55 protein-coding genes and 1 tRNA gene (2 of these 56 running past the window's edge) are annotated in these 55,130 nt (G+C 66.2%); 16 read left to right on the top strand and 40 right to left on the bottom strand.

Annotated elements, in window-relative coordinates:
• Positions 1-239, bottom strand: the 5' portion of a protein-coding gene (locus AC6IY7_RS07720; RefSeq protein ID WP_497782806.1) for a response regulator. The gene continues 577 nt to the left of window position 1, outside the view; the window shows 239 of its 816 coding nt (coding positions 1-239); its start codon is at positions 237-239; its stop codon lies beyond the left edge, outside the window.
• Between the two features lie 155 nt (positions 240-394).
• Here AC6IY7_RS07720 and AC6IY7_RS07715 point away from each other — a divergent pair, with 155 nt between their 5' ends.
• The 3 genes from AC6IY7_RS07715 (at position 395) to fumC (ending at position 2,813) form a co-directional block, all read left to right on the top strand.
• Complete coding sequence (locus AC6IY7_RS07715; protein WP_497782476.1) at positions 395-754, top strand: NepR family anti-sigma factor; 360 nt, start codon at positions 395-397, stop codon at positions 752-754.
• The gene (locus tag AC6IY7_RS07710; protein ID WP_497782475.1) at positions 754-1,332 is read left to right on the top strand and encodes a sigma-70 family RNA polymerase sigma factor; all 579 of its coding nucleotides are present in this window, start codon (positions 754-756) and stop codon (positions 1,330-1,332) included. The genes AC6IY7_RS07715 and AC6IY7_RS07710 overlap by 1 nt, the downstream gene beginning before the upstream one ends.
• Before the next feature lie 74 nt (positions 1,333-1,406).
• On the top strand, positions 1,407-2,813 hold the full coding sequence (fumC, locus tag AC6IY7_RS07705; RefSeq protein WP_497782474.1) for a class II fumarate hydratase: 1,407 nt from the start codon (positions 1,407-1,409) through the stop codon (positions 2,811-2,813).
• Between the two features lie 220 nt (positions 2,814-3,033).
• Here the strand turns inward: fumC and AC6IY7_RS07700 are convergent, their stop codons facing one another.
• From AC6IY7_RS07700 to AC6IY7_RS07645, 12 genes are all read right to left on the bottom strand, one after another.
• On the bottom strand, positions 3,034-3,939 hold the full coding sequence (locus AC6IY7_RS07700; RefSeq protein WP_497782473.1) for a heparan-alpha-glucosaminide N-acetyltransferase: 906 nt from the start codon (positions 3,937-3,939) through the stop codon (positions 3,034-3,036).
• Positions 3,936-4,922, bottom strand: a complete 987-nt coding sequence (locus AC6IY7_RS07695; RefSeq protein ID WP_497782472.1) for a hypothetical protein — start codon at positions 4,920-4,922, stop codon at positions 3,936-3,938. The genes AC6IY7_RS07700 and AC6IY7_RS07695 overlap by 4 nt, the downstream gene beginning before the upstream one ends.
• Positions 4,923-4,970: 48 nt before the next feature.
• Positions 4,971-6,773, bottom strand: a complete 1,803-nt coding sequence (locus AC6IY7_RS07690) for a hypothetical protein (RefSeq protein WP_497782471.1) — start codon at positions 6,771-6,773, stop codon at positions 4,971-4,973.
• Positions 6,770-7,225: a GtrA family protein gene (locus AC6IY7_RS07685; RefSeq protein ID WP_497782470.1), complete on the bottom strand. Its 456-nt coding sequence runs from the start codon at positions 7,223-7,225 to the stop codon at positions 6,770-6,772. Before AC6IY7_RS07685 ends, AC6IY7_RS07690 begins: the two co-directional genes overlap by 4 nt.
• 166 nt (positions 7,226-7,391) lie before the next feature.
• Entirely contained in the window at positions 7,392-8,882 is a 1,491-nt protein-coding gene (locus AC6IY7_RS07680) for an NAD(P)/FAD-dependent oxidoreductase (RefSeq protein ID WP_497782469.1), read from the bottom strand.
• Positions 8,883-9,134: 252 nt separating this feature from the next.
• Positions 9,135-10,226: a GGDEF domain-containing protein gene (locus AC6IY7_RS07675; protein ID WP_497782468.1), complete on the bottom strand. Its 1,092-nt coding sequence runs from the start codon at positions 10,224-10,226 to the stop codon at positions 9,135-9,137.
• 210 nt (positions 10,227-10,436) lie between these two features.
• Positions 10,437-11,177, bottom strand: a complete 741-nt coding sequence (locus AC6IY7_RS07670) for a nucleotidyltransferase family protein (protein ID WP_497782467.1) — start codon at positions 11,175-11,177, stop codon at positions 10,437-10,439.
• Positions 11,170-12,702 carry a tRNA (adenosine(37)-N6)-threonylcarbamoyltransferase complex ATPase subunit type 1 TsaE gene (gene tsaE, locus AC6IY7_RS07665; RefSeq protein ID WP_497782466.1) on the bottom strand — a complete coding sequence of 511 codons (1,533 nt, stop codon included), beginning with the start codon at positions 12,700-12,702 and terminating at the stop codon, positions 11,170-11,172. Before tsaE ends, AC6IY7_RS07670 begins: the two co-directional genes overlap by 8 nt.
• Positions 12,699-15,236 carry a PAS domain-containing sensor histidine kinase gene (locus tag AC6IY7_RS07660; RefSeq protein ID WP_497782465.1) on the bottom strand — a complete coding sequence of 846 codons (2,538 nt, stop codon included), beginning with the start codon at positions 15,234-15,236 and terminating at the stop codon, positions 12,699-12,701. Before AC6IY7_RS07660 ends, tsaE begins: the two co-directional genes overlap by 4 nt.
• A 239-nt stretch (positions 15,237-15,475) precedes the next feature.
• Positions 15,476-16,882: an adenosylhomocysteinase gene (ahcY, locus tag AC6IY7_RS07655; RefSeq protein ID WP_497782464.1), complete on the bottom strand. Its 1,407-nt coding sequence runs from the start codon at positions 16,880-16,882 to the stop codon at positions 15,476-15,478.
• Positions 16,883-16,989: 107 nt separating this feature from the next.
• Positions 16,990-17,562, bottom strand: coding sequence for a hypothetical protein (locus AC6IY7_RS07650; RefSeq protein ID WP_497782463.1), 573 nt, complete (start codon positions 17,560-17,562; stop codon positions 16,990-16,992).
• A gap of 196 nt (positions 17,563-17,758) precedes the next feature.
• Complete coding sequence (locus AC6IY7_RS07645; RefSeq protein WP_497782462.1) at positions 17,759-18,169, bottom strand: four-helix bundle copper-binding protein; 411 nt, start codon at positions 18,167-18,169, stop codon at positions 17,759-17,761.
• Between the two features lie 210 nt (positions 18,170-18,379).
• Between AC6IY7_RS07645 and AC6IY7_RS07640 the strand changes: the two genes are divergently transcribed.
• Positions 18,380-19,096 (top strand): MgtC/SapB family protein, encoded by a 717-nt coding sequence (locus tag AC6IY7_RS07640; RefSeq protein WP_497782461.1) that lies wholly within the window; start codon positions 18,380-18,382, stop codon positions 19,094-19,096.
• 301 nt (positions 19,097-19,397) lie between these two features.
• Here AC6IY7_RS07640 and AC6IY7_RS07635 read toward each other — a convergent pair whose 3' ends face one another.
• The 8 genes from AC6IY7_RS07635 to hemE all read right to left on the bottom strand — a co-directional run bounded on the left by AC6IY7_RS07635 (position 19,398) and on the right by hemE (position 28,413).
• Positions 19,398-20,273 carry a ParB/RepB/Spo0J family partition protein gene (locus AC6IY7_RS07635; protein WP_497782460.1) on the bottom strand — a complete coding sequence of 292 codons (876 nt, stop codon included), beginning with the start codon at positions 20,271-20,273 and terminating at the stop codon, positions 19,398-19,400.
• A 63-nt stretch (positions 20,274-20,336) separates the two neighbouring features.
• On the bottom strand, positions 20,337-21,167 hold the full coding sequence (locus AC6IY7_RS07630) for a ParA family protein (RefSeq protein ID WP_497782459.1): 831 nt from the start codon (positions 21,165-21,167) through the stop codon (positions 20,337-20,339).
• A gap of 1 nt (position 21,168) precedes the next feature.
• Positions 21,169-21,819: a 16S rRNA (guanine(527)-N(7))-methyltransferase RsmG gene (rsmG, locus tag AC6IY7_RS07625; protein WP_497782458.1), complete on the bottom strand. Its 651-nt coding sequence runs from the start codon at positions 21,817-21,819 to the stop codon at positions 21,169-21,171.
• 8 nt (positions 21,820-21,827) lie between these two features.
• Positions 21,828-23,675: a tRNA uridine-5-carboxymethylaminomethyl(34) synthesis enzyme MnmG gene (gene mnmG, locus AC6IY7_RS07620; RefSeq protein WP_497782457.1), complete on the bottom strand. Its 1,848-nt coding sequence runs from the start codon at positions 23,673-23,675 to the stop codon at positions 21,828-21,830.
• A gap of 33 nt (positions 23,676-23,708) precedes the next feature.
• Positions 23,709-25,013, bottom strand: a complete 1,305-nt coding sequence (mnmE, locus tag AC6IY7_RS07615; protein ID WP_497782456.1) for a tRNA uridine-5-carboxymethylaminomethyl(34) synthesis GTPase MnmE — start codon at positions 25,011-25,013, stop codon at positions 23,709-23,711.
• A gap of 443 nt (positions 25,014-25,456) precedes the next feature.
• Positions 25,457-26,725: a transcription termination factor Rho gene (gene rho / locus AC6IY7_RS07610; RefSeq protein WP_024878112.1), complete on the bottom strand. Its 1,269-nt coding sequence runs from the start codon at positions 26,723-26,725 to the stop codon at positions 25,457-25,459.
• A gap of 227 nt (positions 26,726-26,952) precedes the next feature.
• Positions 26,953-27,372, bottom strand: coding sequence for a protoporphyrinogen oxidase HemJ (gene hemJ, locus AC6IY7_RS07605; RefSeq protein ID WP_497782455.1), 420 nt, complete (start codon positions 27,370-27,372; stop codon positions 26,953-26,955).
• Positions 27,373-27,375: 3 nt separating this feature from the next.
• Positions 27,376-28,413, bottom strand: a complete 1,038-nt coding sequence (hemE, locus tag AC6IY7_RS07600; RefSeq protein WP_497782454.1) for a uroporphyrinogen decarboxylase — start codon at positions 28,411-28,413, stop codon at positions 27,376-27,378.
• Between the two features lie 483 nt (positions 28,414-28,896).
• On the opposite strand from hemE, the gene AC6IY7_RS07595 reads away from it, so the two are divergent.
• From AC6IY7_RS07595 to dnaQ, 3 genes are read left to right on the top strand one after another with little or no spacing between them, the layout of a single operon-like run.
• Positions 28,897-29,529 (top strand): Maf family protein, encoded by a 633-nt coding sequence (locus tag AC6IY7_RS07595; RefSeq protein ID WP_497782453.1) that lies wholly within the window; start codon positions 28,897-28,899, stop codon positions 29,527-29,529.
• On the top strand, positions 29,526-30,146 hold the full coding sequence (gene coaE / locus AC6IY7_RS07590) for a dephospho-CoA kinase (RefSeq protein WP_497782452.1): 621 nt from the start codon (positions 29,526-29,528) through the stop codon (positions 30,144-30,146). The genes AC6IY7_RS07595 and coaE overlap by 4 nt, the downstream gene beginning before the upstream one ends.
• 21 nt (positions 30,147-30,167) lie before the next feature.
• Entirely contained in the window at positions 30,168-30,908 is a 741-nt protein-coding gene (gene dnaQ, locus AC6IY7_RS07585) for a DNA polymerase III subunit epsilon (protein WP_497782451.1), read from the top strand.
• Between the two features lie 20 nt (positions 30,909-30,928).
• Here the strand turns inward: dnaQ and secB are convergent, their stop codons facing one another.
• The gene (secB, locus tag AC6IY7_RS07580) at positions 30,929-31,408 is read right to left on the bottom strand and encodes a protein-export chaperone SecB (protein ID WP_497782450.1); all 480 of its coding nucleotides are present in this window, start codon (positions 31,406-31,408) and stop codon (positions 30,929-30,931) included.
• A 184-nt stretch (positions 31,409-31,592) separates the two neighbouring features.
• A complete protein-coding gene (locus tag AC6IY7_RS07575; RefSeq protein WP_497782449.1) occupies positions 31,593-32,060 on the bottom strand; it encodes an FxsA family protein in 468 nt (155 codons plus the stop codon).
• Positions 32,061-32,182: 122 nt separating this feature from the next.
• Here AC6IY7_RS07575 and AC6IY7_RS07570 point away from each other — a divergent pair, with 122 nt between their 5' ends.
• From AC6IY7_RS07570 to AC6IY7_RS07560, 3 genes are read left to right on the top strand one after another with little or no spacing between them, the layout of a single operon-like run.
• Positions 32,183-32,881 carry a Tim44/TimA family putative adaptor protein gene (locus AC6IY7_RS07570; protein WP_497782448.1) on the top strand — a complete coding sequence of 233 codons (699 nt, stop codon included), beginning with the start codon at positions 32,183-32,185 and terminating at the stop codon, positions 32,879-32,881.
• Between the two features lie 11 nt (positions 32,882-32,892).
• Complete coding sequence (gene mltA, locus AC6IY7_RS07565; RefSeq protein WP_497782447.1) at positions 32,893-34,005, top strand: murein transglycosylase A; 1,113 nt, start codon at positions 32,893-32,895, stop codon at positions 34,003-34,005.
• Complete coding sequence (locus AC6IY7_RS07560) at positions 33,998-34,564, top strand: Smr/MutS family protein (protein WP_497782446.1); 567 nt, start codon at positions 33,998-34,000, stop codon at positions 34,562-34,564. The genes mltA and AC6IY7_RS07560 overlap by 8 nt, the downstream gene beginning before the upstream one ends.
• Positions 34,565-34,648: 84 nt before the next feature.
• Here the strand turns inward: AC6IY7_RS07560 and recO are convergent, their stop codons facing one another.
• From recO to mgtE, 7 genes are all read right to left on the bottom strand, one after another.
• Positions 34,649-35,371 (bottom strand): DNA repair protein RecO, encoded by a 723-nt coding sequence (recO, locus tag AC6IY7_RS07555; RefSeq protein WP_497782445.1) that lies wholly within the window; start codon positions 35,369-35,371, stop codon positions 34,649-34,651.
• A 7-nt stretch (positions 35,372-35,378) separates the two neighbouring features.
• Positions 35,379-35,609, bottom strand: a complete 231-nt coding sequence (locus AC6IY7_RS07550; RefSeq protein ID WP_497782444.1) for a DUF1737 domain-containing protein — start codon at positions 35,607-35,609, stop codon at positions 35,379-35,381.
• A 131-nt stretch (positions 35,610-35,740) separates the two neighbouring features.
• Complete coding sequence (locus AC6IY7_RS07545) at positions 35,741-36,016, bottom strand: DUF6460 domain-containing protein (RefSeq protein ID WP_497782443.1); 276 nt, start codon at positions 36,014-36,016, stop codon at positions 35,741-35,743.
• Positions 36,017-36,044: 28 nt separating this feature from the next.
• Positions 36,045-36,473, bottom strand: a complete 429-nt coding sequence (locus AC6IY7_RS07540; protein ID WP_497782442.1) for a hypothetical protein — start codon at positions 36,471-36,473, stop codon at positions 36,045-36,047.
• A gap of 96 nt (positions 36,474-36,569) precedes the next feature.
• Entirely contained in the window at positions 36,570-36,956 is a 387-nt protein-coding gene (locus AC6IY7_RS07535) for a hypothetical protein (RefSeq protein WP_497782441.1), read from the bottom strand.
• A complete protein-coding gene (locus AC6IY7_RS07530) occupies positions 36,953-37,912 on the bottom strand; it encodes a glycoside hydrolase family 25 protein (RefSeq protein ID WP_497782440.1) in 960 nt (319 codons plus the stop codon). Before AC6IY7_RS07530 ends, AC6IY7_RS07535 begins: the two co-directional genes overlap by 4 nt.
• A 71-nt stretch (positions 37,913-37,983) precedes the next feature.
• Positions 37,984-39,396 carry a magnesium transporter gene (gene mgtE, locus AC6IY7_RS07525; RefSeq protein WP_497782439.1) on the bottom strand — a complete coding sequence of 471 codons (1,413 nt, stop codon included), beginning with the start codon at positions 39,394-39,396 and terminating at the stop codon, positions 37,984-37,986.
• 96 nt (positions 39,397-39,492) lie between these two features.
• Here mgtE and AC6IY7_RS07520 point away from each other — a divergent pair, with 96 nt between their 5' ends.
• Positions 39,493-40,392 (top strand): polysaccharide deacetylase family protein, encoded by a 900-nt coding sequence (locus AC6IY7_RS07520; protein WP_497782438.1) that lies wholly within the window; start codon positions 39,493-39,495, stop codon positions 40,390-40,392.
• 21 nt (positions 40,393-40,413) lie between these two features.
• On the opposite strand, the gene AC6IY7_RS07515 is transcribed toward AC6IY7_RS07520, so the two are convergent.
• From AC6IY7_RS07515 to AC6IY7_RS07500, 4 genes are all read right to left on the bottom strand, one after another.
• On the bottom strand, positions 40,414-41,016 hold the full coding sequence (locus AC6IY7_RS07515) for a hypothetical protein (RefSeq protein WP_497782437.1): 603 nt from the start codon (positions 41,014-41,016) through the stop codon (positions 40,414-40,416).
• A 371-nt stretch (positions 41,017-41,387) separates the two neighbouring features.
• Complete coding sequence (locus AC6IY7_RS07510; protein WP_024878034.1) at positions 41,388-41,864, bottom strand: MaoC family dehydratase; 477 nt, start codon at positions 41,862-41,864, stop codon at positions 41,388-41,390.
• 59 nt (positions 41,865-41,923) lie between these two features.
• Positions 41,924-42,808, bottom strand: coding sequence for a TIGR01459 family HAD-type hydrolase (locus tag AC6IY7_RS07505; RefSeq protein WP_497782436.1), 885 nt, complete (start codon positions 42,806-42,808; stop codon positions 41,924-41,926).
• Between the two features lies 1 nt (position 42,809).
• Positions 42,810-43,529, bottom strand: coding sequence for a carbonic anhydrase (locus tag AC6IY7_RS07500; protein ID WP_497782435.1), 720 nt, complete (start codon positions 43,527-43,529; stop codon positions 42,810-42,812).
• Between the two features lie 93 nt (positions 43,530-43,622).
• On the opposite strand from AC6IY7_RS07500, the gene AC6IY7_RS07495 reads away from it, so the two are divergent.
• From AC6IY7_RS07495 to AC6IY7_RS07485, 3 genes are all read left to right on the top strand, one after another.
• Entirely contained in the window at positions 43,623-44,486 is an 864-nt protein-coding gene (locus AC6IY7_RS07495) for an HpcH/HpaI aldolase/citrate lyase family protein (RefSeq protein WP_497782434.1), read from the top strand.
• Positions 44,487-44,923: 437 nt separating this feature from the next.
• Positions 44,924-46,423: a COG4223 family protein gene (locus AC6IY7_RS07490; RefSeq protein WP_497782433.1), complete on the top strand. Its 1,500-nt coding sequence runs from the start codon at positions 44,924-44,926 to the stop codon at positions 46,421-46,423.
• Positions 46,424-46,627: 204 nt separating this feature from the next.
• Positions 46,628-48,019 (top strand): heme biosynthesis protein HemY, encoded by a 1,392-nt coding sequence (locus AC6IY7_RS07485; RefSeq protein WP_497782432.1) that lies wholly within the window; start codon positions 46,628-46,630, stop codon positions 48,017-48,019.
• A gap of 96 nt (positions 48,020-48,115) precedes the next feature.
• Here the strand turns inward: AC6IY7_RS07485 and AC6IY7_RS07480 are convergent, their stop codons facing one another.
• Positions 48,116-48,361 (bottom strand): hypothetical protein, encoded by a 246-nt coding sequence (locus tag AC6IY7_RS07480; RefSeq protein ID WP_497782431.1) that lies wholly within the window; start codon positions 48,359-48,361, stop codon positions 48,116-48,118.
• Between the two features lie 151 nt (positions 48,362-48,512).
• On the opposite strand from AC6IY7_RS07480, the gene parC reads away from it, so the two are divergent.
• The gene (gene parC, locus AC6IY7_RS07475) at positions 48,513-50,768 is read left to right on the top strand and encodes a DNA topoisomerase IV subunit A (protein ID WP_497782430.1); all 2,256 of its coding nucleotides are present in this window, start codon (positions 48,513-48,515) and stop codon (positions 50,766-50,768) included.
• Positions 50,769-50,782: 14 nt separating this feature from the next.
• Here parC and AC6IY7_RS07470 read toward each other — a convergent pair whose 3' ends face one another.
• The 3 genes from AC6IY7_RS07470 to AC6IY7_RS07460 all read right to left on the bottom strand — a co-directional run bounded on the left by AC6IY7_RS07470 (position 50,783) and on the right by AC6IY7_RS07460 (position 52,837).
• Positions 50,783-51,031 (bottom strand): hypothetical protein, encoded by a 249-nt coding sequence (locus tag AC6IY7_RS07470; protein WP_497782429.1) that lies wholly within the window; start codon positions 51,029-51,031, stop codon positions 50,783-50,785.
• Positions 51,032-51,201: 170 nt separating this feature from the next.
• Complete coding sequence (gene cysE, locus AC6IY7_RS07465; protein WP_497782428.1) at positions 51,202-52,038, bottom strand: serine O-acetyltransferase; 837 nt, start codon at positions 52,036-52,038, stop codon at positions 51,202-51,204.
• A gap of 34 nt (positions 52,039-52,072) precedes the next feature.
• A complete protein-coding gene (locus AC6IY7_RS07460; RefSeq protein WP_497782805.1) occupies positions 52,073-52,837 on the bottom strand; it encodes an alpha/beta fold hydrolase in 765 nt (254 codons plus the stop codon).
• 184 nt (positions 52,838-53,021) lie between these two features.
• Here AC6IY7_RS07460 and AC6IY7_RS07455 point away from each other — a divergent pair.
• A tRNA-Arg gene (locus AC6IY7_RS07455) sits at positions 53,022-53,098 on the top strand.
• Between the two features lie 293 nt (positions 53,099-53,391).
• Here AC6IY7_RS07455 and AC6IY7_RS07450 read toward each other — a convergent pair.
• Both AC6IY7_RS07450 and AC6IY7_RS07445 read right to left on the bottom strand, forming a co-directional pair.
• A complete protein-coding gene (locus AC6IY7_RS07450) occupies positions 53,392-54,816 on the bottom strand; it encodes a FecR family protein (protein WP_497782427.1) in 1,425 nt (474 codons plus the stop codon).
• Positions 54,817-54,825: 9 nt separating this feature from the next.
• Positions 54,826-55,130, bottom strand: partial view of a tetratricopeptide repeat protein gene (locus tag AC6IY7_RS07445; protein ID WP_497782426.1) — the end only. It continues 1,039 nt past the right edge of the window; only the last 305 of its 1,344 coding nucleotides appear in the window; the start codon falls outside the window, past its right edge; it ends in the stop codon at positions 54,826-54,828.

Genomic DNA, 55,130 nt, shown 5'->3' with positions numbered 1-55,130 from the left:
GGCGCGACGCCGGACGTGTCGGTATGGTCGTTGATCGGGCTCGACGTCCAGATTTCCAGAAACAGGCGATAGAGGGAGATTTTCAGATCCTCGTCCGCGACGAGGCGGGAGGGGTCGGCGACCGCGGTTTCGAGAGTCGCCAGCACATAGGCGTCGCCGCCCTCGCGACTGCCCGACAGGGCGCGGGCGAAACGCCGCAAATATGGCACATGCCTTAGAATCGCCTGAGAAATGGACATCATGCCCTCGTTTCGCGTTGCGAAAGTCACGCCATCATGGCGCGGTGATGCTGCGTCAAATCGTCGCCTGAAATACGGGAACTATTTGGTAAAATTAGCGTTGTGAGTTGGTCGGCGCAATGCAGTACTAGCGCGGCCGCGTCCGCTCGCCAGAGTTGGGCCTCACGAGAATTCTCGAGGAGCAGATGGTAAAAAGCAGCCGGAAGTCCACTGCCGCCGCCTTGAGCACAAACGAAGCCACAGAGATAGAGGACAGGACGACCGATACGGCCGTCGCGCAGGACGCCGCCGACAGCGATGGGCTCGTCGTCCTGAACTCCCGCCGCCCGTCGCGGAGCCCGCGCTCCAAGGCCGAAGCCCCCAATGATGTGGGCGAGCAGATCGGCGAACAGCTCCGCGGCCTCTATGACGACATCCTCAATCAGCCCATCCCGGATCGTTTCCTAGAGCTCTTGAACCAGCTCGAGAGCGACCCGATATCCCGATCTCGGTCGAAGACGCCCGGGGAGGGATAGTGTCGACATCCGCAGCGGCGAAGGCCGGAGGAACGGGGACGAAAGCCGATCTCGTCGCGGCGATCCCCAATCTGCGCGCATTCGCGGTTTCGCTTTGCGGCAATGCCGACCGCGCCGACGACCTCGTCCAGGAGACTCTGGTCAAGGCCTGGAGCAGCCTCGCCTCCTTCACCGAAGGCACCAATCTCACGGCCTGGCTGTTCACCATTCTGCGCAACATCCACTACAGCGACTATCGCAAGCGGCGGCGCGAGGCGCCGGATCCCGACGGCGCCATCGCCGCGCGGCTGGTGTCGCTGCCGGCGCAGAACGCCCATATGGATTTTCTCGACTTCCGCACCGCTCTGCAGAAGCTTCCGCTCGACCAGCGCGAGGCGCTGATCCTGGTCGCCGCCTCGGGCCTCTCCTATGAGGAGGCGGCGGCGATCTGCAATTGCGCGCCCGGCACGATGAAAAGCAGAGTCAATCGCGCCCGCAACCGGCTCGCCGAGGTTCTCTCGCTCTCTTCGACGAGCGACATCGGCGATTGCTATTTCATCGGCGAGCAATCGATTCTGCCGCGCACGGGCAATGATTGATAGACGGGCCGAAATGCCCCATAGGGAAGCTCGAGCCTTAGAATTTTCCTGCGAGCGAGACCCGAGCGAGACCCATGAGCGAAAAGACGACCGAATTCCGAACCGAGCGTGATTCCTTCGGCGACATAGAGGTTCCGGCCTCCGCCTATTGGGGCGCGCAAACGGAGCGGTCGCGGCAGAATTTCCCCATCGGCGTCGGCCGCATGCCGATCGAGATCATCCATGCGCTGGCGCGGGTGAAGCTCGCCGCCGCCGAGGCCAATCTCGAAAAAGGCCTGCTGAAGCCGGAGGTCGCCGCCGCCATTGCCGCCGCCGCCCGCGAGGTGATCGAGGGCAGGCTGGACGAGCATTTCCCGCTCGTCGTCTGGCAGACCGGCTCCGGCACGCAATCGAACATGAACGTCAATGAGGTGATCGCCAATCGCGCCAATGAGGCGCTGGGCGCCGGCCGCGGGGCCAAGGAGCCGGTTCACCCGAACGACCACGTCAATCTCGGCCAATCCTCCAACGACAGCTTCCCGACGGCGATTCATGTCGCTGCGGCGATCGCCATCTCGCAGCGCCTGCTGCCGGCGGTGGAGCGGCTGCACGCGGCGCTGGCCGCCAAATCCAAGGCCTTCGAGCATATCGTCAAGATCGGCCGCACCCATTTGCAGGATGCGACGCCGGTCACTCTCGGCCAGGAATTCTCCGGCTACGCCGCTCAGGCGGAGTTCGGCGCCAAGCGCATCCGCCAGGGGCTCGAGGATTTGTTCCTGCTCGCCCAGGGCGGCACCGCCGTCGGCACGGGCGTCAACACTTACAAAGGCTTCGCCGAGGCGGTCGCCGCAAGAATCGCGGCGCAGACCGGCCTGCCCTTCGTCACGGCGCCGAATAAATTCGAGGCGCTCGCCGCCCATGACGCCGCAGTCTTCGCTCATGGCGCGCTGAATGCGCTCGCGGCGGGTCTCTATAAGATCGGTTGCGACATTCGCCTGCTCGGCTGCGGCCCGCGCGCCGGCCTCGCCGAGCTGAAGCTGCCCGAGAACGAGCCTGGCTCCTCCATCATGCCGGGCAAGGTCAATCCGACCCAGGTCGAAGCGCTGACCATGGTCTGCACGCGCGTCTTCGGCAATAATGCGACGATCACCTTCGCCGCCTCGCAGGGCCATCTAGAGCTCAACGTGCTGAAGCCGGTCATCGCCGCGGCGCTGCTCGAATCGACGATATTGCTCGCCGACGGCATCGACAGCTTCATCACCCGCTGCGTCGACGGGATCGAGCCGGACGAGGCGAATATCAAGAATTTCCTGGAGCGCTCGCTGATGCTGGTGACGGCGCTCGCGCCCAAGATCGGTTATGACGCCGCCTCCAAGATCGCCCGCGCCGCGCATCACAATGGCGCGACGCTGCGCGAGGAGGCGCTGAAGTCCGGCAAGGTGACGGACGCGGAATTCGACGCGCTGGTGCGGCCGGAGAATATGCTCGCGCCGAATGATTGAGGGCGGTCGAAACGATCATCGCGCGTTCATGCCGACAATCGATAACAATCACCCTCGCCCTCATGCTGAGGAGGCGGCGCCACCGCCGTCTCGAAGCACGAGGGCGAGCTCCAGAAAACGCCGCTGACGGTTTCCTCGTCCTTCGAGACGCCCGCGCCAAAGTCGGGCTCCTCAGGATGAGGAAACCTTCACCCGATCAGGCGGCGACCGAATCGATCGATCACTTCGCCACGCAAGAGCGCGCGATTCGCTCGAGACGCGCGCGTCCTTCGTCTGTCGTAGCCTCGGGCAGAATATCCTCCCGCGCCGCCTCGCGCGCCGCGCAATCGCAGGCCTTTTCGCATTTCTGAGCGTCCGCGCCCGAGGCGACGCATTGCGCGCGGCAGGCCTCCTCGAAACCCGCATTCTGCATCGGCGCGAGCAGCATTGCCGCCGCGGTGAAGCCCGCGAAGAACACAGGCTGATGGATGAGATAGAGCGCGAGACTGTGCCGCCCGAGAAAGGCGAGGCCCCGCGTCGGCGCGCCGCCGCGCGAATCCTTGACGACCGCAGAGCCGAGGCGCGCCAGCTTGGCCGCGCCGACGCCGATCAGCAGCGCGCCCGCCCAAGGCGCGAGCGGCCGATAATCATTGGTCAGCGGCTCGAATGTCGATAGCCCCATCCACCAGAAGACGGGCGCATCGAAGAAAGGCGCGCGCGCGAAGAACGACGCGGCGACGAGCGCGACGCCCGCGACGAAAGCCGCCGGCCAGGGCAGGAACAGAAACGGCAGAGCCAGCAGGCTCGCCGCGGCGATGCAATGCAGAATGCCGAAGAAGACGAAGCTCGACGGGAAGGCGACATAGGTTCCGCCGCTCACCAGCAGCGCGGCGCCGATGAGGAGCGCGAGCCTGCGCCAATAGGCGCCGGCTCGAAAGACGCGTCCATGCGCCAGCGCGAGCGATACGCCCGCGATGAACAGAAAGCTCGCCGCGGTCGCATGGCCGAAAGCCTTATAGGCGTCCGTATAGGGAATATCCGGATCGATATGGCCGAAATGGCCGAGGTCCCAGCCGAAGTGAAAGGCGAACATGGCCAGCACGGCGAGGCCGCGCGCGACATCGAGCCATAAGAACCGCGCGGTCATTTGACCGCCGTCGTCGCCGTCGATTGGAATTTGCCGAACACCATATCCGGCGCCGAGAGATTATGGCGCGAGGGCATATGCCGGCCGAGCCAGATCTCCGTCGCCGGCGCGCCGGGAAAGCCGATGACCGGGGCCTCCTGCCAGCCTATGCCGCGCTTGGCGCGCCAGGCGACCAGCGCGGCGTCGCTCATCGACTGCGTGGTGTACATCGACCGCAGCGAGGCGAAGGGCAGTCCGTCCGGCATTGCGTCGCTATAGGAGACATCGAGCACGATGCGATCCTGATCGATGGTCGCGAGACGTAGCCGCGCCTCGCCGCCACGGCGGAAACGCAGGGTGAAGCTGCGCGTCTGCGGATCGAAGACGATCTCGTTCAACGCCACGATGGGGCGCTCCTGCACCTCCACCGGGCCGATGAGGAAGGAGGAGCCATAGGCCGTCCAACGCATATCCTCGAAGGGCAGCGGCCGCGCGCGCCAATAGCCGTCCGGCGGATAGAAGACGAGAATTTCTTCGGCGCGCTCGCGATAGGTCATCCACAGCTGCACGAGATGAAAGCCCGTCTCGACGCGGTCGCCGACCCGCACCGGCACGTCATTCGGCCGCCAGAAGGACGGAAACGTGTAGCCGACCAACCAGAATTCGGGCGTCTCCCAAAAAGTGTGGCGGCGCGCGTCGGCGGCGAATTTGGGATCATGCGAGAGATCGCAGCTCGTCCAATCCGGCGCCCAGCGATCGGAGCCGATCATGCCGATATAGGAGGGATGAATCGCCTGCACGCGCATGCGCCGCACCTGCGGCGAGACGAAATCGAGCTCGATATTGTCTTTTTCGGCGCAGAGCTCGGGCGCGGATCGGTTCTCGATCCGCACTTGCAGATCCTCCTCCGGCTCCTGCGCCTGCTGCGCGAAGGACGGCCGGGCGAAGGGCAGGCTCGAGGCGGCGAGGAGAAGCCGGCGGCGGTCGATCAGCGGTGCGGACATGGGCGGTATCGGATTCCTGTAGCGGCGGGGGCGACGATGCGCCCGATATTATTGCGCAGGACGCAGGGCGAAAACATGGAAAGGCGAGTGCTCGAGTGGGATTTTCTCGAGGAAGGGGACGCTCTCGCCGCGCGCGAGCGCCGCCGCCAGCCCATGCGGGGCGCGCTCGGTGAGGGCGTTTCCGGTCTCGCCGCCGCCGCACCAGAGCAGCAGCTCGGCGCCCGCGGCGCGCAGCAGGCGCTCGGCCGCGGCGGGCTCGGCCAGAAAAGCGTCGACCGCGAGGCGATTGCCGCGATTGTCGCGATGATAGGGCGCCGCGAAGACATAATGCGGCGTGAAGGCGAGGATATGCGCCCCCATATCCACGGGCGCGACGATGCGCGCCGGCGGCAGCGCCGCGAGGGATGAGAAGGCGCCGGCCTCGAGGCAGGCGCGGCGCGTCTCCAGGGGGGCGGCGTCGCCTTCCGATTGCAGCGCCAGGGCGAGGCCCATGGGCGAGACGCAAAGGCACAGCAGGCCGACGCTGAGGCCGCGCAACAGCGGCGTCACCGAAGCGAGCCGCGCGGAAATGGCCGCAGCGGCGCCGGCGAGCGCGATCATCGCCAGCGGCGTGACGGAAGAAAAGACGCGGATCTGCCAGAGCGCGGCGCAAAAGCCGATGAGGATCGCCGCCGCGAGCATCGCCCAACGCCCGCGCGCGAGACCCTGCGCACGCCAGGCGAGGACGAACGCCGCGAGAAGGCCGAGCAGCACCGGCGCCGCGGTGGAGACGAGCAGCGCCGGATCGCCGAGAAACGCCTTCAGCGGCTTGGCCTCGGTGACATGGGACAGCCAGAGATCGCGCAGCAGCGGATCGAGCCCGACCAGCGGATCGCCGAGACATTGCGGCGCGCTGGCGAGGAATGCGCCGAGCGCGGCGGCGCCGACGAGGCCGAGCCCGGCGATGCGACGCGCCGGACTTTCGAGACGCGGCGTCAATGCGGCGAGCGCCGCGAAGCCGAGCGCGCCGACGATGAGCGCGCGAATATGCGCCGCCGAATAGGCGTCGCAGGCCGAGAGGCCATATCGCGACGGCGCGACCGTCGCCACGAAAGTCAGCGGCGCGAAGACGAGCAGCCCGAGCGCGAAAGAGCGCAGGCGCCGCGACGCCGCTTCGCCCTCGAGCAGAAAGAGGATCGCGGGCGCCGCGAGCAGCACGACGAAGAAAGGGAGATTTTCGAGACTGATCGCCAGCGACAGCGACAGCGGCGCGGCGGCCGCCGCGAGCGCGAGCAGGCGCCTGGAATCGAGGCCGAGCGCGACGAGGCCGAAGCTCGCCATCAGCAGAACGATCTGCGGCGCATGATGATCGATGCGGCCCGGCGTGAATTGCATGAACATGGGCGCCGAGAGAAAGACCAGCCACACGGCGACGATGCGCGCCGAGCGATCGGCGACGACGCGCGCGACGAAAGCGGCGAGCGCGAAGAGCAGAGCCAGGCAGACGAAAGGAAAGACGAGCCGCGTCGCGCGCTCGGCCATATCCGGCGCGAGAAACAGCCCGAACAACAGATCGAGCCCGGCGAGCGGCGTATCGACGATGCGCGACCAATGCATGAAGAGCCCGTCCGGCGGATCGAGCCGGCGCGCCGTCATATCGAACCAGGATTGGCCGGCGAGGAGATCGCGGAGCTGCACGGCGCGCATAGCGTCGTCGGAATCGTAGAATTCGCCGGCGCTCCATATCGCGCGCGCGGGGGGCAGCGTCGACAGCGCGGCGCCGGCGAGCGCGGGGATGACGGCGGCGAGAAGTGGAATTTCGCGGCGCGCGCGCGCGCGGATTTCCGTCGCCTCGCCGGTGAGCGCGCTCACGCGGAGGCCTTCGCGCCCGACGCGGGCGCCGAGAACAAGAGCGCGCGGCGCGCGGTGAAATTGAACAGGAAGACGACGCCCGCGGTCGGAATTTTCGCAAAGGCGGGATCGAAGCCGAGACGGCCGACGAAGAAAAGCATCAGCGCCTCGGTCAGCAGCAATCCGGCGAGGCCGATAGCGCAGAAGACGGAGAATTCCGACGCCGGCCGCACGCTGCGGCGATCACGAAACACCAGTGTGACGCTGAGCCCATAAACGAGCGCGAGCCCGCCGGAAAAGCCGATCGCCGCCGCGACGAGATAGGGCAGGCCGAGCGTCTTTTGACAGAGCAGCAGCAGGCCATAGTCGAGCGCCAGCGCCGCGCCGCTCGCCAGCCCATAGGCGATGAGATCGCGCAGCACGCGCGTTGCGGCGAAGACGCGATGCGTCGAGGCGCTCGTGCTCTGCATCATTCGAAGCCGAGACGCGAAGTCCCCCTCCCCAGCCCTCCCCCGCTACGCGGGAGAGGGAGCAGATCGCGCGCTGCATCGAGATGTCGCGGAATGTCGGCCGCCCCCTCTCCCGCGCAGAGAGGGAGGGAGGGGGCGCGATGGCCTTTCCTCACGAGAGCGCAAGCCACTAGGCGACCCGCTTCGGCACGAGACGCTCGCTCGCCAGAGCCTGCTCGGCGCCGGAGACGCCGGCCTCCGAATATTCGGCGTCCTCGTTCACGCCCCAGACGTCATAGAGCGCGCGGCCGGCGATGATGTTGAGCGCGGTCAACATGCCGGTCATCATCGCATGATCCTGGTTGTTGTATTTGTGCATGCCGTTGCGGCCGACGAGATGCAGGCCGGGAAAGCGCGCGGCGAGCTCGAGGCGGATCGCCTGCACATTGGCGGCGTAGGAATCGTCGTAGACCGGATAGGCCTTGGCCTGGCGCACGACGCAGGCGTCGCGCACATCCTCCGCCTTCATGAGGCCGATCTTCTCGATCTCCTGTTTCGCGAGCGCGACGAGGTCGGCGTCGGCGGCGTTCCACAAACCATCGCCCTCGAAGCAGAAATATTCGAGGCCGAGGCAAATGGAGACGCCATCGGCGATCATCTCCGGCGACCAGGATTTGAAATTCTGCACGCGGCCGACCTGCACCGACGGATCATGAATATAAATCCAATTGTCGGGGAACTCGTGTCGCGGCCGTCCGATCAGCACCACAGTGAGAAAATCGCGATAGGCCAGCGCGCGCGCGTTGAACAGGCTGAGCGGCGTCGGCGTCAGCGCATTCATCACCTCGCGCAGCGGCGCGGAGGAGAGCACATTGCGCGCGCGATGAGTCTCGCTGGCGCCCTGCGAATCGCGCGTCGTGACCGTCCAAATACCGCTCGCTTCGTCGAAGGCGAGCGCCTCCACCTTGCGGCCCATTTGCAGGCGGCCGCCGAGCTTTTGCATCTTGCGCGCGGCGGCTTCCCACATCATGCCGGGGCCACGGCGCGGATAGCGGAAGGATTCGATCAGCGTCTTCGCCGTTCCGCCGGATTTGCCGAGCTTCAACGAGCGGCGCAATCCGTCGACGATCGCCGCGCCGAGGCTCAGCCCCTTGATGCGCTGCGCCGCCCAATCCGCGGAAATCTCGTCGCAGCTCATGCCCCAGACCTTTTCCGTATAGGTCTTGAAGAAGATGCCGAAGAGACGCTCGCCGAATTGATTGCGCACCCATTGATGGAAGGAGCGCGGCTCCTTCACCGGAAACGCCTTGGCGAAAGCGAAGGACGTCATGCAGAGCGCGCTCTCGAAAATGCCGAGATTCTTCAGCGCCTCGAACGCCTTCAGCGGATAGGCGTAGAATTTCTCGCGATAGAAGATGCGCGACAGACGCGGGCGCTCGATGAAATCATGCGGGAGCAGCTCGTCCCAGAGATCGACGATCTCCTTCGACTTGGAGAAGAAGCGATGCCCGCCGATGTCGAAGAGAAAGCGCTTGTAGCTCGCAGTGCGGCTGATGCCGCCGACATAGGTTTCGTCCTGCTCGAGGACGAGAACCTCGCGTCCGTTCTTCGCGAGAATATAAGCGGCGGTGAGGCCAGCGGGCCCCGCGCCGATCACTATCGATTCGATGATCTCGCCCATGACGGCCCTGAAACAGCGTGGGATGCGCGGGCCGGCCGCGTCATGCGGCAAGGCTCACGGCACGTAGGGGGCACTATGGACGAGCTTTGGTTAACGCGCTGTTACGCTCAGGGCCTCGCCCTGTTTCATCGAAACACGGAAAGACTCTCGTGGTCTGCGTCAGATGAATTGACGTGTCTCGAAGAGCGAACTTCAGGCGCGCTCTTTCGAAACCCTCTTTTGTCTTGACGCGTTTCCGACGTCGGCGAGGCTTCATGCGCTCGCGAAAATGACGCGGTTTCGCCCTTCGGCCTTGGCGCGATAGAGCGCATCGTCGGCGATGCGCGTCATGGCCGCGAGATCCGGCGCCGCGCCCTCGAGCACGGTGACGCCGACGCTGACGGTCGCCGCGCCTTCCGCCAGATGCGCGGCGTCGCGGATGAAGGCGGAACGAATGCGCTCCGCGATCGCCAATGCGCTCGCCTGATCGGCCGGGGCGAGAATGGCGACGAATTCCTCGCCGCCGATGCGCGCCAGCATGTCGCTCGAACGAATATTGCGCGTCGCCGTCGCGCCGAAAGCGGCCAGCACGCGGTCGCCGATCGCATGGCCGAAGCGGTCGTTGATATATTTGAAATTGTCGAGATCGAAGACGAGCACCGCCGTCGCCGGCGACGAAACCGAACGCTTCGCGCGCTCGACCGCCCGATCGAAGGCGCGTCGATTGGGCAGGCCCGTCAGCGGATCGATCATCGCCGCGATCTCGCGCCGGCTGGCGAGGCGCTCCTTGGAGAGAAGCGCCAAAAGAAAGCCGAGAATGGCGATGAAGCCGGAAAGCTCGAGGAAGCGATATTTCAGATAGGGGCTGGTGACGAAGCTCTCGTCGTCGACCGCGAGAAAGGGCGCGGCGATCGCCAGCGCGGCGTCGAACCCCGCCTGCAGCGCGAGAATCCAGGCGGTCGCATGCGACGAGACGAGGCGCTGGTCGCGGATGCGATTGTAACGGAACAGCTCGACGGCGGCGGCGGCTTCGTAGAGCGCCGAGACGGCGGAGATTTCCGCGATTCGAAAGTGAAGTTCCGCGCGCCAGAGTCCAGCGATCCAGATCACGCCGCCGAGCGCGGCGAGCAGCGGCCGAACCGGCCTGCCGACGAAAACGACGACGCCCGTCCACAGCAGACCGCTCGCCCATAGGGTGAGGGCGTTTCCAAAAATGATCGACAGCCATTCCGCCTCGTTGCGAAAGGCGTAGCAGAGCGCCGAGGCGCCGGCCGTCGCGAAGACCGCGGCCCACCACCATAATTCTTCCGCTTCCTCGTCGCCGCGCCAGATCGCATAGAGGAAGACGCCCAGCAGCGAGAGCATGAAGGCGCCAAATAAAAATAAGGTCGGCGCCAATGCGATCATCGCGTTTCACGATCCCATGAGTTGCAAATAACGGGGACGCCTGGACGTTCGGCGCTCCGGCCGAAACTTTGCATCGAATATGCCATGCTCTGAAAGTCATAAACAGCAACGCCGTCGCGTCGTCGCCGGGCAAGATGTCGCGAAGGTAAAAAATCTGGACCCTGCGCTCTATCCTTCCGCTTCCACTCGACCCGGCCGGTTTTTCTCCTCCGCGACGGCGCGCTCGGCCTCCTCTATCGCCGCCATCGTGCCGACATGCAGCCATTTGCCGTCCAGCGCAACACCGAAAAGCCGTCCCTGCTCCGCCGCCCGGAAAAAGAACGGCGCGAGCCCGAACGCCTCCTGCTCCACGCTCTCGAAAAGCTGCGGTTTCACGATGCCGATCCCGGCATATACGTGATCGGCCGTCTCGCCAGCGGCGCGCTTCGTCAGCCTACCGTCCTCGGCGCGATGGAAATCGCCGTCCCATTCGACTCCGACGCTGCCGAGGCGCGGGGCGAGCAGCAGGGCGACATCCATGATCTTCGGGTCCCACAGCTCGGCGAGGCGGCGCAGATTATCGTCGCGCGCGCCGATCCAGAAGGCGTCCGTGTTGCAGATGAAAAAAGGCCGCCCGCTGAATTGGGGCAGGACCTTCTTGATGCCGCCGCCCTGGTCGAGCAGCCTCTCGCGCTCGTCGGAGACGATGACGCGCGGGCGCACCCGCCCCTCGAGGCTCCGCTCGATCTGATCGGCGAGGTGATGGACATTGACGATCGCCGTGGCGACGCCCGCCGCCGCGAAAGCGTCCAGCGCGCGATCGAGCAGCGTCACGCCGGCGATGGCGACGAGCGGCTTGGGCAGCCGGTCGGTCAAGGGCCGCATGCGCGAGCCGAGCCCGGCCGCGAAGACGAAAGCCGCGTCAGGCATGAAAGAGCGCCGGGAGATGCGCGACATACCAGGCCTCGAGATCGGCGAGCGCGGGATGACGCAGGCCCTTGCGCAGATAGGTTTCGACGCGCGGCAGATGAACGAGATATTGCGGCTTGCGGTCGCGCTGGTCGAGCCGCGCGAAAATGCCGAGGATTTTCGTCGCGCGCTGGGCGCCGAGAATGGCGTAGGCGCGCGCGAAAGCCGGCATATCGAACAAAGGGTCGGCCTCGCGGCGCTTGCGCGCGTAATAGCCGAGCAGCCGCATTTCCAGCTCGTCCGGCACGTCGACGCGCGCGTCCTGCGTCAGCGAGACGACGTCATAGGCCGGATGGCCGAGCACGGCGTCCTGGAAATCGATGACGCCGACGCGCGCCGTTCCCTCGCGGTCGGCGAGCCAGAGCAGATTGGGCGAATGAAAATCGCGCAAGCTCCAGGTCGGCGCCGACATCACGATCTCGATCAGCGCCTGCCGCCAGAGATTGACAAAGGTCGCCTTGGCCCCGGAGGAGATGCCGCCGCCGCCGACGCGGCTCGCATACCATTCGAGCAGCAGCTCGACCTCGATCAGCAGCGCGTCGAGATCATAGGGCGGGACATGATAGGGGCTCGCGCCCTCGACCGGGAGCACATCCGGCAGGCGGCGGGCATGAAGCGGCGCGAGCGCCGACAGCGCCTCGAAATAGCGATCGGCGATGGGCGCGCCCGCGGCGACGACGCCGTCGCGGCCGAGATCCTCGAGCAGCACGAATCCGGCGGAGAGATCATAGGCGTAGATCTGCGGCGCGGAGAGGCCCTGCGCGCGCAGCGCGTCGGCCATGGCGACGAAGGGCTTCACCGTCTCGGCGAGCCGGGCGATGGCGCTATAGGGCTTGCCATAGCGGATCGGCGGGCCGTCCGGCCGCGCCGGCGAGATCATCAATATGGCCTGCGCGCCATCCGGCCGGCGCAGCACCTCATAGACGCGCGAGGAGGCGTCGCCCTGCAGATATTCCCGCGAGGCGTCGCACCAGCCGGCGCGCTCCAGAAACTCGCGCATGGAACGGAAGGCTTTGAGCCGCCCCGCCGCCTTGCCATGGGCGAGGATGCCGATGCGGCGCGCATCCGGCGTCTCCGGCGCGGCGAAGGCGAGCCGCACATCCATACGCTCGCCGGCGAAGAGGCCGGGCGCGCGCTCGGGCCATTCGACCAGCACCAGCGCATCCTCGGCCGCCTCCTCGAAGCCCATGGCCTCGAGCTCCGCCTCGCCGCCGGCGATGCGATAGAGATCGGCGTGGAGAATGCGGCAGGACGGCGTCTCATAGAGCTGCATCAGCGTGAAGGTGGGGCTCGGCGTCTCCAGCGTCGGGTCCTGCGCCAGAGCGCGGATCAGCGCGCGCGCAAAGGCCGTCTTGCCCGCGCCGAGATCGCCGGAGAGGGTGACGAGCCGCACCGTGTCGCGAATGAGCGGCGCGAGCCGCGCGGCGAGCTCGGCGGTCTGCGTTTCGTCGGCGACGTCGATCAGCCATTCGGCCTCTTCGGTCATGAGGCCTGTCCTTTTTCACGCTGCGTGACATCCTGCATCTTCCCGGCGCCCTGGGGCGCCGGGAAGATGCAGGTGACGGTGGTGCCTTCGCCGAGCGCGGAATCGATGAGCACGCGCCCGCCATGCAGCTCGGTGAAGGCGCGAACGATGGAGAGGCCGAGCCCGACGCCCCTGTGGCGAGAGCCAGAGGTGTGCGACTCGAAGCGGTCGAAGACTTTCTCGAGGACGTCCGGGGCGATGCCCCGCCCCCGATCGGCGACCTTGAACACGATTTCCCCCTCCCGCCGCAATGCCGCGAGCGTAATCGTTTGTCCCGGCCGAGAAAAGCCGATCGCATTGGCGAGCAGGTTGAACAGGATCTGGCGGATGCGCTTGCCGTCGCCGCGAAAGCGCCCGACCTCGCCGGTGGCGACGATCTGCAACTCTATGTCGTTCTCGGCGAGCCGGTCCTGAACGCCCTCGGCCGCGGCGCGCATGGCGTCGGCGGCGTCGACCTCCTCGAGCTCGAGCTCCATGGCGTCGCTGTCGATCGTCGCGAGATCGAGAATATCGTTGATGATGGCCAGCAGCGCCGCCGAGGATTTGCCGACATAGCCGAGATATTCGAGCTGCTTGGCGTTGAGTTCGCCGGTCGTCTTCTCGCCGAGCAGATGGATGAAGCCGATGATGTTGTTGAGCGGCGAGCGCAGCTCGTAGGACACATGATGGACGAAGTCGTTGCGGATCTTCTCCGCCGCGATCAGCGCCTGATTGCGCTCGGTGAGCGCGCGCTCGACATTCACGCCCGCGGTGACATCGACGAAGGTGAGCAGCGCCGCGCCTTCCGGCAAAGGCTGCGCCGTGCAGTCGAGCACGACGCCATCCGAGCGCTCGATGCGCCGCGTGAAGCCCTGGCGCATGTCCTGCAGCCCGGTCACGAAGCCGCGCAATTCGGTCCAGGTCTCCTCGTTGAGATGCAGCGGCCGGCACAGATTGGCCACGGCGTCGAAACGCGGCTTGTCGTCGAGAATATGCTTGTCCAGCGCCCAGAGCGCGAGGAAGGCGGGATTGCAGAAGCGCAGCCTTCCGTCCGGGCCGAAGACGGCGACGCCCTCGCGCAGATTTTCCAGCGTCTCGTTCTGCATGCGGTCGAGCGCATGGAAACGCGATTCGAGGAAATAGCGCTCGCTCACATCGTCATAGAGATAGGTGACGCCGCCTTGCGGATTGGCGTTGACCACGACGCGCAGCGTGCGTCCGTTCGGCATGTGCCAGACATGCACGTGATGCTCTTCGGACGCCTGATAGGCCTCCAGCAGGCGCGCCTTCCAGGCCTTGTAATCGGCTTCGACGGGAAGGCGCTGCTCGGCGCGCAGGCGATCGAGGATCTCGCTGTCGCTCGGCCCCTGATCCAGATAGGCCCTGTCGAGCGGCCAGAGACTCTCATAGGCGGCGTTGCGATAGACGAGGCGCCTGGCGCGATCGAAAATAGCGACGGCGATGGGCAATTGATCCAGCGTGCGCGAATGCGCCTGCATCTGCTGCTCGAGATCGGCGCGCGTCGTGTCGATCTCATGGCGATCGATGGCGAGAGCCGCGGCGGCGCCATGGCAGGGCGCCTCGACGATATCGAGACGATGCCGCTCTCCGGCGACGACCGCCGTCACCCGCGCGCGCCATACGTCGTCTTGGGCGCGCGCCGCCTGGGCCTGCGTGCGCGCGTCATTGTCCAGCAGCTCGATCTGACGACGCAGCGCGTCGGCCGGATTTTCCGCCTCCACCGCCTGCGCATAGGCCGAGTTCACGAAAACGAGTCGGCCCTCGGCGTCGCGCATCCAGACCGGCGTCGGCAGCGCCTCGAGCAGAGCGCGCAGCCCGTCCACCTCGGCCACGCTGCGCGTGTGGCGCTCGCGCAGCGACAGCAGCTCCAGCCGCTCGCCGGAGACTTCGCGGATACGCAGCACGGCGCGGCCGGCGACGGCGCGGCCCTCGGCGTCGAAGCGCCGGCCCTGCAGGCTGGCGAGCGAGAGATGAAAACCGTCGCCATTCTGGCGCAGCCGATCGATGCGCTCTTGGAGCGCGCTCGCCTCCTCCGGGCCGAGCCAAGTGCCGAAGGCGAGCACGCGCCGCGCGAAGGCCGGATCGTTGAGGCCGTTCTCTATGTCCGGCTCGCCCGCGGCATTGTCCCAGGAGACGAACAGTTGTGGCTCGCTCGACAGAAAAATCTCGGCGCGATCGAGCCGCGTGCGCGTCGCTTCGAGCTCGGCGGCAAGACGCGCCTCGCGACGGCTCCACGCCTTGCGCTCGCCGAGATGGGTGAAGGCGACGACGACAGCAAAAAGCGCGAGCCCGCCGGTCAGAGCGAGATTGACGAATTCGGCGTTATTCGTGGTGGCGAGAAGATTGGCGAGCGCCTCCGCCCGCGCCGGCCCGCCGAGCGGCAAGAGGCTGGCCGTCGTGAGCCCACGCGCCACGCCGCGAACGAGCGTCGAGGACGCTTCCCGACGTCGCGCAGGCGGCAACGCTTTCGGCCCGAAGGCCGCATCGTGACACATGCGAACAGGTCTCCACGTTCGATTTGCAAAGGCTCATCGCAAACAAACGCCGTAAGCCGTCCGCGCGCCACCGAGGCGCCGTCTCGAATCGCGTCTAATCTAAAGCGCGCCGTCGAAAAGTGAAACGCAGATCGTGACCGGGAGATTGGCGCCTAAGGATTTCGCCGAACTGGCGTCGCGAAAAAAAACGGCGGAGCGAGAGAATCGCTCCGCCGTCTCGCTCTCGCAGGCGAGAGAAATCAGTAGCGGTAGTGGTCCGGCTTGAACGGGCCGCTCTGCGGCAGGTTCAGATAGGCGGCCTGCTGCTCGGTCATCTTGGTGAGCTTCACGCCGATCTTGTCGAGATGCAGCGCCGCGACCTTCTCGTCGAGATGCTTGGGCAGCGTGTAGACGCCGACCGGATACTGGCCCTGCTTGGTCCACAACTCGATCTGCGCCAGCGTCTGGTTGGTGAAGGACGCGGACATCACGAAGGACGGATGGCCGGTCGCGCAGCCGAGATTCACCAGGCGGCCTTCGGCGAGCAGGATGATGCGCTTGCCGTCGGCGAACTCGACCTCGTCGACCTGCGGCTTCACATTGTGCCATTTGAGATTGCGCAGGCCGGAGACCTGGATCTCGCTGTCGAAATGGCCGATGTTGCAGACGATGGCGCGATCCTTCATGGCGCGCATATGCTCGGTCGTGATGACGTCGACATTGCCCGTCGCGGTGCAGAAGATGTCGGCGCGCGAGGCCGCGTCTTCCATCGTCGTGACCTCATAGCCTTCCATCGCCGCCTGCAGCGCGCAGATCGGATCGATCTCGGTGACCAGCACGCGGCAGCCGGCGTTGCGCAGCGAAGCGGCCGAGCCCTTGCCCACATCGCCATAGCCGGCGATGCACGCGACCTTGCCGGCCATCATCACATCGGTGGCGCGGCGAATGCCGTCGACCAACGACTCGCGGCAGCCGTAGAGATTGTCGAACTTCGACTTGGTGACCGAATCATTGACGTTGATCGCCGGCCACAGGAGCTTGCCTTCCTTGTGCATGACATAGAGGCGATGCACGCCGGTGGTGGTCTCCTCGGTCACGCCCTTGATGGCCTCGGCGTTGCGCTTGTAGAAGCCCGGATTGGCCTTGAGGCGCTTCTTGATCGCGGCGAAGAGGACTTCCTCTTCCTCATTGGTCGCCTTGTCGAGGAAAGCCGTGTCGCCATTCTCGGCGCGCAGGCCGAGATGGATGAGCAGCGTCGCGTCGCCGCCATCGTCGAGAATTATGTTCGGCGTGCCGCCGTCGCCCCATTCGAAGATGCGATGGGTGTAGTCCCAATAATCCTCGAGGCTCTCGCCCTTGATGGCGAAGACCGGCGTGCCGGCGGCGGCGATGGCCGCAGCGGCGTGGTCCTGCGTCGAATAAATGTTGCACGACGCCCAGCGGACATCCGCGCCGAGCGCCTTCAGCGTCTCGATCAGCACGGCCGTCTGAATGGTCATATGCAGCGAGCCGGCGACGCGCGCGCCTTTGAGCGGCTGCGACGGGCCATATTCGGCGCGGGTCGCCATCAGACCGGGCATTTCGGTCTCGGCGATGTTGAGCTCCTTGCGGCCCCAATCGGCGAGGCCGATGTCGGCGACGACATAATCGTTGAAATGGGTGGTCATGACGCTCCCTTCAGGCGTTGTCTCGCCTGTGGGAAGGCGAGTGCGACGGGCCCTGGCCGCCTATAGCAAGGCGGCGGAGCAGATGCAATAAAGATATAAACAAGTCTTTATGTGAGCGTCGCGACTCGAGCCGGCTTGCGGTCGCGCAGGAAGACAAAAGCCCCGATAGCCGCGATCACGGCGACGATCAGCAGGATCAGCAGCGTCGATTCCTCGAGCCAGGCGATCGCCGGCACGGCGAGGCCCAGCAGCAGCCCGACGAACGACACACGCCAGGCCTCGGCGTGAATGCCCGCGGTGAAGGAGCCGAGCGCCAGCACCGTCAGCACGGTGAGCGCGCTGCTGTCCGAATTCATCATCTGCTTCACATCGCCGATGAAGATGAGGCACATTGCGGCGAGAACCGCGCCCCAATGGAGGATCTGCGTGCGCACGAGCCGCCATTTCTCGTCGGCGTTCTCCGCCTCCGGCCAGCCGGCCACTATGCTGATCAGTCCGAAGATCGGCGCGAGGACGATCCAATAGGTGGTCATGCCCTGGCGCGTCACGCTCGTATAGGCGACGCCGAACAGCGCCAGCAGGAGCATGGCGAAATAAGGCCATTGTCGCAGAAGGAAGGACGCCCCCCCGTGATGAGAATGGGCCTCGGGCGAGAGAATTTCCGGCGCGCGCTCGATCACTTTGCAGGCTCCGTTTCGATGGTGTCATTCGCGACACGCGGGAGGATGGACCGACGGCTCCTCGAGAAAAATCTCGCGAGACCTCGAAATCAGCGCCTTCGGCCGCCGCGGCGCACAATACACAATATAATCGTCATATCGTCGGAGACGAGACGCGCCATAGCGCGTCCCGCGATTTGGTCTCGAGCCCTTCCCGTCAGGCCGTGACCTTCTGGCACTCGTCGGCGCAGGCTTTGCAGGCCTCGCCGCAAGCCTTGCATTCCGCGATATCCGGGAATTTGTCGCATTCCTTCTTGCAGGCGAGGCAGGCCTCGGTCACGGCCTTGGCGAAGGCGGGCGTGAGGCTCGAGTTCGTCCCCGCCAGCGACGCCAGAGCCTTGCAGGCCGCGACGACGTCGAAAGTGGACTTGGTGCAGGCTCCCATGCTGGCGTCGTTCATCGCCAACATCTCGAAGCAGTGACGCAGGCAGTCCTCGCCCGCGGCGACGCATTTGGTGGTCGATTCGAACAGCGCCTTATATTTGGCGCCGCCGTGATGATGATGCGCATGCGGATCTTCGGCCGCCAATGCCCCAGAGGCGGCTGTCGCGGCGGCCAATACGCCCATAGCTGTTACAAATTCCCGGCGTTCCATGAATCTCCCCCTGAGTTTAGGAACAACAACATTTTCAAATTTAAGCTTTTGTGAGCAAGATTCAATCATGTCGCGAGTTGATCGAGCAAAAATCGTCGCACGGTTCAATGACTGTGTCCGACGGGAGACAATGATTCGCCGCGTGGTATAAGGCCCCGTCGGACAAGAATACGGAAGCGGACGATGGCGGCCATAGCGAACTTCAACGCGCCGGAATTTCTCAATTCATTGATTTCTCTGCTCGTAGCGCTGCTTCTCGGCACGCTGATCGGCGCCGAGCGGCAATATCGCCAACGCACCGCGGGACTGCGCACCAATGCGCTGGTGGCGCTGGGCGCGGCGGCTTTCGTCGATCTCGGCATGCGCCTCAACGGCAATGTCGGCGCGACCCAGGTGCTCGCCTATATCGCCTCGGGCGTGGGCTTTCTCGGCGCCGGCGTCATCATCAAGGACGGCGCCAATATTTCCGGCCTCAACACCGCGGCGACCATCTGGTGCTCGGCGGTCACCGGCGCCTTCGCCGGCGCCGATCATGCGGCGGAGGCGATATTGATGGCCGTTTTCACGCTCGCCGGCAATATGCTGTTGCGCCCGCTGGTCCATCTCATCGAGCGCGCGCCGATCGACGAACGCTCGACGGAAGCGATCTACCGCCTGCATGTCACCGTCTCACAGACGCGGCGCGACGCCTTGCGCGATCTGCTGGTGGAGAAGCTCGAGGCCGCCGACTATCCGGTGCGCGAGATCGAGGAATTGGAGCGCGGCGAAGGCGAGGTGGAGCTCGTCGCCATTTTGACCTCGACCAGCGTCGATCCCAAAGAGCTGGACGCCGTCGCCGCCGATCTCGAGAAGATCGCAGGCGTCGAGCATGCGAGCTGGACCGCGCAGACGAGCGAATGAAATACGCGAGTTCCGTATCTGAAAGAAAGGGCGCTTCCTTCTCCCGCTTGCGGGAGAAAGTGGCCCTCGCGTCAGCGAGGGTCGGATGAGGGCTCTCTCCGCCACAGCGACCTGAAACTCTTCATCGCGCCTGCGAACCGCAGCCGCCCTCATCCGACCCCGCCAAAGCCCGTCGCTAGCGACGGGCGTCCTCACGGACGCCCTGTGGCGGGGCCACTCCCACCAGTGGGAGAAGGAATCGCGCGTCCCGATTCTCGGCCGACGTCGAGGCGATAGGCGAAGCGATAAAACAGCTCCCCACTCACCCCGTCAGCCGGCGGCACAGCCCGTCGAGCTGCTCCAGCGTCGCATAGCGGATGCGCAATTCGCCGCTCTCGCCGCTATGATGGATCGACACATAGAGCCCGAGCGCATCGGTCAGAAGCTTTTCCATCGCCACCGTATCCGCGTCTTTCTCGACACGCGGCTTGCGCGACTTCGTCTCCAGCTTGGCGCCGGAATCCGCCTGCGCGAGCCGCTCGACGTCGCGCACGGTGAGGCCCTCCTCGACGACGCGCCGCGCCACCGAATCGGGATTGTCGAGGGCGAGCAGCGCGCGCGCATGGCCGGCCGAGATCGCGCCTTCCGTCACCAGCCGCCGGCTCGCCTCGGGCAGGTTGAGCAGACGCAGCGTATTGGCCACATGCGAGCGGCTCTTGCCGATGATCTTGGCAAGATCGGATTGGGAATAGCCGAACTCCTTGCCCAGCCGCTCATAGCCGCGCGCCTCCTCGATCGCATTGAGATCGGCGCGCTGGACATTCTCGATGATGGCGAGCTCGAGCGCCTCGCGATCATCCGCCTCATGCACGATGATCGGAACATCGGCGAGATTGGCGAGCTGCGCGGCGCGCCAGCGGCGCTCGCCGGCGATGATCTCATAGGCGTCGGCGACGCCCGGCACGGTGCGCACGACGATCGGCTGGATGATGCCCTTCTCGCGGATGGAGGCGGCGAGATCGGCGAGATCCTCCTCATTGAAGGCGACGCGCGGATTGCGCGGATTGGGCCGCAGAAACTCGATCGGCGCCTTGCGCTGACCGCGCGCGCGCTCCACCGCCGGCGCTTCCTCGCCCGCGTCTCCGATCAGAGCCGCGAGCCCTCGCCCCAATCTTCTGCGCGTCGCTTCTTCGGCCATTTCGAGAGAAATCCTTCAATCCATTAACCGGAGATTGCCTAATGCGAGCGACGAAGCCACAGCTCAGGCGGCCCGTAGCTGCTTCTCGCGCTGGATGACCTCCGTCGCGAGCTTGAGATAGGCCTGGCTGCCGCTGCATTTGAGGTCATAGAGCAGCACGGGCTTGCCATGCGACGGCGCCTCCGACACGCGCACATTGCGCGGGATCACCGTCTCATAGACCTTGTCGCCCATGAAGCGCCGCACATCGGCGACGACCTGGGTCGCCAGATTATTGCGCGGATCGAACATGGTCAGCACAATGCCATGGATCGAGAGCCGCGGATTGAGCGAACGCCTCACCTGCTCCACGGTCGACAGCAGCTGCGACAGACCCTCGAGCGCGAAGAATTCGCATTGCAACGGCACCAGCACCGCGTCGGCGCAGGCGAGCGCGTTGATGGTCAGAAGATTGAGCGAGGGCGGACAGTCGATCAGAATATAGCTGAAGGCGAGGGCCAGGTCGTGGCGCTCTGTTGCGATCATCTCGGCGACCGCGCGCTTCAGGCGAAAGGCGCGCTCCTTGTCGCTGGCGATCTCGAGCTCGACGCCGAGCAGATCCAGCGTCGAAGGCGCGATCGAGAGCCGCGGCACGGCGGTGGCGACGATGGCCTCGGCGAGGCTGCTCTCGGCGAGCAGGACGTCATAGGTCGAAATCCGGCGGGCCTTGCGGTCGACGCCGAGCCCGGTCGAGGCGTTGCCCTGCGGATCGAGATCGATGACGAGCACCGACTCGCCCACGGCGGCGAGCGCGGTGCCGAGATTAATGGCCGTCGTCGTCTTGCCGACGCCGCCCTTTTGATTTGCGAGGACGAGAATGCGGGGGACGATGCGGGGATGAGTAACGTCGGTCACGTCAAGCTCCAAAATCCCGCGCAAGGGCGATAATGCGGCCGGATGAATGCGTCCGGCTCTGCAAAGTCCAGATCTGGAAACTATCTGCGGCGCTCGAGCCGGTCAATTCATTGGCCCAGTCTTCACCCTTTAAAAACACGCCTTTGACGTTTTTCAACAGAAGTTCGCGTGACCAGTCGATCAATTGCGGCATCGGCGCCAGCGCGCGGGCGGTGACGCCCGCCACGGCGTCGGTGATGAGCGGCAGCTCGTTTTCGATTCGGCCGACATGAATTTCCGTCACAGCGCCTGTTTCACGTGAAACAGCGCGCAGAAAGGCGGCCTTGCGCTGATCGCTCTCGATGAGATGGACCTTGGCCCCCGGACGATCCTTCAAGCAGATCGCCAGCACCATGCCGGGAAAGCCAGCCCCGGAGCCGAGATCGATCCAGCTTTCCAGGCTCGGAAAAAACTCACGAATCTGCGCCGCATCGGCGAAGTGACGCGTCCATAATTGGTCCAGCGTGCTGTCCGCGATGAGATTGATCGACTTCTGCCATTTGCGCAGCAGCGATTCGTAGATCTCGAACTCGCGCAAATAGGGCCGCAAAGAGGGCGCGAGCTTCAGAGCCGCTTCACGATCGCTGACGCGATCCTTCGCCTTACCGACCATTTTTCCGCTCACCCGCGCCGCGCCCGCGCCGCCAGAAGAGTGAGCGCCGCCGGAGTGACGCCTTCGATGCGTTGCGCCTGGCCCAGCGTGCGTGGTCGCAGCACTGACAGCTTGGCGCACAGCTCCGCGGAGAGCCCGCCGATCTCGCCATAGTCGAGCGTCGAGGGCAGAGCGAGCTGCTCGTCCCGACGGTAGGAATCGATATCGGCGCTCTGCCGGTCGAGATAGACGGCGTAGCGCGCATCGGTCTCGACGCGCGCCGCCGTCTCCGAATCGATCGCGAGAAGCTCCGGCCAGATCGCTGCGAGCCGCCCCAGATCAATCCCGGGAAAGGACAGCAGGGCAAAGCCGCTGCGCCTCTGCCCATCCTGATTGATCGGGAGGCCGGCCTTGGCCGCCGCCGCGGAGGTCAAAGACAATTGCTCGAGCAGAACGCGCGCGCGGCCGAGCCGGTCCATCCGCTCGCGATGAACCCGCTCGCGCTCGCCCCCGATGCAGCCGATCTCGAGCCCTTTGCCGGTCAATCTCTCATCGGCATTGTCCGAGCGCAGCGACAGTCGATATTCGGCGCGCGAGGTGAACATGCGATAGGGCTCGCTGACCCCGCGGGTGACGAGATCGTCGATCATCACGCCGAGATAGGCCTCGGCGCGGTCGAAGACGATCGCGTCCTTTCCCGCCGCACGCGCGGCGGCGTTGAGCCCGGCCACCAGTCCCTGCGCGGCCGCCTCTTCATAGCCTGTCGTGCCATTGATCTGCCCGGCGAAGAAGAGGCCCTGGATTCGCTTCGTCTCCAGCGTGGAGTCGAGCTCGCGGGGGTCGACGAAATCATATTCGATCGCATAGCCCGGCCGCAGAATCCGCGCCGCCTCCAGCCCCTCGATCTGCTGAATGAACGCGCGCTGGACCGCTTCCGGCAGCGAGGTGGAGACGCCATTGGGATAGACGGTGTCGTCGTCGAGCCCTTCCGGCTCGAGGAAAATCTGATGGGCGTCTCGATCGCCGAAGCGCGTGACCTTGTCCTCGATCGACGGGCAATAGCGCGGGCCGGGCCCGGAGATTGCGCCGCTGCGCATCGGAGAATGCTGGAGATTGTCGAGAATGACCCGATGCGCCGCCGCATTGGTCCTGGTGATGTGGCAGGCGATCTGCGGATTGACGATTGATTTGGTGAGATAGGAGAAGGGCTCCGGCGTCTCATCGCCCTTCTGTTCCTCGAGACGGGCCCAATCGATCGTGCGTCCGTCGAGGCGCGGCGGCGTGCCGGTCTTGAGGCGCCTGGTCGCAAAGCCGATCCGCCGCAAATCTTCCGCCAGGCCGATCGACGGGCGCTCGCCCATGCGCCCGGCCGAAAGCTGCGTCGCGCCGATATGAATCACCCCGTTCAAGAAAGTGCCGGTGGTCACCACAATGGCGCGCGCGGCGATCCTGTCTCCATCCAGATCGACGCCGATGATGCGGCCCTGCTCCACCGCCAATCCTTCAGCCGAGCCCTCGATGACGTCGAGATTGGGCGTCGCGGCGATCACCGCCTGCATCGCCGCGCGATAGAGCTTGCGGTCGGCCTGAGCGCGCGGGCCGCGCACGGCGGGGCCCTTAGAACGATTCAGCAGGCGAAATTGGATTCCGGCGGCGTCGGCGACGCGGCCCATGAGGCCGTCGAGCGCATCGATCTCGCGGACGAGCTGGCCTTTGCCGAGCCCGCCGATCGCCGGATTGCACGACATGGCGCCGATCGTGGCGCGGTCATGCGTGAGCAGCGCCGTGCGCGCGCCACGTCGCGCCGCCGCCGCAGCGGCCTCGCAGCCGGCATGGCCGCCGCCGATCACGATCACGTCATAGGCCGGTCGGCTCACTTCTTCATCCTCGATCCTGTTTCACGTGAAACTTTATTTGCCAATGCAAAATTGCGAGAAAATCGCATCCAACACATCCTCGACATCGACGGCGCCGACAATGCGGCCGAACGCCCGGCCGGCGACACGAAGATCGTCTGCGACGAATTCGAGAGGCTTGCCGGAATCGAGACTCGTCTCGATCGCGTCTTTCGCCTCCTGAATGAGTCGCCGATGCCGTTCGCGCGTGAGAAGCGCCGTCGAGCCGTCGCCCAGACGTCGCTTCGCGCGATCCGTCATTGCATCCAGAAGTCGGTCTATTCCAAACCCTGTTCTAGCAGAAATTGCAAGATCATCTGATGTGCAGCCGAGCAAATCCGCCTTGGTCGCGACGCGAATCAGCTCGACGCCTTCGACCGGCTCCAGCTGCGGCGCATCGGTCCCTCCTTCCGAGAGCCAGAGGAGCAGATCGGCCTCGCCGATCCGCGCCCGCGTGCGCGCGACGCCGATGCGCTCGATCTCATCCGTCGCCTCGCGCAGACCGGCCGTGTCGACCAGAGTGACCGGCATTCCGCCGAGATCGAGATGGACCTCGATCATGTCCCGCGTCGTCCCCGGAACCGGAGAGACGATCGCGGCGTCGCGGCGGGCCAGCGTGTTGAGCAGTGTCGACTTGCCGGAATTCGGAGGGCCGAGCAGAAGCACGACAAAACCATCCCGGAGCCGCTCGGTCCGCTCGCCTGCCGCCAGCACGCTCGCCATTTCCTCGGTCAGCGGCGCGAGCAATGGGCGAAGCGCGGTCGCCGGCTCGAACACATCTCCCTCATCGGAAAAATCCAGCTCCGCCTCGACCAGCGCCAGAGCGCGGATCAGCCCGTCGCGCCAGCTCTCGACCCGCTCGCGCAATGCCCCGCCCAACGCCCGAATGGCTTGGCGGCGCTGAAACTCCGTTTCCGCCTCGATCAGATCGGCGAGGCCTTCGACCTGCGACAAATCCATCTTGCCATTGGCCAGGCTGCGCCGTGCGAACTCCCCCGGCTGCGCTTCTCGCAGCCCGGGAAAATCGCTCAATGCCCGCAGAAGCGCACGCATGACCGCGCGGCCGCCGTGTATCTGCAATTCGGCGTAATCCTCGCCGGTCGGCGAATGGGGCTGCGGAAAATAGAGCACCAGACCGCGATCGATCGTCTCGTCGTTTCGCGGGTCCACGAGACGCGCATAATGAGCGAATCTCGGCTCCGGGAGCAGCCCTGCGAGCCGTTCCACCACCGCGCGGACCTTCGGTCCAGACAGCCGAATCACCGCAATCGCCGCGCGCCCGGCGCCTGTGGCCGAGGCAAAGACCGTTTCAGTCGACATCGCCAGTCATCCGAGGGAAGAACGCATCGCTCTACTCGAATTTCCTTCCCGGAGAAAGCACGCGCCCCCGCGCGGTCGCCGCCTCTCCCGGCACGGCGCGCAGCCAGAGCCGTGGCGCGGAGATTGTCGCGCTCGGCGTCGGGATTTCGGGGGATGAACCGATTGTTCGTTCCGGCGGAACGGGACGACAGCCTCGTCCGCTGCTGTGAGCCGGGAGGCGCGTCCGTTTTTAGCTCGCATACGCGGTCGACGATCGCCCAGACCTAGAGCGTTTCCAGCCGAAGTGGACGCCGGTTCGGCGTTGGAAACGCATCAAAACAAAAGCCGAGAGTCTTTCCGCATTCAATGAAACACGGAAACACGGAAAGACTCTCGGCGAAGCCCTCGAACACGCTCTCCCCGCGAATTCACATCGCCGGCGCGTCCGAGCCGAGGGCGCCGACTCAGGTGTTCATCGAATCGAAGAAGCTGGCGTTGCCCTTCGGCGTCTCACGCAGCTTGCCGAGCAGGAACTCGATCGCGTCGACCGTGCCCATCGGATTGAGGATGCGGCGCAGCACATACATCTTTTTGAGCACGTCCGCTGGCACCAGCAGCTCTTCCTTGCGGGTGCCGGAGCGGGTAATGTCGATTCCCGGGAACACGCGCTTGTCGGAGACCTTGCGGTCGAGAATGATCTCCGAATTGCCCGTGCCCTTGAATTCCTCGAAGATCACCTCGTCCATGCGCGAGCCGGTGTCGATCAGCGCCGTGGCGATGATGGTCAGCGAGCCGCCCTCCTCGATATTGCGCGCGGCGCCGAAGAAGCGCTTGGGACGCTGCAGAGCATTGGCGTCGACGCCGCCGGTCAACACCTTGCCGGAGGACGGCACCACAGTGTTGTAGGCGCGGCCGAGACGCGTAATCGAGTCGAGCAGGATCACGACGTCGCGGTGATGCTCGACCAGGCGCTTGGCCTTCTCGATGACCATTTCCGCGACCTGAACGTGACGCACGGCCGGCTCGTCGAAAGTCGAGGACACCACCTCGCCCTTCACGGAGCGCTGCATGTCGGTCACTTCCTCGGGGCGCTCGTCGATGAGCAGCACGATCAGATAGCATTCCGGATGATTGGTGGTGATCGACTGCGCGATATTCTGCAGCAGCACCGTCTTGCCGGTGCGCGGCGGCGCGACGACCAGCGCGCGCTGGCCCTTGCCGATCGGCGCGACGAGATCGATGACGCGCGCGGAGAGATCCTTGCGCGTCGGATCGTCGATCTCGAGCTTCAAGCGCTCGTCGGGATAGAGCGGCGTCAGATTGTCGAAGGGGACCTTGTGCCGCACTTTCTCCGGGTCTTCGAAATTGATCGAATTGACCTTGAGCAGGGCGAAATAGCGCTCGCCCTCCTTGGGGCTGCGGATCATGCCCTCGACCGTGTCGCCAGTGCGCAGGCCGAAGCGCCTGATCTGCGAGGGCGACACGTAAATATCGTCGGGGCCGGCGAGATAATTGGCGTCCGGCGAACGCAGGAAGCCGAAGCCGTCCTGCAGCACCTCGACGACGCCTTCGCCGACGATCTCGACGTCGCGACCGGCGAATTGCTTCAATATGGCGAAGAGCAGTTCCTGACGCCGCATGAGCGATGCGCCCTCGACCTCATGCTCCTCCGCGAAAGCGAGAAGTTCGGCGGCCGATTTGGACTTCAGGTCCTGAAGCTTGATTTCCCCCATTTGGGACAATCCTCGACGATATTCGGATGAAACTCGGGCTAGGGCGGGATGGGCAGAAGGGAAGCGGGGCCGATGCCCCGAAGAGCCGGTCTGGATCCGGCTGTCGTTTGAAACGACGATCTGCCTGAGGTGAGCGATAGAGCAATTAATCCCTTTCGGGCGGAAACGCAAGCCATCCGCCCGAAGCCCATGACATTTACGTGAAGGACGGGGAAAACTCCCTGCCTTCAGAACGGCTTGACGATCACCAAAATGACGATGCCGATCATCAGCAGCGTCGGAACCTCATTGACGAATCGGAAGAATCGCGCCGGCTTGTGATTCTCGTCGCGCTCGAAAGCCTTCTGCGTGACGCCGAAATAGAAGTGGACGCCCGTCAGCAGGACGACGAGCGCCAATTTGGCGTGCAGCCATCCCGCGCCGTGGAAGGAGCCGAAATAGATCAACGCCAGGCCGGCCGCCCAGGAGACGATCATCGCCGGCGCCATGATGTAGAGGGCGAGCCGGCGCTCCATCTTCTTGAACAGAGCGGAAGGCGCGCCCTGCCCGACTTGCGTGTGATAGACGAAGAGTCGCGGCAGATAGAGCAGCCCGGCCATCCAGCAGATCACTGCGATCACATGCAAAGCTTTGATCCAGAGATACATGACTCAATTTCCTGTTCTGCGAACGCGTTCGATCAATTGCGAGACATGCTCTAGTGGCGTCTCCGGCAAGACGCCGTGACCTAGGTTGAATATATGCGGACGTCCCGCGAAGCTCCGCAAGATCGAATCGATCTCACGATCGAGCGCCGCCCCGCCCGCGAGCAGAGCGAGCGGATCGAGATTTCCCTGCAGCACCGTCCCTTCGGGAATCTCCTTCACCGCCCAGGCGGGGTCGATCGCCGTGTCGAGCCCGAGAGCGTCGGCCCCGAGTCGTTCGGCGAGCCCCGGCAGATGCGTCGCGCCCCCGCGCACGAAAGCGATGATCGGAACGCCCGGCCGCGCGGCTTTCACCTCGCCGATGATCTTTTTCAGCGGCGCGACCACCCAGCTCTCGAATTCGAGCGGCGGCAGCACGCCCGCCCAGCTGTCGAACAGCTGCAGCGTCTCGACGCCGGCGTCGATCTGCCGAATGAGATAAGCGACCGAGGCCGCGACCAGACTGTCGATGAGCCGCGCGAAGGCCTCCGGCCGCCGAAAGGCGAAGAGCCGCGCCGGCGCCTGATCCGGCGTGCCGCGGCCGGCGATCATATAGCTCGCCACCGTCCACGGCGCCCCGCAAAAGCCGATGAAAGCCACTGATTTCGGCAGCTCGCCTTTCACCCGGTCGATGGTCTCGAAGACCGGCGCGAGTTTTTCGATGTCGAAGCTCTCGGCCAGCGCCGCAATGTCGTCGTCGCTCTCGACCGGGACGAGCCGCGGGCCGGCCCCCGCTTCGAACCAGACCTTCTGCCCGAGCGCGTCCGGCACGACGAGAATATCGCTGAACAAAATCGCCGCGTCGAAGCCGAAACGCTCGATCGGCTGCAGAGTGATCCGCGCCGCGGTCTGCGGATTGTAGCAGGTGTCGAGAAAGCTCCCGGCCTTGGCCCGGAGCTCTTGATATTCCGGGAGATAACGGCCCGCTTGTCGCATCAGCCAGATCGGCGGGACGGCCTGTGCTTCGCCGCTCAGAACGGCGAGGAGCGGCTTACGATCACCCATTGCGCTTTGGCTCCGGCGAGGTCAGGAAATTGGGGGAGAAAGACGCCCGGCGCTCTTCCCGGCATTGGAGCTAGCCCAAAACGACACAAAAAGAAAATTCAATCTTTAAGAGATTTTTTTGATTTTATTAGGGCTTTCTTAACGGAGGTTAATTTGTGTCAACCTTTTGTCCACACCTTACGTAGCACGAACGTTGCTGTATAGAGATTCCCCGACCCCTTGTGGACAGGCTGGTAAACGAAATATTAACAGCGCCTTGTCGCCATGTTCCCACATGGATGGCGTTTGATGGCGAAGAAACGCGTCTTGTCATGGTCGTGCTCCTGCTTTTCCCCACGCGTTCTTTCGCCTGTTGATCGATCCGCCAGGTTATGCGCAGCTGTGCACATGGCCTCGTCCGGCGGCGTTATTTTTCCCCACTATGCTCACGAGCGCGCAGGGCCTGTGGGTAACATGGCCTGGTAACGAAGCGAGGAGGTTTCGGTGTCGTTCGATCGCTCGCGCGGCTTCTGGCTCCACGCCGAGCCGCTGATTCTCGCCTCCAAGAGCAAAGGTCGCCGCGCGGCGCTCGAGCAGACCGGCGCGCCTTTTCTCGTCCATCCGGCGGAGATCGACGAGCGCGCTGTCGAAGCAGAGGTCGTCGCGGCCGGCGGCGACGCCGACGCCGTCGCGGCGCGACTGGCGCGCGACAAGGCGAACCTCGTCTCGCTGGTGCGGCCGGGCGCTCTCGTCCTCGGCGCCGATCAGGTGGCGAGCTGCGAGGGGCGCCGATTCGGCAAGCCCGCGACTGTCGCCGCCGCCGGGGAGCAGCTGCGCTTTCTCTCCGGCCGGACCCATCGCCTGCATTCGGCGGTCGCCATCGCGCGCGACGGCGCTCTTATTTTCGAGACCGTCGCCCATGCGGATTTGACGATGCGCGCTTTCTCCGACGAATTTCTGGCCGGCTATCTCGACATTGTGGACATGGAGGCGACGACCAGCGCCGGCGCCTATCAGATCGAAGGCCTCGGCGTTCATCTCTTCGAGCGCATTCTCGGCGATCACTGGACCATCATCGGCCTGCCGCTGCTGCCGGTGCTGGAGGCGCTGCGTCGCGAAGGCGCGCTTCTCGCATGAGCGCCGATGCGCCGGCGCGCCCTCTCACCATCGGGCTCACCGGCTCGATCGGCATGGGCAAATCGACAACGGCGGATCTCTTCCGCGCCGAGGGCGTCCCCGTCTATGATTCCGATCGCGCCGTGCATGAGATTTATCGCGGCTCCGCCGCAGCGCGCATAGAAGAGATGTTTCCCGGAACCACCCTCGACGGAAGCGTCGATCGCGCCCGCCTCGCCGCCCGCGTGCTCGGCGACGCCGAGGCTCTGCGCCGTCTCGAGGCGCTGGTGCATCCGCTCGTCGCGGCCGAGCGCGACGCATTTCTCGAATCCTGCCGGCGCGCCGGAGACAGCGTCGTCGTCTTCGACATCCCTCTTCTCTTCGAGATCGGCGCGGAAAAGGACGTCGACGCCGTCGTCGTCGTCTCGGCGCCGCTGGATGTGCAGCGCGCCCGCGTGCTCGCGCGTCCCGGCATGACGGAAGAGAAATTCGCCGCCATACTCGCCAAGCAGATACCAGACGTCGAAAAGCGCGCCGGCGCCGATTTCGTGGTGCATAGCGACCATGGGCTGGATTCCGCTCGGCGAGAAGTTCGGCTAATTCTCGAGGAGCTGGCGCGGCGAAGACCGCCGCGTTGATTTTATCGAAAGAGGCGAGCGATGCGTGAGATCGTCTTCGACACGGAGACGACCGGCTTGGATCCGACCAAGGGTCATCGCATCGTCGAGATCGGCGCGGTCGAGATTTCCAATCTCATCCCCACCGGCCGCACCTTCCATTTCTATCTCGATCCGGAACGCGACATGCCGGAGGAGGCCTTTCGCGTGCACGGGCTCTCCTCGGCCTTTCTCACCGGCCAGAAGAAATTCCGCGAGATCGCCGCGAGCTTCCTCGAATTCGTCGACGACGCCAATCTCGTCGCGCATAACGCCGAATTCGACATGCGCTTCGTCAATTTCGAGCTCGGCGCGCTGGGGATGGCGGCGATCCCTTTCGATCGCGTCGTCGACACTCTGACGATGGCCCGTCGCCGTCACCCCGGCGCCTCCAACACGCTGGACGCGCTCTGCCAACGCTATGGCGTCGATCTCACGCGGCGCGACAAGCATGGCGCGCTGCTCGACGCGGGCCTTCTCGCCGAGGTCTATGCGGAGCTGATGGGTGGTCGCCAATCCGCTCTGACACTGCAGGCGGACGCCGAGGCGCTGGCCGAGGAGAGGGGCGACGAATTTTTGCGCAGCCGTCCGCAGAAGCTGGAGCCGCTTCTCACCGAGGCGGAGAGAAGGGCGCATGAGGCTTTCGTCGTCAAGCTCGGAAAAGAGCCCTTATGGCTGCGCTATCTCGCGGAGCCTCGAGAGGAGGAGGTCCGAGAGGAGAAGAGTATGGAGAGGCGAGCCTGACGGCCCGCCTTCCTTAAATCTCAATTGGCGTTGGCCGGGGTCTGCTGCGCCTGGGCCGCGCGCTGCTGATAGAGCGCGAAAAAGTCGATCGGATCGATATAGAGGGGCGGGAAGCCGCCATTGCGCGTGGCGTCGGCGACGACCTGGCGCAGGAAGGGAAACAGCAGCCGCGGGCATTCGATCATCACGATGGGATGAAGCTGCTCGGCGGGAATGTTGAGCAGGCGGAACACGCCGCCGTAATCGACCTCGAGCTTGAACAGCACCTCTTCGCTCTCGGTCGCCGAGGCTTCCAGCGTCACCGAGACCTCGAAGTCTTCCTCCGACATCTGGCGGGCGTTCACATTGACCTGAATGCCGATCTCCGGCGGATTCTGGCGCGGCTGCAGCGAGCGCGGCGCATTCGGATTCTCGAAAGACAGGTCCTTCACATATTGCACGAGCACATTGAGCGCCGGGGCGCCGGCCGGGCCGGAGCCGCTTCCATTCGTGTCGGTCATCGTCGAACTCCCAGCCGATTTCGGCTCCCGACAGGCGCAACGGGATGGCGACGCCTGTCACGGCCGCCCGCCTAACACGTCCCCTCGCGGGCGACAACGGGGTTTGATGTCAGTGCGCTTTCCGCTCGAACGGAATCGTTCGCGCGATCAGAAATTCGCTTCCACCGAGGCTGGTCGCGTCCGGTCAGACGACTTTGGCCGGAGCCGCGCGGCGCGAGCGCACGCGGCGTTTTGGGCCCTCGTCGACGACCGCCTTCCATTCGCCGGGCGAAAGATCGATCGTCTGCGGACCTTTCCGCTCCGTTTTGCCGCGAATGCGGTCGGCGACATGGGAGCGGATCGACGGCGACTTCAGCGCGAGGCCGACGAGATCGGAGGCGAAGCCGGGCAGGATCAGCAGCAGCGAGCCGACCGCCTCCAGCCCGCCGTCGAGCAGAGCGACGCCGGATTTCGTCTCCTCGCGTGGCTGGCCGACCCGGCCGCGAAGGTAGAGGAACAGTCGCTTGACGTCGGCGAGGCCGAGCAGAGTGGTGCCGACGCCGAGCGCGACGGCCGCCAGCACGCCGAGAAACTGCACGACGAGCACGAAAGCGATGATTTCGACGAAGAGCCAGCCAGTCAGCACATAGGCGACGAGTTTCGACTTGTTCACGTCGGTGCGCCCTCCATCCCCAAACGCGGCCTAATCGCGCGCGTCCCCCGGCGAGGGGGTTGATTCGTGACATCTGGGACGCGACATGATACCGGACAATCCCTGCGACTGGGAGACGCCCTTTGTCGGGATCCGATTTCGACCCCTCCATCTTTGTCTTCGCCGCTCTGGCGGCTTTCGTCGTCTGGAAATTGTGGTCGGTCCTCGGCGTGCGCGTCGATCGGGAAGGCCCCGCCGCGGATCGCACGCCGGGTCCAGCGCGACGCATCGGCCCGGCGCCGGCGCCGCAAGGCTCCGCTTTCGCCCCCGCGCCCGCTTCCGGCCCGCTCGACGCCGATCGCTGGAAAGGCCTCGCCGAATCGGGCAGCGCCGGCTGGCGTGGGCTCGACCAGATCGCGGCCGCCGATCGCGGCTTTTCCGCCCCGGCCTTCGTCGATGGCGCGAAAAAAGCCTATGAGATGATCGTCGAGGCTTTCGCCAAAGGCGACCGCGACACGCTGCGCAATCTCCTCTCGACGGAAGTGTTCGACAGTTTCGCGGGCGAGATCGCCGCGCGCGAGCAACGCGGCGACACCGCCGAAGCCCATGTCGTCTCCATCGACACGGCGACGGTGGAGGACGCCAAGGTCGAGCTCCGCAAAGCGCAGATCACTCTTCGTTTCGTCGTCAAGCTCCAATCGGTCCGCCGCGATAGCGCCGGCGCCGCGATCGAGGGCGATCCCGAGCGGCCGCTCGAGATCGTCGACCTCTGGACTTTCGCGCGCGACGTCGCCGCGCGTGATCCGAATTGGAAGCTCGTCGCGACCGAAACGGTCCATTAGGCGGACCTTGCGTGACGGCGTCCATCGATCTCGAGCCGGTCGGTTTCGACTCGATCGACGCAATATTTCAAGATGATCTCCGCGCGGCCTTTCGCGTCTTTCGGCGTTCGGCCGGCGTCATCCTCTCCTCCGCATCGCCCTTGCGCCCGGCGCTGCCGGCGGACGAAGCCTTGTCGCATGTCTGCCGGATAGCGCTCGCCGCAGACGAGGCGACGCTCTCCAACGACGCCGCGCTCGATTTCTTCGCCGCGCATTTCCGGCCGTTTCGCCTGCGCGCGCCTGGATTCGTCACCGCCTATTACGAGCCGGTCGTCGAGGCGCGCAAAACGCCGGACGCCGAGTTCGCGACCCCCGTTCCGGCGCGCCCGGCCGATCTCGTCACGCTGAATGACGCGCCGATCCTCGGCGAGGCGGGCGAGACGCTCACCTCGGCGCGGCGCCGGCCAGACGGCGGCCTCGAGCCCTATCCCGACCGCCGCGCCCTGGAGGAAGGCCCGGCGGACATTCGGCCACGGCCGATCGCTTTTCTGCGCGACCGGGTCGAGCTGTTCCTGATCCAGGTGCAGGGCTCGGCGCGCTTGCGCTTTCCCGACGGGCGCGAATTGCCGCTCACTTACGACGGCCGCAACGGCCGCCCCTATACGTCGATCGGCCGCCTGCTGATCGAGCGCGGGCTCGTGCCGCCGGGAGACATGACGCTCGATCGGCTGAAAGCCGAGATTCGCGCGCTCGGTCAGGATGACGGCGCGCCCGGAGCGCGGCTGATGCAGGAGAACCGCTCCTATGTGTTCTTCCGCGCCGATTCCTCGCCCGAGCGGCGCGATGGGCCGATCGGCGGCCAAGGTTGCGCGCTGACGCCGCTGCGCTCCATCGCCGTCGACCGCTCGCTGTGGAGCTACGGCCTGCCTTTCTGGATCACGGGGACTCTGCCCTGGCGCAGCGCGACGCCGGAGCCTTTCGGGCGGCTGATGATCGCGCAGGATACGGGCTCGGCGATTCTCGGGCCCGCCCGCGCCGATCTCTTCTTCGGCGCCGGGGAGCGGGCCGGGGCGCTCGCCGGCCTCGTCCGCCACGGCGCCGAATTCACCGTCCTGCTGCCGCGGGGAGCGGGCGGCGATGACTGACCCGCCGCGCGAATCGCGTCGCTCGCGTTTTCTGTCTCGGGACGAGATCGAGCTCTGGAACAAGGTGACGGCGGATGTGCGGCCGGCGCGGGGTCGCCGCCGCCGCCCGGCGGACGAGCAGCCCGCCGATTGTCCCGAGACTAAGAAGGGCGCCGCGGCGCCGGCCGCGCCCGCCCCGCCGCCGGCCGAGAAGAAATCGCGTCCGCGGCCCGCGCCGCCGCCGGCGGAGATCGATCACCGAACACGCACGAAATTGCGCCGCGGCCGGCTCGAGGTGGAGGCGAAGCTCGATCTGCACGGTTTGCGTCAGGCGGAGGCGCAGACGGCGCTCTATGATTTTCTGCGCCGCGCCCAGGCGGCGGGGGCGCGCATGGCGATCGTGGTGACGGGCAAGGGCGTTCGCAGCGAGGAAGGCGGCGTGCTGCGTCGGCTCGCGCCCATTTGGCTGAGCTCGCCGGCCATGCGCGATCTCGTCGTCGGCTATGGCGAGGCGGCGCGCCATCACGGTGGCGAAGGCGCGCTCTATGTGCAGATCAGGCGCCCGCGCGGCGCCAAATAGCGAAGCGAGAGCCCCCCTCCCTGGATCGTGTCCCAGCGGGAGAGGGAGCAGGCTCCGCGTGAACCAAATCAGCCGGAAGCCGTCTCAATTCGCCGCCACGGCGGCGATATAGAGCGCGCGCGCCTGCGGCGCCGCGACGCCGCGCGGGCCGAAGACGTCGCGCTGCAGAAAATGCCCCGTCAGGCGAAAGGCCTCCACGAGCGCCCCCGCATCGGCTCCCGCCGGCGCTGGCGCGCGCAGAAAGGCCGGATAAGGCAGCAGCCTGTCCTGCCAGGGCGCGGCCGCCGCGCGGGCCACGGCGCGGCCGGTCTTGGGCGACACAAAGGCGAGGTCCGTGGTCTCCCCCGTCAGCGCGCAGCGCTCGAGATCGAGGCCGAAGCCGAGCGCCGCCAGCAACGACAGCTCGAATCGCGCCATCAGCGCCGGGGCGACATCGAGCGAATCGAGCCGATCGGCGATGACCTCCGCCATGCCGAACAATTCGCCATGCGGATCGCGCTCCGGCAGGAGGCGCAGCAGCGCGCAGAGATGGCCGACGCCATGCAGGGCGAAGGCGCGATCGATGAGCCGCGCTGCGCGCGAGCGCACCGGCTCCACGGCGAAGGAGCCGAGGTGCTGCTCGATCCGCGCCCGCCACAGCGCCTCGACGCTATTGCCCGGCTGCAGCACGGAGCGCAGCGCGCGCCCGGCGCCGCCGCGCACCAGCCCCATATGGCGGCCATGCGCGCGCGTCATCAGCTCCAATATGATCGCGGACTCGCCATGGCGCTTGACGCCGATGACGAGCCCTTCGTCCCGCCACTCCATTCGCCCGTCACAGCTCGGAGAGATTCACATCCGACGTGTATTTGAAATCATAGACGTCCTTGGTGATCGCCTGACCGCAGATCACCTTCCCCTTGGTCGCGTCGAAGGTGAGCGTCGGCGAGCCATAGAGCGACCAGCCCAGGCTCAGCGCCTCGGTGACGCGCTTGCAGAACTCCACATCGTCGGGACCGGTCAGATAGCGATAGACGGTCGATCTCTTGCCTAGCGTAGCGGACATTGTGACGCCTCGAATGATTGCACGGAATAGTTGCGCGAGATGGTTGCGCAGCTCGACGCGGCCGGCGGGCGATTCGCCCGGGCGCTTCCGCCGTCATCCTCGCGCCGGCGGCCTGGCGCAAGGATTTTCTCTCAGCGCCGCCCGGCGCTCAGCAGCCGCAGCACGAGCCAGATCGGCACCACGATGATCGCGCCGGTGATCACATAGCCGAGGACGGTGTGGACCGCCCCGAAGCCGAGCGAGGAAATGCGGTCGAAAAAGCGCCGCGCGCCATGGACGAGGTCCATGGGCTCGATCTCGAGCCACATCAGCAGCGCGCCGACGACGAGCGAGACGAATAGCAGCTTGACGAGCACTTGCAGCGGCGAGCCGCCGAGAAAATCATGGATTTGGCTATTGGAGGCCATGCGCGTCCTTCGGTCTCGATTGCGCGGGTCAGAGGCTCTCGCCCTGTGGAGCCTCCTCGCGGAAGAGCTTCATCATGCGCCGCAGGAATCTTTCGGTAAAGGAGAGCGCGCGCTCGAGCTCCTCCTCTCCGGGCAGACCCTTGCGCGCCGCCGCCTCCGCGCCGGCGCCGCCGGGAAGCTTGGCGCGCAATTCGGCGTTCTCGCGAGCGAGGCGCTCGATCTCGGCCTGCAGCGCGGCGCGCTCCTCGGCGGCGACGCGGCAGACGGAGAGCCCGCCCTCCACCGTGCAGAAGGAGACCGCGCCGCTCTGCTTGTCGAGCCGCAGCAGTCCGCCCTCGGCCGGGCTCATGGCGAAGCGGCCGGCCTCGCTCTGGGACGGCTCCGCCGCGGGGGCTTCGGCCCGCGCGCCGCCGGCGGCGAGGAGAACAGCGAAAAAGACGAGGGAAATGACGCGCATCGGCTCTGACCAGGTTCAGGAGGCCGCCCCTCGAGACCCCGCTCCGATGTGGCGAGCCGCGCCGAGCGCGTCAATAGGGGGCGCAGCGCTTCTCCCTCAGCGGCCGCTGCGCGGCCGCGAATAGACGCCGGTTCGGCCGCCTTCGAAGCGCCGCGACAGGCCGCCCCGCGGCGTGACGGCGAGCTCGAGCCGATCGAATTTCATCGGATCGTCCATGCTCGCCTGGAATTTCGAGACGATGAGCGTGACCACATCGCCCTTGCGCGACCAGCAGCCGGAGGCGAGCTCATCCAGCGCGCCATAGGCGAGCATGTAATCGAAACGCCCGTCCGGACGCAGCAGCAACTCGGAGCCGACCTCCATCACGCCGCTCAGATAATAATGGCCAGCGAGCGAAGCGTTGGCCGTCTCGCATTCCGCCGCCCGGGTGGCGGCGCCCGAAAGCAGCGCAGCCGCGAGACAGGCCGCGCGCAACGATCTCACTGCGCGTTCTTCATCGCGGAGGGCAGCATCGCCGGGTCCTCCTCGATCAGCTTCTCGAGGCTGCGATTGTCGATCGGCTTGGCCGCCGCCGTCGAAACCGGCCGCGCCTCGAGGCCGGTGCTCGAGGAGAGCCATTCGCGCCATTGCCCAGGGCTGCCGTTGAAGGTGTTCTGGTCCACGGCGACGGAGATTCCGGGCACATGGCCGTCCGACCGATATTGCCAGAAGGTCCATTTGCGGTCGCCGTAGCGCACCGCCGGATGATATTTCGTCGAGCGCACCCAGATCGGATATTCCGCCAGCGCGCCGGAATGCAGGATCGCCTGATAGAAATCCACCGAGCTGTAGATGATCGGCTTCTTGCCGTAATGCCGCTCCAGATCCTCGAGCATGACGCGCATGTCGCGCAGCACTTCCTCGCGATAGAGCGTGCGCTTGCAGCTCCGCGAGGTCGGCGTCGCCTCGACGTCGAGAACCGGCGGCAGCGCGTCCGGCTCCACGGGCACGACGGATTTGAAGAATCCCGTCTCCTCGTGCGGCGGCCGGCACCAATAGACGAAATGATAGGCGCCGCGCGGCACGCCGGCCGCCTTGGCCGCCGCCCAATTGCGCTGGAATTTGGAGTCGAGCGCGTCGCCGCCCTCGGTCGCCTTGATGAAGGCGAAGCCGACGCCGGATTCCTTCGCCGCCTGCCAGTCGATGTCGCCCTGATATTTGGAGACGTCGACGCCATGCACCGAGAATTCGGCGCTGCGCGTCGCCGGATAGGCGTGCAGCTCCGATTCCGGCACCGCATAGGCGAGATAGGTCGGGTCCTTGCGCGCATTGACCAGCGGCGCGCTGGTCGCAAAGCGCGGACGGGCGCTGTAGGACGGGTCGATCGCGCTGCCGCATCCGGCGAGCGCGGTGGAGAGGAGAACGGCCGTAGCGGCCGCAAAAATATCGTTCGATCGCATTGCGTGAAAATATCCCGCAAGCCGGTAACGAAGCGTTAATTCCCCGAGCCGCGCGCGATTCGCCGCGCGACTCAGCCGAGACGGAACCATAATGTCGCTATGCCCAGAAAGGAACCATAACCGACGACATCGGTGACAGTGGTGACGAAGGCGCTGGAGGAGATCGCTGGATCGACCTTCCAGCGCTCGAGCAGCATGGGCACGAGAATGCCGCCCAGCGCGCCGGCGGCGAGATTGGTGAACATGGCCATCGCCATCACCGGGCCGAGCCCGACACTCTGGAACCAATTGGCCGCGACCAGCCCCGTGATCAGGCCGAAAGTCGCGCCGTTGAAGGCCCCGGTCGCCAGCTCGCGCAGGATGATGCGGAGCGCGTTGGAGCGCGAGAGCTGGCGCGTCGCCAGCGCCCGCACCGTGACCGTCATCGTCTGCGTCGCCGAATTGCCGCCCTGGCTCGCCACGATCGGCGCGAGCACGGCCAGCGCCACCATCTGCTGAAGCTGCGATTCGAACGCTTTCAGCACGCTCGCCGAAATGAAGGCGGTGCCGAGATTGATGAGCAGCCACAAAAAGCGGCTCTTGACGATCCACCAGAAGCTGTCGGTCAGCTCCTCATGCGGATTGACGCCGCCGAGCGCCTTGATCTCCTCGGAGGCCGCCTCCTGAATGACGTCGACGACGTCGTCGATGGTGATGACGCCGACGAGCCGCTCCGCCTCGTCGACGACCGGAACGGAGACGAGATTATAGCGCTCGAAGAGCCGCGCCACCTCCTCCGTGTCGTCGCCGAAGTGCACGCGGCGGCGGTCCGCCTGCATGATCTTCTCGACCGGCGTCTTGGGATGGGCGCGCACCAGCGCGTCGAGAAAGACGGTGCCGAGCAGGCGATAGGCCGGATCGACGACGAAGACCTCGAAGAAATTGTCCGGCAGCTCGTCCGGCTCGGTCTCGCGAAAGAAATCCAGCACCTCGCCCGCCGACCAGAAGGGCGGCACGGCGATGAGCGTCGTCTGCATCAGGCGGCCGGCCGTGCCCTCGGCGGCCTCAAGCGAGCGGCGCAGCACGATGCGCTCTTGCGCCGGCAGCGCCTCGAGGACCTCCGCCTGCTCCTTGGGCTCCAGCGTCTCCAGAATGGCGACGGCGTCGTCGCTCTCGAGCTCGCGCATCGCCTCGGCGAGCGTCGCGACCGGCAGCTCCTCGAGAATATCTTCTCTCGTCGATTCGCCGACCTCGGTCAGAGCGGCGAAATCGAACTCGTCGCCCATCAGCTCGACGAGGCGCGGGCGCTCCTCATGGTCGAGCAATTCGAGGAGCGCGCCGAGGTCCGCCTCGTGCAGCGGCGAGACCAGCTCCCTCACATGTCCAGAGTCGCCCTCGGCGATGGCGTCTTCCACCGCGGCGACGAAATCGGCGCGCGGCTCGCCCGTGTCCTCGTCGCGAAAATTTCCTTCCGCAGGCGCCGATTTTTCATGGTCTTGCGACATATGGGGCCCTGATCGATGCGCGAGGGGGTCCGCCCGGCCGGCGAGACCGGGACAAGGGCTCCCCATAGCGCGCCGCGCCGGGAAAGCAAACCGCCGATGCAATTTCTTTCGCCCCGCCTTCGCCTTCTGTCGATTCTGCTCGCGCTCGGGCCGTCCGCCGCCGGCGCCGCCGAATGCGGCCCGCAAGCGCTCGGCGTCTCGCGAACCATGGCGATCGACGGAAGCGAGCGGCTGGCGCTCGGCCTGCAGACCTATCCGCGCACGCTGGCGCTCGCCGATCGGGAAGTGGTGCTGACCTTCGACGACGGCCCAGCCCATGGCGCGACCGAGCGCGTGCTGGACGCGCTGAAAGCCGAATGCGCGCGGGCGACCTTCTTCCTCGTCGGCTCGCATGCGGCGGAAGCGCCGGCGCTGGTTCGGCGCATCGTCGCCGAGGGCCATAACGCCGGCCATCATTCCTACAGCCACCCCGCCCGCACGCTGCGGCTGATGAGCGAGGATGCGGCGCAGGCCGACATAGAAAAAGGCTTCCGCGCCGTCGACGCCGCCGCTGGCTTTCCGGCCGGCGAGCCCTCGCCGCATTTCCCCTTCTTCCGCTTTCCCGGCTTCGCCGACACGCCGGAGTTGGTGCGCTGGCTGGAGGATCGCGACGTCACGGTCTTCGGCGCCGATCTCTGGGCCTCGGACTGGCAGGAGATGACGCCGCGCGCCGAGCTGGAGCTGGTGATGGCGCGGCTCGAGGCGGCGCGGAAAGGCATTGTGCTGTTCCACGATCCGCGCCCCTCCACGGCGGCGATGATGCCGGAGTTTCTGCGCGAGCTGAAAGCGCGCGGCTTTCGCCTGGTTCACATCGTCCCCGGCGAGGGGCCAACGCCGATCGTCCATGCGAAGCCCGGCTGGACCTCGGCGACCGAGGCGATCATCGCCAAGACGCTCGGCCCCAAGGGCCTGCGCAGCGAGCCGCAGGAGGAAGGCCGGGGGGTGAAATCGCAGTGATTAGCGGGGCTTCGCGCTTTCTCAGATCCGCCCGCGGTCGCAGGCGTAGAAGCCCTTTGCGCCCCAGCAGGGCCCGGTCTTGTAGACATTGCCGAGATCGCGGTCCTTGAGCCGCGCGGTCCACACCCGGCCCTGGCGCAGCTTTATGGTCAGCGGCCCCTCGTCGATCTCGAAGATCACTTCCTTGTCCTTGTCGCGCAGAATGCGGCAGGGCTTGGCGATCACCACGCGGCCGTCGAGCTTCACGAAGCAGCGCGCCTCATATTCGTCGAGCCCGGTCGACGGCGTGGACGCCGGCTCGGAAGACGACGGCGGCTGGGTCGATGGCTCCTGGGTCGATGGCTCCTGGCTCGGCGCCGGCTCGACTGCTTCCGCCTGGACCGTCGGAGCGGGCGCGGAAGGCGAGGCCGCGGGCGGCGGAGCAGGGGACGGAGCCGCGGTCTGCTCCGTGAGGAGCGGTATGGCGAGGGGCGCGACGATCGGCGGCGCCTTATCGAAGGAGGTTCGCGGCTTGGCCGAAAACTCCCCGAGCGCGGAGGCCGGATAGCCGAGATCGCCCGCGCCGGCCGTCGTCGCGAGGCCGACGCCGAGCGCGGCGCCGAGCAGCGGGACTCTCACGCTCATGCCCTTTGTCTCCTCGCCCGGCCGCCGCGGGGATCGGCGGCCGGCCTCTCGTCGTTCGGCGCGGATCGCCATGCGTTTCGCCTCGATGGGCCTTCGTGGGAAGAAGCATGCCCGACCCACGGCGCGTCTCGCCTGACTATCCTGCGGAACGCGAAGGCGTTTTTCTTGCGTGAGCGTGACGGCGAAAAAGGGCGCTTGTTCGGCGCCGAAAGGGCCGGCCCGTGTCGCGATTGCGTAAGCGCCGAGCCGATGAGCGCGACCGGCCCGCTCCGAAATGGACTCCGGTTCGGCGGAGGCGCGCTAAAACAACGCCATACAGGCGGCGCTCGCCCGCGCTTATCCGCGCCGGCGGGACGAAAAAGGTCGGCGGCTCAGGCCGAGGCGGCGGGCTTGGCCAATTGCGCGGCGCGGGTCGCCTGCTCGCGGCTCGGCACCATGACCCAGGCCTCGCCGTCCAGCACCACCTTGCCGTCGACGAGGCATTCGCAATGCAGGCGCGCGCGGCGGCCCTTCTCGATCAGCTCGACGATCTCGACGACGACATGAATCACGTCGCCGATCTTGACCGGGGCGCGGAAATTCAGCGTCTGCGACAGATAGACCGCGCCCGGACCCGGCAGATACATGCCGATGACGGTCGAGATCAGCGAGGCCGTGTAGAGCCCGTGGACGATACGCTCGCCGAAGCGCGTCTTGCTGGCGAAATGGTCCGACAGATGGATCGGATTGCGGTCGCCGGAGAGATCGGCGAAGGCGATGACGTCGTCGTCCATGACGGCCTTCATCAAGGTCTCGCGCATTCCGATGGCGAGGTCTTCGAAATAATAGGTCTTGAAGGGCGTCGACATGGATCCGGTCACCGGCCTTTGGCGCCCAGGCGGCAGAGGCCGCTGGGCCGTTTCCCCATCTACCACACCAGAAACGGCGCAAATGCAACCGGTTTGACGCCTGCGCCGGCCAGAAGCGCGGCCATTGCGGCCGCGTTTAGCCGGCGTTCCGGCGGCGGGTAGAGCTCGTCGCGATGCACGCCCTCGGTCAGAAACAGCGAATCGAGGCCGGCGCGGGAAGCTCCCAGCAAATCCGTGGCCACGCCGTCGCCGATGGCGAGAACGCGTCCGGCCGGCGGCGCCGCGCCCGCGAGCTCGGCGATGCGGGCGAGAGCGGCGGCGTAGATGGGCGAATGCGGCTTGCCGGCCATCACCACCTCGCCGCCCAGCGCCGAATAGCGCTCGGCGAGAGCGCCGGCGCAATAGACGAGCTCCCCGGCGATGCCGACGACAATGTCCGGATTGGCGCAGAGCATGGGAAGGCCGCGCGCGCGCATGAATTCCAGCGTCCTCGCATAATCGTCGGGCGTCTCGCGTCTTTCGTCGATGAGCCCGGTGCAGACGACATAATCGGCGTCGGCGAGCGGAACGCGGCGGAATTTTCCGCCGAGCAGGCGGTCCGCGGCCTCGAACAGCCCATTGTCGCGCGGCGGCCCGAGATGGTGACAGGCCTGACCCTTTCGCCCGACCATCTGCTCGAGCGTCAATTGGCCGGCGCTGACGAGATCGTCATAGGCCGCGCGCGGCAGGCCGAGCCCGTCGAGCTGCCGGCCAACCTCCTCGCTCGGCCGCGAGGCGTTGGTGACGAGCGCCACCCTGCCGCCCTGCGCGCGAAAACGCTCGAGCGCCGCAGCGGCGACCGGAAAATGCGAGCGGCCGTCGATGAGCACGCCCCAGACGTCGCAGAGGATCGCGTCATAGCGATCGGCGAGCTGCGCCAGGCCGGCGATCTGCGGGATCGACATATCAGAACCGCGGCTGCGCGAAGGCGGCGGCATGGGCCTGCGGCGCGACCTGCGAGAATTCGCCCGACGCCTCGTCCAGCGCCAGCAGCCTGCCGTCCATCACGCCGAAATAGGCGCCATGCAGCGAGAGATAATGGCGCTGCTCCAGCGTCGCGATCCACGGGAAGCTGCGCAGATTGGCGACGCCCTGCTTGATCGATTCGAAGGCGAGCCGCTCGACATAATCGGGCGTCACCGGATCGGGGATGGCGCCGGCGCGCTCGGCGGCCGGGGCCAGCAGCTTGATCCAGCTGCCGATGAAATCGCCGGAAGAGAGCGGCCGCGTGTAGGGATCGGCCTGGCTCTCCGCATAGGCGCGCACGCCGCCGCATTGGGCGTGGCCGAGGATGACGAGATGATTCACCTTCAGCGCCATCACCGCATATTCCAGCGCGGCGGAGGTGCCGTGATATTGATTGTCCGGCGCATAGGGCGGCACGAGATTGCCGACGTTGCGAATGACGAACAGCTCGCCCGGACCGGCGTCGAAGATCGCCTCCGGCGCGACGCGCGAATCGCAGCAGCCGATCACCATCGTCCGCGGCTTCTGGCCATCCGCCGCCAGCTCGTGGAAACGCTGCTGCTCGCCGCGAAACCGCCCCGAGAGAAAGGTCTCGTAGCCTTTCGCGAGATGGGCGGGGAGAACATCGCCGGGCTGATCGATCGGGCCGGCATCGGTCATATTCGCTCCTCGTGACGGCCGGCGATGGCGCGCCGACGGCCGCTCCTTTATTGTGGAGCGCGACCGACGAGGCAAGGGGAGAAAAAGAGAGCCATGATTTCGCGACCGCGACGCAGCGTGCTGGCCATGCCGGGTTCCAACGCCAGAGCGCTGGAGAAGGGCAAGACGCTCGCAGCCGATGTGCTGATGTTCGAGCTCGAGGACGGGGTCGCCGAGGCCGCCAAGGAGGCGGCGCGCGAGCAGGTCGTCGCCGCGGTGAAGGGCGGCGGCTATGGCTCCCGCGAGATCATCGTGCGCGTGAACGTCTTTGATTCGCCGTGGTACGCCGCCGATATTGCCGCCGTCGCCGCCGCGGGGCCGGACGCCATCGTCGTCCCCAAGGCCAATAGCCGCGAGGATATTCTGCGCGCCGCGCGCGACATGAAAGCCGCCGGCGCCCCCGCCCACACCACGCTCTGGGCGATGATCGAGACGCCGCGCGCGCTTTTCGACATAGAGAAGATCGCCAGCGCCGCGCAGGAGGCGCCGCTCTCCGCCATGATGCTGGGGCCGAACGACATCGCCAAATCGACGCGCGCAAGGCTGACGCCCGGCCGGCCGGCGCTGGTCTCCTGGCTCTCCGCATCCGTGCTCGCCGCGCGTCTGCACAATGTCGATATCATCGACGGTATCTACAATGATTTCAACGATCTCGATGGGCTACGGCGGGAGGCGGAGCAGGGCCGCGACCTCGGCATGGACGGCAAGATGCTGATTCATCCGGGCCAGATCGCGACCGTCAACGAGGTCTTCGCGCCCTCGCCGGCCGAGATCGAATTCGCGCGCAGAATCGTCGAGCTGTTCGACGCGCCGGAGAATGCGGCGATCGGCGTCGCGCAGATCGACGGCCGCATGGTGGAGCGCCTGCATCTCGACGGCGCGCGCCGCACGCTGGCGCTTTCGGGCGCGACGGCCTGACGCGTCGTTTCGAGCGAAGCGGAAGCGCCCCTGTCCCGCTTGGCTGGCTATCGGATTCGCACTTCGCGAGACACTGCGGCCGTCATGGCCGGGCTTGTCCCGGCCATCCACGCCAAGCAGCTGAGAAACCGAAGGAAAGCGCCCGCTATCGACGGATTCATCCCACCGCGGGCGCCGCCGGCGCTTCGGTGTCATGCCAAACTTCTTAAGACGCCTCGGCGTCCTGGCGTGGATGGCCGGGACAAGCCCGGCCATGACGTCGCGGGGGCATTCAATAGCGCGTAGCGGGGGGAGGGGCGCTTCCCTGCCCTGCGCTCGCGTCGCCGCGAGTCCGGCGGTCTGAAATTCCCGGCGCGCCGTGGCTGGAACGAAACGGCGGCTGTTTCGCGGAATGGCCGCTTCCTCTATAAGGGGCTGCGGCGAGGAGCCCCCAGCACATGGCGCAGCACGACAAAGACCCCGCAGCGGATAGCCACGAGGCCACGGAAACAGCGGCCGGAGACGTCTGGACGACGACGAGCGTCGATCATCCCGTCGAGTCCGAGCCCACTGAGCCGCAAGCAAATTCGGCGCCCGTAGGCGAGGTCGCGCCTGCGCCGAGGCCGCGCCGCAAGAATTGGCACCGCTTCACCCTCTTCGCGGCGACGCTCGGCCTGCTCGCGACGGCGGGAGCGATCGCCGCCTATCGCTTCCGCGACAAGCACGAGAAGCTCGCCGCCTTCGCCGCTGTCGTCGACGAGACGTTCGCGCGGCCGGAGAGTCTCGTCTCGGCGCTGCGCGAGAATGTCGTGAAATGGACCGGCAAGGCGGCGAAACCCGCCGAGACCGCGAAAACCACGGCGCCGATCGATCGCGGCGAGATCAGCGCGACACCGGCTCCCAAGCCGGCCCCTGTCGAGGCGAAGCCGCCGGAGCCCGCCCCGCCGTCGCGCTCGGGCGACCGCGTCACCTGGTCGTCGCCTGCTCCCGCCCCTGCGTCGGTCGCCCCTGCGCCGGTTGCGGCTCCCGAGCCGCCAGCCAAGCCGGTAGCGGCTGCCAAGCCCGCCGCTGCGCCGTCCAGCGAGCAGACCGAGGCGCTGGCGCGGCGCGTGGACGAATTGGAGCAGATCGCGCGCTCGGCTCTGGCGCTCGCCGAACAGGCCCGCGCCAGCGGCGAAGCCCCTCGCGCGGAGCTGAAGCTGCCCGACCAGAAAGTCCAAGAACCAAAGTTGCTGGAACCGAAATTGCGGGCCGTCGAGGACAATGTCAGCGGTCTCGAAGGCCGCATCGACTGGCTCTCCGATCGGCTCGACGAGCTGCGCGAGAAGCTCGAAACCTCCAAGAACGAGAGCCGCGTCGCGCGCGAGGCCGAAGCGGCGCCGCCTCCTCCGGTCGTCGTCGCGCCCCCGATCGTCGCGCCGGAGGAGACTCCCAAGGGCCCCAATCCGGCGACGCTGGTGGTGGTCGCGCATTCGCTGCAGCGGGCGCTGGACCGGGGAGCGCCCTTCGCCTCCGAATATGCCGTGCTCTCGACTCATGGCGCCGATTCGGAGGCGCTGGCCGCGCTCGCCCCTTCGGCCGAGAAGGGCGCGCCCGACGCGCGCGCGCTTCGCGCCGCCTTCCATCCGCTGATTCGCAAGCTCGAGGCCTCCGCGGAGCTGAAGCCCGACGCGCCGCTCGCCGACCGCCTGCTGCAGGGCGCCTCCAAGCTGGTGAAGGTCCGCACCAGCGCGGAAAAGGAAAAAGCCACGATCGGCGACATCGCCGTGAAATTGGAGGCGGCGCTCGATCGCGGCGAGATCGACGCGGCGCTCGCCGCTTTCGCCGAGTTTCCCGACGACGCCAAAGCCGTCGCGCGCGAGTGGGAAGAGGCCGCCCGCCGCCGCGTCGAGGCCGAGAAAGCGGCGGCGTCCATTCTGGCGGGCGCGCTGGACGCGCTCGCAAAATCCAAGAACTGAGCGGTGTTTCGGAAAAAGCGGGACCATTTTTCCGATGATAATCCGGCCGGAACAAAAAATTCCGCGCAGACGCGCTCAGAGCGTTTGCAGCCGAAGTGGACGCCGGTTCGGCGTTGGAAGCGCGTCAAAACAAAAGCCTGGAGTCTTTCCGAGTTTCCATGAAGCACGAAAAGACTCTAGAGCCGAGGCGAGGATCTACGACCCATGATTCTGCTGCTCATTTTCATTGCGGCGCTGGCCGCACTGTCCATCGGCCTCCACTGGCTCATCGAGCAGCCCGGCTCGATCACGCTCGACTGGGGCGGCTATCACATAGAGACCTCGCTCGTCGTCGGCGCGGGCGCGCTGATCGCGACGGTCGCGGCGATCATCTTCGCCTGGGCGATCATCGTCTATTTCTTCCAGGCGCCCGCCCGCCTGAAGCAGGGCTCCCGCGCCAAGCGCCGGGAAAGAGGCTTTCAGGCGCTCTCGCGCGGCATTGTGGCGGCCGGCGCCGGCCATTTGGCCGAGGCCAAGCGCGCCGCCAAGGAAGCGGTCAAAAATCTGGAAAAGGAGCCGCTGACCTATCTGCTGCGCGCGCAGGTCGCCCAGCTCGAGGGTGATCGCGTCGGCGCCGAGACCGCTTTTCACGAGATGACGCAGCTCTCCGAAACGCGGCTGCTCGGCCTGCGCGGCCTGCACATAGAGGCCAAGCGCCGCAAGGACGACGAGGCCGCGCATCATTTCGCCGATCGGGCGCATCAGCTCGCGCCGCTGCCCTGGGCCGGCCATGCGCTGCTCGAGCATCATGGCGCGCAGGGCGATTGGGAAGAGGCCCGCGTCGCCGTCGAAGCCAATCTGAAGGCCAAGGCCATCGATCTGCCGACCGCGCAGCGCCTGCGCGCCGTGGTCGAGACCGCCATGGCGCTGGAGAAGCAGGCCGAGCATCCGAGCGAGGCGCTGCATCTCGCCCGCCAGGCGGCAAAGCGCGCGCCCGATCTGGTGCCGGCCATAGCGCTGATCGGGCGGCTGCTCGCCCGCCATGGCGACAGCGCCAAGGCGCTGAAGCTGTTGGAAAAGGCCTATGCCGAACAGCCGCATCCCGATATCGCCGAGGCGTTTCTCGAGACGGCGCCGAGCGAGTCCAACGCCGAGCGTCTGGCGCGCGTGAAGAAATTCGCCTCCTCGGCCTCCCATGCGCCGGAATCGGGAATCCTCGTCGCCCGCGTGGCGCTGGCGGCGCGTGATTTCGCCGCGGCGCGCAAGGCGCTGGCCCCGCTCGTCGCCGAGGGCAAGACGCCGACCGCCCAGCTGTGCCTGCTGATGGCCGAGCTGGAAGACGCCGAGAACGGCCCGAGCGGGCCGGTGCGGGAATGGTTGGCTCGCGGCTCGCGCGCGCCGCGCGATCCGGCCTGGATCGCCGATGGCGTCATCTCGAGGCGTTGGGCGCCGGCGTCGCCGGTGACCGGCAAGCTCGACGCCTTCGTCTGGGCGACGCCGCCCGAGCCCCTGCGCGCCCCGACCGAGGACGCCCGCGCCGATATTCCAGCGGCTTTTCTGACGCGCCCCGAGCGGCTGCTGGAAGCCAAGATCGAGGAAGAAAGCGCGGCTGTCTGACGCGTTTTTGCGAAGACGCAGGCGCCCTCTCTCACCCGCTCGCGGGGAGAGGGGGAACGCGCCGAACCGTTCAGCCGGAAGTCGTATGAGACGAGCTCACTCGTCCTCGCAGACGACGCGCCGCTCGCGCCGGCTGACGCCATAACCCTCGTCGAGCGGCACTTCCACCTCCTTGCACAGCGCCTGCGGCGAACGGGCGCGGCGCGCATCCTTTTTCTCCGCCGCATCCTCGTGCAGGAAAGGAAGCCAGTCGAACAATGAAAATTCGAGCGCCTTCGATTGGGCGCTGGCCGCCGCGAGGCCGGCGCCGACAATGAACGCGAACAACAGAGGCTTCTTCATGAGATGCGGCTCGAAACAGGCGTCGAAGCGGGAGGAGGCCGAAAGCTCGGTTGTCTTAGTGGAAGCGCGGAGGGACGGCAATGGTTCACGCCAGAGTCGCGACGGGATATAAGCGCACGCGGTAAACGCCGAAAGGGCGGGAGTCGGCGATATGGCGAAGAGCGGAGCAACCACTGGCGACGAGGGCGGCGGCGACGCCGTGCCGGTCCAATTGCGCACGGCGCTCGAGGAGCGCTATCTCACCTATGCGCTGTCGACGATCACCGGACGCGCGCTGCCGGATGCGCGCGACGGGCTGAAGCCCGTGCATCGCCGCATTCTCTACGGCATGCAGATGCTGCGCCTCGATCCGAACACGCCGTTCAAGAAATGCGCGAAGATCGTCGGCGATGTGATGGGCTCCTTCCATCCGCATGGCGATCAGGCGATCTATGACGCGCTGGTGCGGCTCGCGCAGGATTTCTCCTCGCGCTATCCGCTGGTCGACGGGCAAGGCAATTTCGGCAATGTCGACGGCGACGCCGCCGCCGCCTATCGCTACACGGAAGCGCGCATGACCGCGGTGGCGCGGCTGCTGCTCGAGGGCATAAACGAGGACGCCATCGACTTTCGCCCCAATTATTCGGGCGAGGAGCAGGAGCCGGTGGTGCTGCCGGCGGCCTTCCCCAATCTGCTCGCCAATGGCGCGCAGGGCATCGCCGTCGGCATGGCGACCTCCATTCCGCCGCATAATCTCGGCGAGCTCTGCGACGCGGCGCTGTATCTGATCGCCCATCGCGACGCCAATGCCGAGCAATTGCTGACCTTCGTGCAAGGGCCCGATTTTCCGACCGGCGGCATTGTCGTCGATCCGCGCGCGCAGATCGTCGAGACCTATCGCACCGGGCGCGGCTCCTTCCGCCTGCGCGCCCGCTGGCACAAGGAGGAGACGGCGCGCGGACAATGGGTCGCGGTCGTCACCGAGGTTCCCTATGGCGTGCAGAAGTCGCGCCTCATCGAGAAGCTCGCCGAGCTGATCGTCGAGAAGAAGGCGCCGCTCGCCGGCGATGTGCGCGACGAATCGGCCGAGGATGTGCGCGTCGTCATCGAGCCGCGCACGCGCGCCGTCGATCCGGCGTTGATGATGGAGACTTTGTTCAAGCTCTCCGAGCTGGAGGTGCGTTTCCCCGTCAATATGAATGTGCTCGTCGACGGCGCCGTGCCGCGCGTCGTCTCGCTGGACGAGGCGTTGCGCCAATGGCTCGACCATCGTCGCGAGGTGCTGGAGCGCCGCTCGCGTCATCGTTTGGCGGAGATCGTGCGCCGGCTCGAGGTGCTCGAGGGCATGATCATCGTCTTCCTCAATCTCGACGAGGTGATTCGCATCATCCGCGAGGAGGACGAGCCCAAGCAGGCGTTGAAGGCGCGCTTCGAGCTCTCGGATCTGCAAGCCGACTATATTCTCGACACGCGGCTGCGCGCTCTGCGCAAGCTGGAAGAGATGGAGCTGCGCAAGGAGCATGACAAGCTCGGCGTGGAGAAAAAGGAAGTCGAGTCGCTGCTCGCCGATGAGGGCAAGCAGTGGAAGGCGATCACCACGCAGATTCGCGAGCTGAAGAAGACGATCAACGCCGACGCCAAGCTCGGCAAGCGCCGCACCACCTTCGAGGATGCGCCCGAGGCGACCGACATCGATCTCGCCGAGGCGCTGATCGAGCGCGAGCCGATCACCATCGTCGTGACGCAGAAAGGCTGGATACGCGCGTTGAAGGGCCATGTGGCCGATCTGACGCAATTGCAGTTCAAGGGCGACGACGGGCTGGAGACCTCCTTCTTCGCGCAGACGACATCGAAGATTCTGGCGCTCGCCTCCAATGGCAAGGCCTATACGCTGGACGCCGCCAAGCTGCCGGGCGGGCGCGGGCATGGCGAGCCGATGCGGCTGATGGCCGATATCGACGAGGATGCGGCGATCGTGAAGGTGCTGCCGCAGACGCCGGACGCGCTGCTGCTGCTGGTCGCCGACGACGGGCGCGGCTTCATCGTCTCGCAGAACGATCTCGTCGCGACGACGCGCAAGGGCCGCGCGGTCTTCAATGTCGAGCCGCCGTTCAAGCTGAAGGTGGTGACGCCAGCCGACGGCGACCATGTCGCCATCATCGGCGAGAATCGCAAGCTTCTGGTGTTCCCCCTCGCCGAGGCGCCGCAAATGGCGCGTGGCAAGGGCGTGCGTCTACAGCGCTACAAGGACGGCGGCGTCGCCGACGCCAAGGTTTTCGCGCTGGCGGATGGGCTGACCTGGATCGATTCGTCGGGGCGCACCTTCACCGTGGACAAGCGCGAGCTGAAAGAATGGATCGCCCATCGGGCGGAGGCGGGGCGGCTGCCGCCGCGGGGGTTCCCGAAGAGCAATCGATTCGGGGGGTGAGCTCGGCTCCTGGGTCAGCGTGGCATTTGATTGGCGGCGCTGCCGCAACTCGCCTTAATCACCGGGCTGCTTTCCCACGGCCGGAGCCATCCGTAGTGCCACGAGCCGTTCGCGCAATACATCCCGCGATGGACGGGGACCGATAAGTCGCCGCCTTTTACATCAGGTATCGGGTTGTAATACGTGCCCAGCGGCGCCGCGAATAGAGGCGTCACGCCAACAAGCGACAGGCCAAGCGCAATTGGAGCCAGGAGCTTGCGCATTGTGCTCTCCATGTCTTGTCACACCTCTCCATGTTTTGTCGCACACGGGTCGGTAACCCGATCCACTCGCGATGGTTCCAATATTTACGGCTCAGCGTGGCAATGCGCGTAATTCGAGACGCGGCCTTCGGCCGCTGAGGGAAGGTCGTGGCGCCGACGTGTGTGGGCTCCTACAGCCCCGGATCATGCGACTCGTCGATGATCTGATCCATCGTCAGCGCCGGCTCGGCGGTGCCCACATCGCCGATGACGCGCGCCGGGACGCCGGCCACGGTCTTGTGCGCCGGCACCGATTCCAGCACCAGCGAGCCCGCCGCGACGCGGGCGCGCTCGCCGATCTCTATGTCGCCGAGCAGCTTCGCCCCCGCCCCGATCAGCACGCCATGGCGCACCTTGGGATGGCGCGCGCCGCCCGCTGTGCCGGAGCCGCCCAGCGTCACCCCATGCAGCATGGAGACGTCGTGCTCTATGACGCTGGTGGCGCCGATCACCACGCCGGTCGCGTGATCGAGGAAGAAGCCGGCGCCGATTCGCGCCTGTGGATGGATGTCGGTCTGGAATTTCGCCGAGGACAGGCTCTGCAGCCAGAGTGCGAGATCGCTGCGGCCGGAGCGCCACAGCGCATGGGCGAGCCGATAGCTCTGGATCGCGTGGAAGCCCTTGAAATAGAGCGCTGGCTCGAGCAGACGCGTGCAGGCCGGGTCGCGGTCGAAAACGGCCATCAGATCGGCGCGCAGCGCGGCGCCGAAGGCCGGATCGCGCGCCATCTGGTCGAGGCAGAGGCGCTGGATGACCGCCGCCGGCAGATCCGGCCCGGCGAGGCGCTGGGCGATGCGATGCGCGATGACGCCCTCCAGGCTGTCCTGCGCGAGAATCGCCGCATAGAGGAAGGCCGCCATATTCGGCTCGCGGGTCGCGGCGGTCTCGGCCTCGGCGGCGAGGCGGGCGAACAGCGGATCGACGCCGGAAAGGGCGACGAGCTGGGCCGGCCCGCGGTCATTCGCCATGGCTGTCGCTCCGTGTCGCTGGCCGTCCTTCGGCCTATTCCCGTTGCGCGAGGAAATCGAGCACGGCCTGCTTGAACACACGATCGCCGACGGCGCGATTATGGTCGCGGCCGGGAATATCGACGACATGGGCGTCCGCGAACAGCGGCTCGAGGGGATGTGGATCGCCGGCCACCTCGTCCCGCGTGCCGACGCAGATCAGCACCGGAATCGCGATCTTCGCGAGCCGCGCGCGGTCGATGATCTGATTCGGGCCGCGCGCGCAGGCCGCCAGAGAGCGAAGATCGCCGCGCGTCGCCTCGGCGAAGCCGCGGAACATTTTGAGCAGAGGATCGTCGATATCCTCTATGCGCTCGGCCTCCATGGCCTCGGGGAGGCCGCGCGGCAGGCCTGTGGTCACGAGATTGGCGCCGATGCCGCCGAGGATGAGGGAGCGCATCAGCTCCGGATGGTCGAGCGCTAGCGTGACGGCGATGCGCGCGCCCATGGAATAGCCCATCACATCGGCCCGCTCGACCTCGAGATGGCGCAGCAGCGCGGCGACGTCCCCGGCCATGAGGGAGAGGTCATATGCGGCCGGCTCGTAGATTTTTTCGGACCTGCCATGGCCGCGATTGTCCAGCACGATGACGCGCCGCCCATCCTCGGTGAGCGTTTTGACCCATTGGGGGAAGAGCCAATTCACGGCATGTGTCGAGGCGAAGCCGTGAATGAGAACGATCGGCTCCAGGCGATCCTCCGTCAGCGGCGGAAAATCGATATAGGCGATCTGTGCGCCGGTCGACCCGAACTCGTCCATCATCAATCCTATTTTATTACATTCAAGGAGCGTTGGCATCAGGATCGTCGGTAATTATCGCAGCCTTAGGGCGGCGCAAGCGTCTCGCGTCGCGAAATATCTTCCTATTGCCAAGCGGCCTCGTAGCCGCTAAACGACCACCTCGCCGGTTCGACGCGTCCTTTGGGCGCAGAGCGGACCGCGGGCGCCCGTAGCTCAGCTGGATAGAGCACCAGACTACGAATCTGGGGGTCAGGAGTTCGAATCTCTTCGGGCGCGCCATTTCCCTGTCAAATCGCCGACACCTCACGCCGATTCGGTCTCCGGCGACGGACAGCCCGTCCGAGGCCGGGTGCGACCATAGGCCCTTGCGAACGAAGTTTCGCCGAATCGTGATCTTTTTTTTGCGAACGCCTCGAAGCGTCCGAGCCGTCTGGTTCGAGCGCGATCTGCGGCGCGGCCCGGATTTTTCGCGCGCCCGCCGATTCGGACTCCCCGTCGACGCGGCGATGCGACTCGCCGCGCAATAATGACCTGAGCCGGCTCCCTGTCCTATGCGGCGGAGACGCCGTCCGTCACGGATAGGAGAAGTTGAAGCTCTCCGAGAAGCCGTCCGGCAGGCTGAAGAAGGAGTTCGTCGATGTGGCCGGCGGTTCGAGAACAATGCCGGACGCATTCACGAAATTCAGCGTGTCGCTGCCGCTGACGGTGAATGTCGTCGGAACGCCATTCGCCGACACGACTCCCGACCAGCTCAGATTCTCGCTGACGACCAGATTATAGGTGTTCGTCTGCACCGCGCCGCCATTGGCGGGGTGATAGGCGATGTTCGCGGCGATCGCGCCGCTGAAGCTCGCCGAGGTCTGTCCCGCAGAATAATTGACGCTCGCGGCGTTCACGGTCAAAGCGATCAGAAAATAGCCATATCCGGGGAAGGTCGCCTGCAGCGTGATGATCGAAGCGGAGCCCGAGACGCTCTGCGAAACGACGGTCGGCGTCACACAGCCCCAAACGCAAAATCCGCTGGCGAACAGCGCGCCCACTGCGCCGCTGGCGGGATTGGACGGATCGAATGTCACTCCGGAGGATGCGGCTCCATTGCTCGCCGCGGCGTGGGCGGCCGCATTTTGCGCCGCCACGACCGCCGCGATCGCTTGCTGGGTGTGCGTCGCGACCGTCTGATTATTCGTCTGGGCGCGGCTCTGCGCTATGCCGGCGCCGCCCCAATGCGCGCCGATCGCGCCGAGTCCGGCCCAGGGCGTGCGGTCGGGCTCGCGAATAACGCCGAGATGCGCGATCGCCTGCGCGTCGCTCGGCAGGGCGCCGAGGCTCGCGCCCCCGGTCTGGCCGGGCAGGCTGGCGAATTGCTGGTCGAAACCTTCTATGGCGGCTTCCCCCGCTGGCGCGGGATCGGAAATGTCGCCGCTTTCCGAGCCGACGAACACGCCATAGCCCGGGCGGGTCAAACGCAGCATTCGGCCTTTGGCCGTGACGATGGTGGCGACGCCGTTCAGCAGCACGATCTCGTCGCAGCCGCCCGCGGATTGCGCCATCTCTCCGCAATCGCCGCCGACGCGCACCAGCACCATGCCGCCGCGCACGCCGATCGTCGCCGATGGCGTCTTGATCTCCATGCCGGCGCCATGGCTCACCTCGCCGCCGATGAAACGCAGCGCGCCCTTGGCGATGGACAGGCTCTGCTTGCCGGCGCCGGCCGTGGCGTCATAGACGAAGCGATCGATCGTCACCGAGCTGTTCGCGCCGACGCCGAGCGTCGATTTGTCGAGAAAGACGATTTGCGCGCGGCCGTCCGATTTGGTGTCGATGCGCTCGCGGTCGACGACTCCGGCGCCGAGCGCCAGTCCTTTGGACGCGCCGCCGGGCGGCGTTCCCTGCGCCGCCGGATTGACCGCGCCGACATTGCCGACGACATCCGCGCGGACATTCGTCGTACCGAGGCATAGAAGCGCGAGGAGCGCGATGGAGGGCGGATTTCGCATGGCCTCTCCCTAGAATTTCGCGGTCGGCCCGAACGTCAGAGAGACGTTCTGCATTTTGAAGCTCGAAATATTCGAATCATTGCGCAGAAATTCGAGATGGCCGGAGACGCCGAGCTGCGCGGTGATGGGCGCATCCAGCGCCAGGCCATAGGTCCAGGCGTCGTCGCGCCGCACGCGGAAGGGATCGAGCGCGAGATTGGCGATGTCGAAAGCGATCTGCGTGAAGCGGGCATAGGGCGCGATGGTCCAACGCCGCGGCATTTCCGGGAGCGGCGGATCGACCTCGAGGCGCAACATCGCCTGCACATCGAGCT

This window comes from Methylosinus sp. is20ea, from assembly GCF_059718135.1.
This window is presented reverse-complemented; position numbering and strand designations above follow the sequence as displayed.

Excerpts from the sequence above, each read along its gene's own strand:
- fumC (WP_497782474.1), top strand. The coding sequence starts at position 1,407 with ATGAGCGAAAAGACGACCGAATTCCGAACCGAGCGTGATTCCTTCGGC.
- AC6IY7_RS07700 (WP_497782473.1), bottom strand. The coding sequence starts at position 3,939 with ATGACCGCGCGGTTCTTATGGCTCGATGTCGCGCGCGGCCTCGCCGTG.
- AC6IY7_RS07695 (WP_497782472.1), bottom strand. The coding sequence starts at position 4,922 with ATGTCCGCACCGCTGATCGACCGCCGCCGGCTTCTCCTCGCCGCCTCG.
- AC6IY7_RS07685 (WP_497782470.1), bottom strand. The coding sequence starts at position 7,225 with ATGATGCAGAGCACGAGCGCCTCGACGCATCGCGTCTTCGCCGCAACG.
- AC6IY7_RS07680 (WP_497782469.1), bottom strand. The coding sequence starts at position 8,882 with ATGGGCGAGATCATCGAATCGATAGTGATCGGCGCGGGGCCCGCTGGC.
- AC6IY7_RS07675 (WP_497782468.1), bottom strand. The coding sequence starts at position 10,226 with ATGCTCTCGCTGCTGGGCGTCTTCCTCTATGCGATCTGGCGCGGCGAC.
- AC6IY7_RS07670 (WP_497782467.1), bottom strand. The coding sequence starts at position 11,177 with ATGCCTGACGCGGCTTTCGTCTTCGCGGCCGGGCTCGGCTCGCGCATG.
- tsaE (WP_497782466.1), bottom strand. The coding sequence starts at position 12,702 with ATGACCGAAGAGGCCGAATGGCTGATCGACGTCGCCGACGAAACGCAG.
- AC6IY7_RS07660 (WP_497782465.1), bottom strand. The coding sequence starts at position 15,236 with ATGTGTCACGATGCGGCCTTCGGGCCGAAAGCGTTGCCGCCTGCGCGA.
- ahcY (WP_497782464.1), bottom strand. The coding sequence starts at position 16,882 with ATGACCACCCATTTCAACGATTATGTCGTCGCCGACATCGGCCTCGCC.
- AC6IY7_RS07645 (WP_497782462.1), bottom strand. The coding sequence starts at position 18,169 with ATGGGCGTATTGGCCGCCGCGACAGCCGCCTCTGGGGCATTGGCGGCC.
- AC6IY7_RS07640 (WP_497782461.1), top strand. The coding sequence starts at position 18,380 with ATGGCGGCCATAGCGAACTTCAACGCGCCGGAATTTCTCAATTCATTG.
- AC6IY7_RS07635 (WP_497782460.1), bottom strand. The coding sequence starts at position 20,273 with ATGGCCGAAGAAGCGACGCGCAGAAGATTGGGGCGAGGGCTCGCGGCT.
- rsmG (WP_497782458.1), bottom strand. The coding sequence starts at position 21,819 with ATGGTCGGTAAGGCGAAGGATCGCGTCAGCGATCGTGAAGCGGCTCTG.
- mnmE (WP_497782456.1), bottom strand. The coding sequence starts at position 25,013 with ATGTCGACTGAAACGGTCTTTGCCTCGGCCACAGGCGCCGGGCGCGCG.
- rho (WP_024878112.1), bottom strand. The coding sequence starts at position 26,725 with ATGGGGGAAATCAAGCTTCAGGACCTGAAGTCCAAATCGGCCGCCGAA.
- hemJ (WP_497782455.1), bottom strand. The coding sequence starts at position 27,372 with ATGTATCTCTGGATCAAAGCTTTGCATGTGATCGCAGTGATCTGCTGG.
- hemE (WP_497782454.1), bottom strand. The coding sequence starts at position 28,413 with ATGGGTGATCGTAAGCCGCTCCTCGCCGTTCTGAGCGGCGAAGCACAG.
- coaE (WP_497782452.1), top strand. The coding sequence starts at position 29,526 with ATGAGCGCCGATGCGCCGGCGCGCCCTCTCACCATCGGGCTCACCGGC.
- dnaQ (WP_497782451.1), top strand. The coding sequence starts at position 30,168 with ATGCGTGAGATCGTCTTCGACACGGAGACGACCGGCTTGGATCCGACC.
- secB (WP_497782450.1), bottom strand. The coding sequence starts at position 31,408 with ATGACCGACACGAATGGAAGCGGCTCCGGCCCGGCCGGCGCCCCGGCG.
- AC6IY7_RS07560 (WP_497782446.1), top strand. The coding sequence starts at position 33,998 with ATGACTGACCCGCCGCGCGAATCGCGTCGCTCGCGTTTTCTGTCTCGG.
- recO (WP_497782445.1), bottom strand. The coding sequence starts at position 35,371 with ATGGAGTGGCGGGACGAAGGGCTCGTCATCGGCGTCAAGCGCCATGGC.
- AC6IY7_RS07550 (WP_497782444.1), bottom strand. The coding sequence starts at position 35,609 with ATGTCCGCTACGCTAGGCAAGAGATCGACCGTCTATCGCTATCTGACC.
- AC6IY7_RS07545 (WP_497782443.1), bottom strand. The coding sequence starts at position 36,016 with ATGGCCTCCAATAGCCAAATCCATGATTTTCTCGGCGGCTCGCCGCTG.
- AC6IY7_RS07540 (WP_497782442.1), bottom strand. The coding sequence starts at position 36,473 with ATGCGCGTCATTTCCCTCGTCTTTTTCGCTGTTCTCCTCGCCGCCGGC.
- AC6IY7_RS07530 (WP_497782440.1), bottom strand. The coding sequence starts at position 37,912 with ATGCGATCGAACGATATTTTTGCGGCCGCTACGGCCGTTCTCCTCTCC.
- mgtE (WP_497782439.1), bottom strand. The coding sequence starts at position 39,396 with ATGTCGCAAGACCATGAAAAATCGGCGCCTGCGGAAGGAAATTTTCGC.
- AC6IY7_RS07520 (WP_497782438.1), top strand. The coding sequence starts at position 39,493 with ATGCAATTTCTTTCGCCCCGCCTTCGCCTTCTGTCGATTCTGCTCGCG.
- AC6IY7_RS07515 (WP_497782437.1), bottom strand. The coding sequence starts at position 41,016 with ATGAGCGTGAGAGTCCCGCTGCTCGGCGCCGCGCTCGGCGTCGGCCTC.
- AC6IY7_RS07510 (WP_024878034.1), bottom strand. The coding sequence starts at position 41,864 with ATGTCGACGCCCTTCAAGACCTATTATTTCGAAGACCTCGCCATCGGA.
- AC6IY7_RS07505 (WP_497782436.1), bottom strand. The coding sequence starts at position 42,808 with ATGTCGATCCCGCAGATCGCCGGCCTGGCGCAGCTCGCCGATCGCTAT.
- AC6IY7_RS07500 (WP_497782435.1), bottom strand. The coding sequence starts at position 43,529 with ATGACCGATGCCGGCCCGATCGATCAGCCCGGCGATGTTCTCCCCGCC.
- AC6IY7_RS07495 (WP_497782434.1), top strand. The coding sequence starts at position 43,623 with ATGATTTCGCGACCGCGACGCAGCGTGCTGGCCATGCCGGGTTCCAAC.
- AC6IY7_RS07490 (WP_497782433.1), top strand. The coding sequence starts at position 44,924 with ATGGCGCAGCACGACAAAGACCCCGCAGCGGATAGCCACGAGGCCACG.
- AC6IY7_RS07485 (WP_497782432.1), top strand. The coding sequence starts at position 46,628 with ATGATTCTGCTGCTCATTTTCATTGCGGCGCTGGCCGCACTGTCCATC.
- AC6IY7_RS07480 (WP_497782431.1), bottom strand. The coding sequence starts at position 48,361 with ATGAAGAAGCCTCTGTTGTTCGCGTTCATTGTCGGCGCCGGCCTCGCG.
- parC (WP_497782430.1), top strand. The coding sequence starts at position 48,513 with ATGGCGAAGAGCGGAGCAACCACTGGCGACGAGGGCGGCGGCGACGCC.
- AC6IY7_RS07470 (WP_497782429.1), bottom strand. The coding sequence starts at position 51,031 with ATGCGCAAGCTCCTGGCTCCAATTGCGCTTGGCCTGTCGCTTGTTGGC.
- cysE (WP_497782428.1), bottom strand. The coding sequence starts at position 52,038 with ATGGCGAATGACCGCGGGCCGGCCCAGCTCGTCGCCCTTTCCGGCGTC.
- AC6IY7_RS07460 (WP_497782805.1), bottom strand. The coding sequence starts at position 52,837 with ATGGACGAGTTCGGGTCGACCGGCGCACAGATCGCCTATATCGATTTT.
- AC6IY7_RS07450 (WP_497782427.1), bottom strand. The coding sequence starts at position 54,816 with ATGCGAAATCCGCCCTCCATCGCGCTCCTCGCGCTTCTATGCCTCGGT.